Genomic DNA, 54,009 nt, shown 5'->3' with positions numbered 1-54,009 from the left:
GCGGCCCCCGGGGCCGGTCGGAGTACCGAAGGCCGTGTCGTGCGGGAACTCCCTGGTCAGCAGTGACTCAGCCACCCTGGACCACCACCTTCCGGGTCGCCGCCGCCTGGGCCGCGCGGCCCGCGGTCAGGAGCAGCGCGAGCCAGCCGAGCTGGAAGCCGTACGCGCGCAGGAGGCCCGCGCCGCCCTCGTAGCGGCCGAGGTAGACGTCGGCCGGGACCTGGAGCAGGGCGGCCCACGGCAGGGCGCGGGCGATCTCGCCGAGCGCGCCGGGGAAGACGTTGAGCGGGAGGAGCATCCCGGAGAAGAAGAGGCCGGTCAGCCAGGCGACCTGGACCACGCCCTGGCCGTCGAGCAGCCAGAACGCGCTCATCGCGACGAGGTACCAGAGCGCGAAGGAGACGAGCGAGCCGAGGGCCACGGCGAGCAGGAAGGCGGCCCAGCCGGCGGGACCGTCCGGAAGGGTGAACCCGAAGGCGAGCGCGCCGATGACGAGGGGGCCCGCGCCGCGACCGAGCAACTGGTACGCGGATCGGCCCGCGTTGGCCGCGCACCACCAGCCCTGGAGGTCGGCGGGCCGGTAGAGGTCGACGGCGATGTCGCCGGTCCTGATGCGTTCGATCAGCTCCTCCTCGAAGCCGCCTCCCATGAGGCCGCAGACGGTGAGGAGGGCCTGCCCGATCCATACGTAGGCGAGGGCGTCGGACATGGAGTAGCCACCGAGCTGGGGGCGTTCGGCCCACAGCGCGATGTAGGTGTACGAGAAGACGAAACCGAAGACCGTGTTGGTGAAGAGGCCCGCCAGCGTCGCCACCCGGTAGGTGGAGTACCGCCGGAAGCCGCCCGCGGCCACGGTCGCGTACAGCCGCAGCATGGTGCTTCCCTTCGAAGGGCATGCGGAAAACGGACGAAGCGCACGACCCTAGTGGTCCGGGACACACCGCGGCGAGCGGTTTTCCCGGCGGCCGTACGCGATCCCCCGGACCGCTCCCCCTGCCTTCCCGGGCCCGCCCGGACCGCTCCTCCCGCTTTCCCGGGCCCGCCCGAACCGCTCCCCACGCCTTCCCGGGCCCGCCCCCGAGCCGCTCCCCACACCCTCCCGGACCCCGCCCCCGGACTCACCCGGGCACCTCCGCGGCGGCCCTCCCGGCCCCCCGCCCCCGCACCTTTCCCGGCTATTTCTCGACGGTCACCCACCACCTTCGGGAGTTTTGCCCGCTTTGTGTGCACTATGTGATGCCATGTCCCCTTCCGTGCGTTCCTCCTCCGCCGCGCCACCTCCGGATCCGGGCTGGGAGCCCAGGGACCCCACCCTCCCCGCACCCCCGCCCCGCGCCGACGCCCGCCGGCGCCCCAGGGCCCCGCTCCCCCGCCGCCTGCTGCGCGCCGCCGTCGGACTGTTCCTCCTCGGCGGAGTGCTGCTCGCCGGAGCCTTCGTCGCCGGGTACCTGCTGGTGTCCATCCCGGCCGCCAACGCCGCCGCCCTCGCCCAGTCCAACCTGTACCTCTACCGCGACGGCACCGTCCTCGCGCGTGACGGCGAGGTCAACCGCGAGAACGTCCGCCTCGACCGGATCCCGCTCCCCGTCCGGCAGGCCGTCCTCGCCGCGGAGGACCGCGACTTCCACACCTCGCGCGCGGTCGACCCCAAGGCCATGGTCCGCGCGGCCTGGAACACCGTCACCGGCAAGGGCCGCCAGTCCGGCTCCACCATCACCCAGCAGTACGTCAAGAACTACTACCTGGGGCAGGAGCAGACGCTCACCCGCAAGGCCAAGGAGTTCTTCATCGCGATCAAGCTGGAGCGCGAGAAGACCAAGGACGAGATCCTCCAGGGCTACCTCAACACCAGCTACTTCGGCCGCAACGCGTACGGCGTCCAGGCCGCCGCCCACGCCTACTACGGCAAGGACGTCGAACGCCTCACCCCGGCCGAGGGCGCCTACCTCGCCGCCCTCCTCAAGGCCCCCAGCGCCTACGACGTCACCACCCACCCCGAGAACCGCCCCGCCGTCCTCGCCCGCTGGGCCTACGTCCTCGACGGCATGGTCGGCGAGGGCTGGCTCACCCCCGGCGAGCGCGCCGCGCTCCGCTTCCCCGACCCGCGGACCGCCCGCCCGGCCGACGGCCTCTCCGGACAGCGCGGCTACGTCGTGCAGGCCGTCGAGGAGTACCTGACCGGCCGCGGGATCGTGGACGAGAAGACCCTCGCGGGCGGCGGCTTCCGGATCGTCACCACCCTCGACCCCGACCGCCAGGCCGCGCTCGTCCGGGCCGTCGAGGGCCGCGTCACCCACCGCCTCGACCCGGCCACGCACCCCACCGACCGGTACGTGCGCGCCGGAGCCGCCGCCGTCGAGCCGGCCACCGGCCGCGTCGTCGCCCTCTACGGCGGCGTCGACTACACCGAGCAGTACGTCAACAACGCGACCCGCCGCGACTACCAGGTCGGCTCCACCTTCAAGCCCTTCGTCCTCACCGCCGCCGTGCAGAGCGGCGCGCGGACCCAGTACGGCGAGCCGATCACCCCGTACACGCTCTACGACGGCACCGACCGACGCCCCGTCGTGGGCTGGACCGGCGCCCCGTACGACCCCGCCAACGAGGACGGCGAGAGCTACGGCGAGATCCCGGTCGGCACCGCCACCGACCTCTCCGTGAACGCCGTCTACGCCCAGATGGCCGTCGACGTCGGCCCCGCGCACGTGCGCCGCACCGCCGTCGCGCTGGGCCTGCCGGGCACCACCCCCGACCTCACCGCCTCCCCCTCCATCGCCCTCGGACCGGCCACCGCGAGCGTCCTCGACATGGCGCAGGCGTACGCGACGCTCGCGGCGCACGGCCGGCGCGGCGACCACACCCTGGTCGCCGCGATCAGCCGCGACGGGGAGCCGCTGCCGCTGCCCTCCGCGGAGCCCCGGCAGGCGGTCGGACGGGAGGCCGCCGACACCACGACCGCCGTGCTGCGGAGCGTCGTCGAGGCCGGTACGGGAACGGCCGCGCTGGCCGCCGGACGCCCGGCGGCCGGCAAGACCGGCACGGCGGAGGACGACAAGGCGGCCTGGTTCGCCGGCTACACCCCCGAACTCGCCACCGTCGTCGCCCTGATGGGCCAGGACCCGGAGACCGGCCGTCAGGAGCCCCTCTACGGCGCCCTGGGCCTCCCCCGGGTCAACGGCGGCGGCCCGCCGGCCGAGATCTGGGCCCGCTTCACCCGCGAGGCCCTCGCGGACGCCCCCGTACGCGACTTCGACCTGCACCTGATGCCGGGCGCCGGCCTCCCCGAGGTACCCCCGGTCCCGGACGGGCCGGAGGACGGCGGGGACGACGACAGGGAAGACGGCGAGGAGGACGACGAGGGCCGGTACGGGGCGGGCGAGGCGGGGCCCGGAGCGAAGCCGGCCAGGCCGGGGAGGCGCGAGCGCCGGGCCGTCCCTCCCGGACCGTGGCGGGCTCGCCGGTGCCTCAGTGCCCGGAGGTCGCCTTGAGGCCGACCACCGCGACGAGCAGCAGGACGACGAAGAAGATCCGGGCGGCGGTCGCCGGCTCGCCCAGCACCACCATGCCGAGCACCGCCGCACCGGCCGCGCCGATGCCGACCCAGACGCCGTAGGCGGTACCGATGGGGAGGGTCTTGGCGGCCTGCGACAGCAGCAGCATCGAGGCGACGATCCCGGCGCCGGTGAAGACGCTGGGCCACAGACGGGTGAAGCCCTCGGTGTACTTCATCCCGATCGACCAGCCGACCTCGAGCAGACCCGCGACGATCAGAAGAACCCAGGCCATGACGACACCTCCGCGAGACGGAACAACAGGAGTGCGTCGTCTTTGCCCTACCCGGTACGGCGCGTCTCGTCGGGGTCCCCCCAGCCTAGCAAGGAACGGGCGAAGGCCCTGGTGACACCGGTCACCAGGGCCTTCGCGGGTCTCCGCGCGTGCCGGAGAGCTACAGGTACAGACCCGTCGAGTCCGCGCTCTGGAAGCGGTCGGCCGCCACCGCGTGCAGATCCCGCTCCCGCATCAGTACGTAGGCGACGCCCCGCACCTCCACCTCGGCCCGGTCCTCGGGGTCGTACAGCACGCGGTCGCCGATCTCGACGGTCCGGACGTTCTGTCCGACCGCGACCACCTCGGCCCACGCCAGGCGCCGGCCGACCGCGGCGGTCGCCGGGATGAGGATCCCGCCGCCGGAGCGCCGCTCCCCCTCCGGGGTGTCGGTGCGGACCAGGACCCGGTCGTGGAGCATCCGGATGGGCAGCTTGTCGTGCGTGTTCTCGCTCACGTGACGAACCTACCGGCCGGGCTCAGCCCTTGTGCCGCCGGGAGGACGTCAGCAGCAGCCCGACGACCGCGACGGCCACGAGGGCCACCGGGACGACGCGCTCCAGGCGCGGGGCGCCGTCCTCGTCGGTGAAACGTGCCTTCACGTCGGAGACGACCCGGTTGACGGCGACGAACGCCCGTCCGGCGGTCTCGTCCACGGTCGAGGCCACCTTGGCCTTGGCGTCCCCGATGATCGTCTTCGGATGCACCCGAATGCCGATCTCGTCGAGCGTGACGGCGAGCTGGTCGCGCCGGCGGACGATGTCCGCCTCGATCTGCGCAGGGGTCCTGGCGTCCGACACCGCGCTGCCTCCGTAGTCGTGATCCGGTCGTTGATGGACAGTCTGTCAGTTCCGTCGCCGGGAGGCTGTCCCCGACCCCCATTAGGCTCTCATCGCGTACGCGAACATTCCCGAGGAGAGCAAGCCATGAGCGAGCGACTGCAGCCCGGCGACACCGCCCCCGCCTTCACCCTGCCCGACGCGGACGGCAACGAGGTCTCCCTCGCGGACCACAAGGGCCGCAAGGTCATCGTCTACTTCTACCCCGCCGCCCTCACCCCGGGCTGCACCAAGCAGGCGTGCGACTTCACCGACAACCTCGACGTCCTGGCCGCCGCGGGCTACGACGTCATCGGCGTCTCCCCCGACAAGCCGGAGAAGCTCGCGAAGTTCCGCGAGAAGGAGAACCTGAAGGTCACCCTGGTCGGCGACCCGTCCAAGGAGGTCCTGGAGTCCTACGGCGCCTTCGGCGAGAAGAAGCTCTACGGCAAGGTCGTCACGGGCGTCATCCGCTCCACGGTCGTCGTCGACGAGGACGGCAAGGTCGCGCACGCCTTCTACAACGTCAAGGCCACCGGCCACGTCGCCAAGATCATCCGCGACCTGGGCGTCTGAGGCGCGGTTGTCCGCGCCACGCCCTTCTGGGCGGTGCGCCCGGCCGATAGCATGGCCGGGCGCACACGGGCGGCCGTGGTGGAATTGGCAGTCACGCTGGGTTTAGGTCCCAGTGGGTTAACACCCGTGGGGGTTCGAGTCCCCCCGGCCGCACTCTCAGCCCAGCAGCTCCCGGACCACCGGGGCCAGCTCTCTGAACGCCTTGCCCCGGTGGCTGATGGCGTTCTTCTGCGCCGGGGTCAGTTCCGCGCAGGTCACCTCGTGGCCGGTGGGCTGGAGGATCGGGTCGTAGCCGAAGCCGTTGGTGCCGACCGGCCGGTGGCGGAGGGTTCCCTCCATCCGGCCCTCCACCACGCGCTCCGTGCCGTCGGGCAGGGCCAGGGCCGCCGCGCAGGCGAAGTGGGCCGCGCGGTGCTCGTCCGCGATGTCGGAGAGCTGGGCCAGGAGCAGGTCCAGATTGGCCTTGTCGTCGCCGTGGGTGCCGGACCAGCGCGCCGAGAAGATGCCGGGGGCGCCGTTCAGGACGTCGACGCAGAGGCCGGAGTCGTCGGCCACGGCCGGCAGGCCCGTCGCCCGGGCGAGGGCGTGGGCCTTGAGGAGGGCGTTCTCCGCGAAGGTGACGCCCGTCTCCTTGACGTCGGGGATGTCCGGGTACGCGTCCGCGCCGACGAGGTCGAGGTCGAGGCCCGCGTCGGCGAGGATCGCGTGGAGTTCGGTGATCTTGCCCGCGTTGCGGGTGGCGAGGATCAGGCGCTGTCGGGTCATGCCCCCGATTATCCCGGGCTGCAGACCTTCCCCAGCTCGGTCGCGGCGCTGGTGATCGGGGTGATGTCGGGGGTGGCGTCGCCGTTCTTCACCGCGTCGCGGACGGTCTCGACGCCCTTGTTGAGGTCCTCGACGGCCTTGGACAGATCGGCGTTGTCCGTCGTGTTCTTGAGGTCGCCCAGCTCCGTGGAGATGGAGTTGAGGGACTCCTCGATCTGCGTGACGTCGTTGGAGGCGTTGGACACGGCGTCCTGGAGCTTGCCCACCGAGGTGGCGATGGCGTCGGCGGTCGTGACGCAGTCCATCGCCTTGTCGATGGCGTCGCAGCCGGTCAGGGCGAAGGTCGTCACGGCTGCCGCCGTGGCGACGGCGAGCGTTATGGTGCGGCGGCGCTTCACTTTCGGGTCCTCCCCGGGTTGCGTACGTGTCGACGGGGCGCACGGTACGGCCGTGTGCCCTTCGCCGTAAAGGACGCACCCCCGGGGAGGGCAGTTGCTCAGGGGTTTCCCCTAGGGGATCTCCCTCAGTGGTGTGCTCAGAGCGTGGCGTCGAGCGCCTTGCGCTGGAGGTCGGCCAGGTCGGCGCAGCCGGCGGCGGCGAGGTCGAGGAGGGCGTTGAGCTCGGCGCGGTCGAAGGGCTCGGCCTCGGCGGTGCCCTGGACCTCGACGAAGCGTCCGTCGCCGGTGCAGACGACGTTCATGTCGGTGTCGGCGCGGACGTCCTCCTCGTAGCAGAGGTCGAGGAGGGGGACGCCGCCGACGATGCCGACGGAGACGGCGGAGACGGTGCCGGTCAGCGGCTTGCGGCCGGCCTTGACCAGCTTCTTGCCCTGGGCCCAGGCGACGGCGTCGGCGAGGGCGACGTAGGCGCCGGTGATGGCGGCGGTGCGGGTGCCGCCGTCGGCCTGGAGGACGTCGCAGTCGAGGACGATGGTGTTCTCGCCGAGCGCCTTGTAGTCGATGACGGCGCGGAGGGAGCGGCCGATGAGCCGTGAGATCTCGTGGGTGCGGCCGCCGATCTTGCCGCGGACGGACTCGCGGTCGCCCCGGGTGTTGGTGGAGCGGGGGAGCATGGAGTACTCGCCGGTGACCCAGCCCTCGCCGCTGCCCTTGCGCCAGCGGGGGACGCCTTCGGTGACGGAGGCGGTGCAGAAGACCTTGGTGTCGCCGAAGGAGACGAGGACGGAGCCCTCGGCGTGCTTGCTCCAGCCGCGTTCGATGGTGACGGGGCGGAGCTGTTCGGGGGTACGGCCGTCGATGCGAGACATGGGACGAGCCTAGCCCCATCCGTACGGAGTCCCGGCCGGTCGCCGGGTTCGCGCGGGGGTCCGGTGGCCGGGTACGCACGAGGGCCCGTTCCCCTGCCGGAACGGGCCCTCGTCAGCTGGTGTCAGCTGCTCACATCAGGTCTTCGATCTCGGCGGCGATCGGGTCCGCGTCGGTGCCGATGACGACCTGGATGGCGGTGCCCATCTTCACGACGCCGTGGGCGCCGGCGGCCTTGAGCGCGGCTTCGTCGACGAGTCCGGCGTCCTTGACCTCGGTGCGCAGGCGGGTGATGCAGCCCTCGACCTCTTCGATGTTGTCGATGCCGCCGAGGCCGGCGACGATCTTCTCAGCCTTGCTGGCCATGTCTTTCTCCCTGTCCGTTCTGTTCGCGGGACACGCGAATCTCGGCGCACCGACGGTCCGCTTCGTCACGGTAACCCACGGTTGGCCCAACTTCGCGAGCGCATGCCGCCGTTCTGCCGAATGATGACGATCACCGGCGGCTTGCCCTCAGCGGGCTCCCGGAGCCTACCGCAAGTGGTCTACACCAGTGTGCAACGAGACGCGGCCCCGGGATGTTCCGGGACAGGGAGGTCGCCGATGAGTACGGACAGCGCAGCAGCGGGCCGGAAGAGGATCTCGTGGGGAGGTTTCTTCCAGGGCCTGCAGAAGATGGGCCGCAGCCTCCAGCTCCCCATCGCCGTGCTCCCCGCCGCGGGCATCATCAACCGGCTCGGCCAGCCGGACGTCTTCGGCGCCGACGGTCTCGGCTGGGACAACGTCGCCAAGGTGATGGCCGGCGCGGGCGGCGCGCTGCTCGACGGCAGCCTCGGCCTGCCGCTGCTGTTCTGCATCGGTGTCGCGATCGGCATGGCGAAGAAGTCGGACGGCTCGACCGCCCTCGCCGCGGTGGTCGGCTTCCTCGTCTACTACACGGTGCTCCGCCAGTTCCCGAAGGACTGCCCGACGGGGACGGCGGACATCGGCGGCGGCTGCCTCGGCGCGGACGACTCCTTCGCGGGGTACACGTACCAGAACCCGGGTGTCTTCGGCGGCATCATCATGGGCCTGCTGACCGCCTATCTGTGGCAGCGGTACCACCGCACCAAGCTGGTCGACTGGCTGGGCTTCTTCAACGGCCGCCGGCTCGTCCCGATCATCATGTCCTTCGTCGGCATCCTCTTCGCCGCGCTCTGCCTGTGGATCTGGCCGCCGATCGGCGACGCCCTGGAGAGCTTCAGCGACTGGCTGGTCGGGCTCGGGGCCTGGGGTTCGGGCATCTTCGGCGTGGCGAACCGCGCGCTGCTCGTGATCGGCCTGCACCAGTTCCTGAACGTGCCCATCTGGTTCCAGTTCGGTTCGTACACGAAGCCGGACGGCACGGTGGTCCACGGTGACATCAGCATGTTCCTCGCGGGCGACCCGGAGGCGGGCCAGTTCCTGACGGGCTTCTTCCCGATCATGATGTTCGCCCTGCCGGCCGCGGCCCTGGCGATCACCCACTGCGCGCGCCCGAACCGCCGCAAGGAGGTCGGCGGTCTGATGCTGTCGGTGGCGCTGACCTCGTTCGTCACGGGCATCACGGAGCCGCTGGAGTACTCGTTCCTCTTCATCGCCCCGGTGCTGTACGCCATCCACGCGGTGCTGACGGGTGTGTCGATGGGCGTGACGTGGGCGCTGGGCGTGAAGGACGGCTTCAGCTTCTCGGCGGGTCTGATCGACTACGTCATCAACTGGAACCTGGCGACCAAGCCGTGGCTGATCATCCCGATCGGTCTCGCCTTCGCGGTCGTGTACTACGTGATCTTCCGCTTCGCGATCACCAGGTTCAACCTCCCCACCCCGGGCCGCGAGCCCGAGGAGGTGCAGGAGGAGATGGAGCGGGACAACACGAAGTAGAACCGTCCGTTCCGGGGCTTTCGGACCCTGGGCGGAGGTGCGCAAAGGCCCCAGGACCTCGCGGTCCTGGGGCCTTTGGTCACGCGTTCATCACTATGCCCGGCGGAGAAAAATTCGCAGGTTCCTTATCTAAGTCTCACGTGCTACAACTGGTCTACACCACTCATTGGTGTAGACCACGCGGTCCAGACCACCGCGTTCCCGAGACGCCGCCGTCACCCCCTTTTCACTGTCCTCTGGCGGCGCCTTGCCTACTGGAGGAAGTTGATGAGTACGGCCACCGCCCAGGCCGCCGCTCCCGCGAAGAAGCGCGGATCCGGCCTGTTCCAGGGCCTGCAGAAGGTCGGTCGCAGCCTGCAGCTGCCGATCGCCGTGCTGCCGGCCGCGGGTATCTTGCTCCGTCTCGGCCAGCCTGACGTCTTCGGTAAGGACGGGCTCGGCTGGGACAAGGTCGCGTCGGTCTTCGCCACTGCCGGTGGCGCGGTCTTCGACAACCTGCCCCTGCTCTTCTGCATCGGCGTCGCCATCGGCTTCGCCAAGAAGGCGGACGGCTCCACCGCCCTGGCCGCCCTGGTCGGCTTCCTGGTCTACAGCAACGTGCTGAAGGCGTTCCCGGTCGCCGAGGCCGTCATCCAGCCCGGCGAGGACATCGCCGCGAAGTACAACAACCCGGGTGTCCTCGGCGGCATCCTCATGGGTCTGATCTCCGCGGTCATCTGGCAGAAGTACCACCGCACCAAGCTGGTCGACTGGCTCGGCTTCTTCAACGGCCGCCGTCTCGTCCCGATCATCATGGCCTTCGTCGGCACCCTCGTCGGCGTCGTCTTCGGCCTGATCTGGGAGCCCATCGGCAACGGCATCTCCAGCTTCGGCGAGTGGATGACGGGCCTCGGCGCCGCCGGTGCCGGCCTCTTCGGCCTCATCAACCGCGCGCTGATCCCGGTCGGCATGCACCAGTTCGTGAACACCGTCTCCTGGTTCCAGATCGGTGACTTCACCGACGCCGCCGGCAAGGTCGTCCACGGTGACCTCAACCGCTTCTTCGCCGGTGACCCGAGCGCCGGAATCTTCATGTCGGGCTTCTTCCCGATCATGATGTTCGGCCTCCCGGCCGCCGCCATCGCCATCGCGCACGCCGCCCGCCCCGAGCGTCGCAAGGCCGTGATGGGCATGATGGTCTCCCTCGCGCTGACCTCCTTCGTCACCGGCATCACCGAGCCGATCGAGTTCACGTTCATGTTCATCGCGCCGGTCCTGTACGCGGTGCACGCGGTCCTGACCGCCGTCTCGATGGCCGTCACCTGGGCCTTCGGGGTCCACGCCGGCTTCACCTTCTCGGCCGGCGGCATCGACTACCTGCTCAACTGGAACCTGGCGACCAAGCCGTGGCTGATCATCCCGATCGGTCTCGTCTTCGCGGCGATCTACTACGTGGTCTTCCGCTTCGCGATCACCAAGTTCAACCTCACCACCCCGGGCCGCGAGCCCGAGGAGGAGATCGAGGACCTCACCAAGGCGTGAGCCCCTCCCCCGTACGAGGCGAAGGCCCCGGAACCCCCGAAGGGTTCCGGGGCCTTCCCCGTGTCCGTACGTCCGCGCGTGTCCGTGCCGGTGCTCAGACCTCGTAGACCGCGCCCGCCTTCGCCAGCTCCGCCGGGCCCTCGTACACCGCGCGGGCGTCCGCCAGGTTCCGCTCGCCGTCCGTCCACGGGGGGATGTGGGTGAGGACGAGGCGGCCCACCCGGGCCCGGGTCGCGTGGGCGCCGGCCTCCCGGCCGTTGAGGTGGAGCTCCGGGATGTCCTCCTTGCCGTGGGTGAAGGACGCCTCGCAGAGGAAGAGGTCCACCCCGTCGGCGAGGTCGTGCAGGGCGTCGCAGACACCGGTGTCGCCGGAGTAGGCCAGCGACCGGCCGCCGTGCTCGACCCGGATGCCGTACGCCTCCACCGGATGGCACACCTTCTCGGTGCGGATCGTGAACGGGCCCAGCTCGAAGGTGCGCGACCCCAGGGTGCGGAAGTCGAAGACCTCGCTCATCGAGCTCGGCGAGGGGGTGTCGGCGTACGCCGTGGTCAGGCGCTGCTCGGCGCCCTCGGGGGCGTACACGGGGAGCGCGTCGCAGCGGCCCCCCTCGTGCCGGTAGTAGCGGGCGACGAAATAGCCGCACATGTCGATGCAGTGGTCCGCGTGGAGGTGGCTGAGGAAGATCGCGTCCAGGTCGTACAGGCCGATGTGGCGCTGCAGCTCGCCGAGGGCGCCGTTGCCCATGTCGAGGAGCAGCCGGAAGCCGTCGGCCTCGACGAGGTAGCTCGAACAGGCCGATTCCGCGGACGGGAACGACCCGGAGCAGCCGACGACGGTGAGCTTCATAGGAGCGTGAACCTCCGTGGACGGGTGCGGTCAGGCACGCAAAGGGGAGGGGGAGGCCGTGCGGTCAGACGAGCGTAAGGCGCACAGGGGCCGGTCGCTCCTTCGTGGCGTCCCGTTGTGGGGCAACTCACGGGCTCTGTCACCGGTTCGGATGGACGGCGGGGCGCGGCGGCGCGGTGACCCGGGCGCCGGTAACGTCATGGGGTATGGACACGTCGTGGTGGCCCGCGCTGGTCGCGGTCGTGGTGATCGCGCTGGTGGTGGCGGTCGCCGGTCGGTGGACCCGGGCGCAGGGTCCGACGCGGCCCTCGGGGCGGACGCGGCCTCCGGGGCGGACCCGTCCGCCGGGCCGGCCGGCGGGGCGCGGGAAGGGGGCGCGGGCGCCGCGGGCCGGGGAGATCTGGTGGGCGGAGGTGCCCTTCGAGGACGGCCCGGGGTCGAAGGACCGGCCGTGTCTGGTGCTGTCGGTGCGCGGGGAGCGTGCGCTGGTCGCGAAGATCACCAGCAGGTACCACGACGAGCGGGCCGGGGTGATCGCGCTGCCGCCCGGGGCGGTGGGTGACGCGCGGGGGCGGCCGAGCTTCCTGGAGACCGACGAGTTGCGGGACGTGCCGGTGGGCGACTTCCGGCGGAGGGTCGGGGAGGCGGACCCGGTCGTGTGGGACCAGGTCCGCCATCTCGCGCACTAGCGGCGGCGCGGGGCTACGCCCAGAGCTGGCCCTGGACGGCCGCGATCGCCTCTTCGGTCGTGGCGGCCGTGTAGAGGCCGGTGGACAGGTACTTCCAGCCGCCGTCGGCCACGAGGAAGGCGATGTCGGCGGTCTCGCCGGCCTTGAGGGCCTTGTTGCCGACGCCGATGGCCGCGTGGAGGGCCGCGCCGGTGGAGACGCCCGCGAAGATGCCCTCCTGCTGGAGGAGTTCGCGGGTGCGGGTGACGGCGTCGGCGGAGCCGACGGAGAAGCGGGTGGTGAGGACGGAGGCGTCGTACAGCTCCGGGACGAAGCCCTCGTCGAGGTTGCGGAGCCCGTAGACGAGGTCGTCGTAGCGCGGCTCGGCGGCGACGATCTTGACGTCGGGCTTGTGCTCCCGGAGGTACCGGCCGACGCCCATCAGGGTGCCGGTGGTGCCGAGGCCGGCCACGAAGTGGGTGATCGACGGCAGGTCGGCGAGGATCTCCGGGCCCGTGGTGGCGTAGTGGGCGCCCGCGTTGTGCGGGTTGCCGTACTGGTAGAGCATCACCCAGGCCGGGTTCTCGGCGGCGAGCTCCTTGGCGACGCGCACCGCCGTGTTCGAGCCGCCGGCCGCGGGGGACGAGATGATCTCCGCGCCCCACATGGTGAGCAGCTGCCGGCGCTCCTCGCTGGTGTTCTCGGGCATGACGCAGACGATGCGGTAGCCCTTGAGCCTGGCGGCCATGGCGAGCGAGATGCCGGTGTTGCCGCTGGTCGGCTCCAGGATGGTGCAGCCGGGGGTGAGGCGGCCGTCCTTCTCCGCCTGCTCGATCATGTGGAGCGCGGGGCGGTCCTTGACCGAGCCGGTCGGGTTGCGGTCCTCCAGCTTCGCCCAGATCCGGACGTCGTCCGAGGGCGAGAGCCGGGGGAGGCGGACGAGCGGCGTGTTGCCGACCGCCGCCAGCGAGGAGTCGTAGCGCATGTGGATCAGACCATGCCGCCGGCGACGGCCGGCAGGATCGTGACGCTGTCGCCGTCGGCCAGCTTGGTGTCGATGCCGTCGAGGAAGCGGACGTCCTCGTCGTTCAGGTAGACGTTGACGAAGCGGCGGAGCTTGCCGCCGTCCACGATGCGGGCCTCGATGCCCGCGTGGCGGGTCTCCAGGTCGGCGAAGAGCTCGGCGAGGGTCGCGCCGCTGCCCGCGACGGCCTTCTCGCCGTCGGTGTAGGTGCGGAGGATGGTCGGGATGCGGACCTCGATGGCCATGGCGTGGGCTCCTGTCGGAAGTGACGTGGTGGGCGCGCTGCTGGGGCCCCCGCGCGGAGGGGGGTCGTGCGTGAGGTGCGCTCGGCCGGTCGCTCAGAGCGCAGCGCGGGACGGACAGATCGCGCTGGCGAGGCGGCACAGGTCGACGTGCAGGCGTGCCACGAGCAGGGTGCTGCCCGGAGTCTCTTCGCTCACGTCGTGGGAAACCATGCGGTCATCGTATCGATTCCCGGTCCGGGTTTCGGAATGTGATCTCAGATGCTGGATGTTTTCTGACCGAGGGCCGGACCGACCGCCTGGCTGGGCATGTAGAGGACGGTCGGGGTGCCGGTCCTGGGGTGCGGGACGACCTCGGCTTCCACACCGTAGACGGCCGCGAGGAGTTCGGGGGTGAGGACCTCCTCGGGGGTTCCGCCGGTGACCACCCGGCCGGCTTCGAGGACGTAGATCCGGTCGCAGTGGGCGGCGGCGAGGTTGAGGTCGTGGAGCGCCAGGAGGTTGGTGGTGCCCAGGGTGCGGACGAGGGCGAGGACGTCCATCTGGTGGCGGATGTCGAGGTGGTTCGTCGGTTCGTCGAGGACGAGGAGCCGGGGCTCCTGGACGAGAGCGCGGGCGACCAGGGCGCGCTGGCGCTCGCCGCCGGAGAGCGTCGGGTAGGCGCGGTCGGCGAGCGCGGTGAGGCCGACGCGGGCGAGGGCGGCGTCGGTGCGGGCGGCGTCGTCGGCGGTGTCGCCCTCCCAGAACCGCTTGTGCGGGGAGCGGCCGAGGGTGACGAGTTCGCGGACGGTGACCTCGAATTCGAGGGTGGTGTCCTGCGGGACGGTGGCCACCCGGCGGGCGCGGGCCTTGGGGCCGAGGGCGCGCAGGTCGGCGCCGTCGAGCAGGGCGCGGCCCGCGGTGGGGGCGAGGGTGCCGTAGACGCAGCGCAGGAGGGTGGTCTTGCCGCTGCCGTTGGGGCCGATGAGGCCGACGGTCTCGCCGGGGCGGGCGGTGAGGTGGGCGTCGCGGAGCCGGTGCTCGTACGAGAGGCCCTCGATGCGCAGTCCGGTCACAGGGCGGCTCCTTCGGGACGTCGGCGCATCAGCCAGAGGAAGAGCGGGCCGCCGGTGAGGGCGGTGAGGACGCCGACGGGGATGTCCTGGGGGGCGGCGACGGTGCGGGCGCCGAGGTCGGCGACGACGAGGGCGACGGCGCCGCCGAGCGCGGCGACGGGCAGCAGCCGGCGGTGCGGCGCTCCGACGAGGAGGCGGGCGGCGTGCGGGACCATCAGGCCGATGAAGCCGACGGCGCCGCTGGCGGCGACCATCACGGCGGTGACGAGGGAGGCGAGGAGGAAGACGGCGGCGCGGAAGCGGCCGGTGTCGAGGCCGAGGACGGTGGCGCCCTCGTCGCCGGTGAGGAGCAGGTCGAGCGGGCGGGCGAGGGCGAGCAGGACGCCGGTGCCGAGGATCAGGACGACGGTGGGCAGCACGAGGGTGTCCCAGCGGGCGGAGCCGAGGCCGCCGAAGGACCAGTAGAGGGCTTCCTGGAAGTGCTCGGGGCGGGCGGCGGCGACCAGGACGAGGGTGGTGAGGGCGGTGAGGATGTACGAGACGGCGACGCCGGCGAGGACGAGCCGGGGGCCGGTCATGGTGGAGCCGCGGCGGGCCAGCGCGTAGACGAGGACGAGGGCGACGAGGGAGCCGGCGAAGGCCCCGGCGGGCAGGGCGAGGGTGGTGGTGAGCCCGCCGCCGATGCCGAGGACCAGGACGAGGACGGCGCCGGTGGAGGCCCCGGAGGAGATCCCGAGCAGGAAGGGGTCGGCGAGCCGGTTGCGGACGAGGGCCTGGAGGACGGTCCCGACGACCGCGAGCCCGGCGCCGACCACGATCCCGAGGACCACCCGGGGCAGCCGGACGTCGAGCACGATGGTGCGGTACGGGGAGGGGGCCGCGTTCCCGGTGAGGGCTTCGAGCACCTGGCCGGGCGGGATCCGTACGGAGCCGAGCGCGAGGGAGCCGAGCACGGCGGCGGCGAGGGCGGCGAGCAGCCCGGCGACGACGAGGGCGTACCGGCCCCGGCCGGGCGTCGCCGCCGCCGGAGGGGCCGGGGCGGCGGCGACGGCGGTCATCGGCCGGCGGCCGGGTGGAGCTGGGCGGCGAGCTTGTCGACGGCGGCCGGGACGCGGACGCCGAGGACGGTGTCGGAGAGCGGGAGGACGGCGAAGCGGCGGTTCTTGACCGCGGGGACGTCCTTGAGGGCGGGGTCGTCGAGGAGGCGCTTCTTCTTCTGCTCGACGGTGGTGGAGCCGTAGTCGTAGATGACGATGACCTCGGGCTTGCGGGCGACGACCTGCTCCCAGGCGGCGTCGCCGAAGGCCTTGGGGAGGTCGGCGAAGACGTTGCGGCCGCCGGCCCGGCTGATGAGCTCGTTGCCGATGCCCTTGCCGCCGGCGGTGAAGGCGGTCTTGTCGCCGCTGTCGTAGACGAAGACGGAGACGGGGTCGAGGTCGCCGAGGCGCTTCTCGGTGGCGGCGACGGTGGCGCGGGCCTCCTTGTTCCACTTCTCGGCCCGGTCGGGGACGCCGAAGGTGCGGCCGACCTCGGTGACCTCGCGGTAGAGGTCGTCGACGGAGGGGGTGCCGGCGGGGCAGGACTCGCTGTTGAGGCGGGTGGTGATGCCGGCCCTGCCCAGGTCGTCGCGGCCGCGGCCGTCCTTGGCGTCGAAGGCGGAGGCGTAACCGCCGTAGACGAAGTCGGGGTTCGCGGCGAGCAGCGCCTCCTTGGAGGGGTACTCCTTCGACAGCACGGGGACGGAGTCGTACGCCCGCTTGTAGGCGGGGAGGATCGCGTCGTCGAGGTAGGCGGTGCCGGCGAGGGACTTCTCCAGGCCGAGGGCGAGGAGGATCTCGGTGACGTGCTGGTTCATGGTGACCGCGCGCTTCGGCGGGGCCTGGAAGGTGGTGGTCTCGCCGCAGTTGGTGACGGTGTACGGGAAGCCGGGGGCGGGCTTCGCGGCGTCCTCGCTGCTCGCGGGGCCGGCGCAGGCGGCGAGCAGGGGCAGCAGGGCGGTGGCGGCGAGCAGCCGGGGGCGCCTGGTCATGGCGAAGGGCCTCCTCCGGGGATTTCCACGTCCCCGATCGGTGGTGAGAAGGCGGCAGGTCAGTTCCTGGCTTCCACACGGGGTGTGGTCACAGTGGCGGGACCGCGCCGGATTCGCACCGGCTTCCTGGTTCCTGCCGCCCTGAAGGTCGGGGCCAGACTACTCGTACGCCTCGACGACCTTGACGTCCTCCTCGGTCACGACGCCCTCGACGATCGTGTAGGAGCGGAACTGGAAGGGTCCGGCGGCGTCGGTGTCGGCGGTGGAGACGAGCACGTAGTGGGCGCCGGGCTCGTTGGCGTAGGTGATGTCGGTGCGGGAGGGGTACGCCTCGGTCGCCGTGTGCGAGTGGTAGATGATCACGGGCTCCTCGTCCCGGTCGTCCATCTCGCGGTAGAGCTTGAGGAGGTCGGCGGAGTCGAACTCGTAGAAGGTGGGCGAGCGGGCGGCGTTGAGCATCGGGATGAAGCGCTCGGGGCGGCCCGAGCCGACCGGCCCCGCGACGACGCCGCAGGCCTCGTCGGGGTGGTCCGCGCGGGAGTGTTCCACGATCCGGTCGTACAGGTCCCGGGTGATGGTCAGCATGCCGACAGGATAAGCAGACGGGCCGCCCCGTACCGAGGGATGGTACGGAACGGCCCGGATGCCGAGACGGTGCTGGTCAGGAGCGCTTGACGAAGGCGGCGCCCTCGGGGTTGCGGGCCTTGAGCACCAGGTAGGACACGGTGAGGATCAGTCCCCAGACGGGGGCGCAGTAGAGCGAGACGCGGGCGCCCTCGTCGATGCCCATCATCACGATGACCATGCCGATGAAGAGCAGCGCGAACCAGCTCGTCCAGGGGGCGCCGGGGGCCTTGAAGGTGGACTCGGGCAGCTCGCCCCGGTCGCACTTGCGGCGGTAGCGGATCTGGCTGACGAGGATCATGATCCAGGCCCACATGCCGGAGATGGTCGCGAAGGAGACCACGTACTCGAAGGCCTTGCCCGGGGCGACGTAGTTGATCCAGACGCCGACGAGCATGAGCGCGGCGGAGAAGGTCAGGCCGAGGAGCGGGGTGCCGCCCTTGGTGAGCCGGGTGAAGACCTTCGGGCCCTGGCCGTTGAGCGCGAGGTCGCGCAGCATGCGGCCGGTGGAGTACATGCCGGAGTTGCAGGAGGAGAGCGCGGCCGTCAGCACGACGAAGTTGACGATGGCGGCGCCGACGCCGAGGCCCATCTTCTCGAAGGCGGCGACGAACGGGGAGACGCCCGGCTGGAACTCGGTCCAGGGGACGACCGACAGGATCATGATCAGGGCGCCGACGTAGAAGACGGCGATGCGCCACGGCACGGTGTTGATGGCCTTGGGCAGGACGGTCTTCGGGTCCTTGGACTCGCCCGCGGTGACGCCGACGAGCTCGACGGCGAGGAAGGCGAACATCACGATCTGCAGGGTCATCAGCGTGGAGCCGACGCCGTTGGGGAAGAAGCCGCCCTGGTTCCAGAGGTGGGCCACCGTGGCGGTGTCACCGGCGTCGGAGAAGCCGACGGTGAGGATGCCGGCGCAGATCAGGATCATGCCGATGATGGCGGTGACCTTGACCATGGAGAACCAGAACTCCAGCTCGCCGAAGAGCTTCACGGAGATCAGGTTGGCGCCGTAGAGGATCACGGTGAAGACGAGGGCGGAGATCCATTGCGGGATGTCCCACCAGTACGTCATGTAGGTGGCCGCGGCGGTGACCTCGGTGATGCCGGTGACGACCCAGAAGAGCCAGTACGTCCAGCCCGTGACGAAGCCGGCGAAGGGGCCGACGAACTCGCGGGCGTACTCCGCGAAGGAGCCCGACACCGGTCGGTACATGAGCAGTTCGCCCAGGGCCCGCATGATGAAGAAGATGACCAGACCGGCGATCGCGTACGCCAGGATGAGGCTGGGGCCGGCCTTGTGGATGGCCTTGCCGGCGCCGAGGAAGAGCCCGGTGCCGATCGCGCCGCCGATGGCGATCATCTGGATCTGGCGGGCGCCGAGGCCACGCTGGTAGCCCTCGCCGCCGTCCACGGCCCCGTCGGTGCCGTCGTGCTGCTTGTCGACCTGCACTGAGGTCATGGTGGTGCGCCTTTCTCCATGCTGATCCGCGCGACATCGAGTGCGTCTGCTGCGGATCAGGTCCTGATCCCCCCGGATATGGATGGAGTGCCACCGGCGGTCAGCCGGCTGGGGCGCCCTCGGGAACAGGGGTGGCGTGCCCGAGTGGTCGTGAAGATTTATCACGGGCCGGGCGGTGATCGACGGAGTTGGGTGTGGCGCGCACCACAAAAAAATACGGACAAGAGGGATACAAGACGGCAAGGTGTTCGCTCAGATAACGAGTTCGTTATCCGGATTTGAGCGTCCGCTGAGCGAACACCCGGTGACGGGCACCTGTCAGGACATCAGCGTCTCGACCAGTGACTCCTGGAGCGCCCCGAGCCAGAGGTACGCCATCACCATCGGCTTGCGCGGATCGCTGTCCGGCAGCCGGTAGAGCCGCTCGCTCTCCTCGTCCTCGGTGATGTCGAGCCGGGTGGCGATGGTCAGCCGCAGGTCGTTCAGCGTGCCGAGCCAGGCCCGCGACTCGTCCGGGGTCAGCTTCAGGAGGGCGGAGTCCTCCGGCCCCTCGCTGCTCAGCCCGTCCAAGGCGCGGACCACCGCGAGGGCGTCCTCCCGCTTGCGGGCCCGCAGGTCGTTCTCGGTGAAGCGGCGGAAGTCGGCCGCGGCGGCCCGCAGCTCCTCGGTGTCGTCCCCGTACGCGTCGGGGAAGAGCCGGCGCAGGGCCGGATCGGACGGGGGTTCGCTGGGGCCCTCGGCGAAGAGCGCGGCGAGCGGGTCGGCGTCCGCCTCGGGTTCGTCGCCCGGCCCGATCAGCTCCAGGAGCTGGACGGAGAGGGAGCGCAGGATGGAGACCTCGACCTCGTCGAGGGCGACGGCCGCTCCGCCGCCCGGGACGGCCTCGAAGTGGCCGGCCATCAGCCGCGGTCCTGGGTGAGGGTCGCCCACAGTCCGTAGCCGTGCATCGCCTGCACGTCCCGTTCCATCTCCTCGCGGGTGCCGCTGGAGACCACCGCGCGGCCCTTGTGGTGCACGTCGAGCATCAGCTTGTGCGCCTTGTCCTTCGAATAACCGAAATACGACTGGAAGACGTAGGTGACATAGCTCATCAGGTTCACCGGGTCGTTGTGCACGAGGGTGACCCAGGGGACGTCGGGCTCGACGACCGCGGAGACCTCCTCGGCCGACTCGGTCCGTTCGATCTCGATAGGCGCGATGCTCACTCGTCCCATGCTGCCACCCGGGCCCCCCCGTCGCACAAACGGGCCACCGCGGAGAGGTCGCCCGGCGCAGTATTCGTCAAACTGACGAATACTGCGCTAGCATCGTCGGCATGAACGCTGCGGACCTTGGGCTCCCGGTGGACGTGCCGTCGACCGCGCTCTTCACCGACCAGTACGAGCTCACCATGCTCCAGGCGGCCCTCCGGGCCGGCACCGCCGACCGGCGCTCCGTCTTCGAGGTCTTCACCCGGAGGCTGCCGGAGGGACGGCGGTACGGCGTCCTCGCCGGCGTCGGCCGGGTGCTGGACGCCGTCGAGAACTTCCGATTCGACCCGGCCGTCCTCGGCTTCCTGCGCGAGCGGTCGATCGTCGACGAGCCGACCCTCGAATGGCTCGCCGGCTACCGCTTCTCCGGCGACATCTGGGGCTACCCCGAGGGGGAGGTGTACTTCCCCGGCTCGCCCGTGCTGCGCGTCGAGGGCTCCTTCGCCGAGTGCGTGCTCCTGGAGACGGTGATCCTCTCGATCCTCAACCACGACTCGGCCATCGCCGCGGCCGCCTCCCGGATGTCGGCGGCGGCCGGCGGGCGGCGCCTGATCGAGATGGGCGCCCGCCGCACCCACGAGCTGGCCGCCGTCGCCGCCTCCCGCGCCGCCTACGTCGGCGGCTTCGACTCCACCTCGGACCTCGCCGCGGGCTTCCGCTACGGCATCCCGACCGTCGGCACCTCCGCGCACGCCTTCACCCTGCTCCACGACAGCGAGCGGGACGCCTTCCGGGCCCAGGTCGACAGCCTCGGCCGGGGCACCACCCTCCTCGTCGACACCTACGACGTGGCGGAGGCCGTCCGCACCGCCGTCGAGATCGCCGGGCCCGAGCTCGGCGCCGTCCGCATCGACTCCGGCGACCTCCTGCTCGTCGCCCACCGGGTCCGGGCCCAGCTCGACGAGCTCGGCGCCCGGGACACCCGCATCGTGGTCACCTCCGACCTCGACGAGTACGCCATCGCCTCGCTGGCCGCCGCACCGGTCGACGCGTACGGGGTGGGCACCCAGCTCGTCACCGGCAGCGGCCACCCCACCTGCTCCATGGTCTACAAGCTGGTCGCCCGGGCCGCCTCGGCCGACCCCCGGGCCCCGCTGGTCCCGGTCGCCAAGAAGTCGCTGGGCGGCAAGGCGTCCGTCGGCGGCCGCAAGTGGGCCGCGCGCCGCAAGGACGCCGACGGCGTCGCCGCGGCCGAGGTGATCGGCACCGGCCCGGTCCCCGACGGGCTCGCCGCCGACCAGCTCCTGGTCGAGCTGGTCAAGGGCGGCGAGGTGGTCGCCCGGGAGCCCCTGGAGGCCGCCCGCGCCCGCCACATCGCGGCCCGCACCGGTCTGCCGATGTCGGCGATCCAGCTCTCGCGCGGCGAGCCGGTGCTCCCGACGGAGTACCTCTAGACAGAGCCCGGGAGAGACCCGGCAGGGCGTGGAGGCGTTCCCCTCCCCATCCGGAGGGGAAGTCTCTAGGCTCGTCCCATCCCATCCGACCACCCGAGGACACCCTCCATGCACCGCGCACTGATCGTCGTGGACGTACAGAACGACTTCTGCGAGGGCGGCAGCCTCGCGGTGACGGGCGGCGCGGACGTCGCCGCCGCCATCACCGAGCTCGTGGGCGAGGCGGCGGGCGCCGCCTACCGGCACGTCGTCGCGACCCGGGACCACCACATCGACCCGGGGGCCCACTTCGCCCCGGACGGCCAGGACCCGGACTACGTCAGCTCCTGGCCGCGGCACTGCGTCGCCGGCACCGAGGGCGTCGGCTTCCACCCGAACTTCGCCCCCGCCGTCGCCTGCGGCGCGGTGCAGGCCGTCTTCGACAAGGGCGCCTACGACGCCGCGTACAGCGGCTTCGAGGGGCAGGACGAGAACGGGCAGACGCTGGCGCGGTGGCTGCGCGAGCGGGACGTCACCGAGGTCGACGTGGTGGGCATCGCCACCGACCACTGCGTCCGGGCCACCGCCCTGGACGCGGCCCGCGAGGGCTTCCGCACCCGCGTCCTGCTCGACCTGACGGCCGGGGTCGCCCGCGGGACGACCGAGCGGGCCCTCGTGGAGCTCCGCGAGGCCGGGGTGGAACTCTCCGGAGTCCCCGTCGTGGGTTAGTCGGAGGGGCCCGTCAGGCGGCGGGAGCCCTCGGCAGGGTTCTGGCCGGGTGCCACAGCTCCTGTGCGGCGCCCGGCGCGGATCTCCACAGCAGTCCGTCCGGGTGGTGCAGGACGGCCGTGATCTCGTCCGGCGTGGGCGGCTCGGCGTTCCCCCGCAGGTAAACCGACCGCAGGCCCAGGTTTCGGAGCCTGGTCAGGGCCCTGGCGCGGTTCGCGGCGTGGACGAGGAAGCGTACGTTCGCGCCGTCGCCGGCCGGACTGGGCAGCCCTATCGCGACCACCACGCTGCCTCCCGGCAACTTGCAGAACCCTCCACCAGGCATGCGGAACCACTCCCCCGTGAGCCGACTGTCAATAAGGAGTCCGTGAGGACCCGGTCAGCTGCACCTAAACACGATCGGCCGCCGCCCGCTAGAGGGCGACGGCCGATCATGCTTTTACCTGCTATTTTGCCGAAACGCTAGTCGATCAACGCGTCGACGGGCCCACCTGGACCGTGACCGTCTGGCCGTTCGCCGGCTCCTTGACGACCTGGATCTTCGTGTTGGTGTCAGTGACCTTCACGCCGGCGCGCTCGGTCTCCGGGTACCAGTACGTGCCCTTGCGGTCGTCGAAGACCGGGTTGCCCGGCTGCGAGCGGACCCAGGTCGGGACGTCGGCCTTGTGCAGACGGAAAGAGTCCGTCCGGTACGTTCCGAAGGTCGAGTCGTACGCCTGGACGCGGTTGCGCATCAGGGTGCCGTCGTTGTACTTCAGCGGCGTCGGGTGGGCGTCGATCGGGAGGATCAGGCCCTCACCCGGGTGGGCGGAGGTGTTGTTGTCCTTCTGGGACAGGTCCCACTTCCAGATGAGCAGACCGTTCTGGTACGGGTAGTGCTCGACCCAGCTCGCCTTGTCACCGGCGAAGCCGAAGTTGTACGGGCCGACCTTCAGGGTGGCGTCGTACGAGACGTACTGGCGGTTCTCCGCGATGTAGTACTGCTCGTACTCCTTCGTGAAGCCCTTGCCCATCCGCGTGAAGCCCTTGGCCGTCCAGCCGTTGTCACCGTTCTCCGCGTTGTCGGAGAAGACGGTGGCACCGTCGGCGGTCAGCGTGATGGCGTCGGCCGCGAAGCCCTTGAGCGCCAGGCCGCCGTCCGTCTGGTAGCGGAAGCGGAGGTCGAACTTCTTGCCCGCGTAGGACGAGAGGTCGAAGGAGAGCGACTTGTGGCCGCCGGAGACGCTGGACAGCGCCGGGGTGCCGGCCGCGTCACGGTCGATCGGCTTGCCGTCGGCCGTGCCGTCCAGGGCGGTCCAGTTGGCGCCGCCGTCCGTCGACACCTCGGTGTAGAGGTAGTCGTACTCGGCCTCGATGTCGTACCAGCCCTTGTAGGACAGGGTGGCGGACGACTTGCCGGTCAGGTCGACCGGGCGGGTGAGGGTGTTCTTGAGGTCGTCGCCCATGCCGGACCACCACTGGGTCGCGCCCTCGGCGGGGGCGACGATGTCGGTGGTGACGGCCTTCTTCGGCAGCTCGACGAGGAGCGCCTGCGGGTTCTTGGTGTTGTACTCCGAGACGCCCAGCTTGTGGGTGGACTTGGACGCGCGCTGCTCGTTGCTCACCTTGGTGTAGTTGAGCCAGCCGAGCTGGAGCTTGTCCCAGGAGTTCATGTCGCCCGGCATGTCGCCGATGGAGTCCTTGCCCAGGCCCAGCCAGGAGCCGGAGGACATCAGCGACCAGAAGCCGGTCGAGTTCTCGCCGCCCGCGGTGTCGTACAGGTCCGGCAGGCCGAGGTCGTGGCCGTACTCGTGGGCGAAGACGCCGAGGCCGCCGTTCTCGGGCTGCATCGTGTAGTCGCCGACCCAGATGCCGGTGTCGCCGATCGGGGTGCCGCCGGCCTTGTTGTTCGCCGGGCCGGTCTTGCCCGCGCTGGTGCCGTAGGCGTACCAGCGGTGGGCCCACAGGGCGTCGGTCGCCTGGGCACCGCCGCCGGCCGACTCGTCCTCGCCCGCGTGAACGATCTGGAAGTGGTCGATGTAGCCGTCGGCCTCGTTGAAGTTGCCGTCGGCGTCGAAGTCGTAGCGGTCCCACTGGTCGTAGGCGGCCATGTCGGCCTTGATCTGGGCGTCGGTCCTGCCCTTGGCCTTCTGGTCGGCGACCCAGGCGTCGACGCCGTCGCGCACGGTGTCCCACACGTTGGCGCAGTTGGTCTGGCCGCAGTAGTTGGAGCCGTAACGGGCCTCGTTGTACGGGACCTTGACCCAGTCGGAGACCGTGCCGTCGACCGAGTAGCGGCCGGACGAGGTGCGCTCGTAGTAGGTCTTCAGGGACTGCTTCTGCTGACCGGTCTTCTTGTCCTTGCCGGTGCCGAAGTACAGGTCCTGGAAGTGCTTCTGGTTGTAGTCCGCCTGCCAGGCCGTCGAGTTGTCCTTCTTGCGGTCCGGCTTGGCTATCTGGTTGTGCAGCGGGCCGGGCGTGCCGCCGAACTTCGGCTTCAGCTCGTCCGTGTCGTCGTCCTTGCGGTCGACGAGGGTGGTGGTGTCCACCTGGTCGCCGAACTCGACCAGGATGGTGAAGATCTTGTCGGTCTTCTCGCGGCCGAGCTCGACGTACTTCTTCGCGTCGAGCTTGACGACCTTGGAACCGCCGCGGTTCTCGACCTTGGCGTCGCCCTTCAGGACCTGCTCCAGGGCGGCCTTGCGCTGCTGCGCCTGCTGCTTGCTGAAGGGACCGTCGAGGTCGTGGTCGACCGTGGTCCTGTCCGGACCGTGGCCGTGGTCGTGCCCCGGGGCCGGGTCGTGGCGGACGTCCGCCGCGGAGACCCTGCCGTTGTCGTTCGCCCAGGCGGTGCCGAAGGTCGAGGCGGTGGCGGCGGTGGCCGCGAGCGCCACGACGACTGCGGACGCCCGAATCGCCCGTCGTCTGTTGGTCACTTGGTGTCGTTCCTCCCCGGCGCCCACGCCTCGGGACCAGGAGGTGGGGTGTCCCGTCCGACAGGGCGCGCGTCACAAGTGACGACATTCGACCGGAGGGAGCCGAGAAAAGACAGATCTTGACTTGCACACACCAAGTGCACTATGCGGGTGTCGGAATCCGGTATGCGGACGGTCAAGTCGAGTAAAGAAAGGGAAAGTTCGGGTGCTCCGGAGTCGTCCCGCCCGCTCCGCACCCGTCCGTGCGACCCGTGCGCCCCCCGTGCTCCGACACCGTGGGTCAGGTCACGCTTACCCGTCGTTCCACCCGGGCATCGAGCGTCGTAGAGTCGACCGGGAGTCCGGAGGGGCGGTATCCGTCATGCAGCGTCCGAACGCAGCGCAGTACGCCTACGGTTCGGCCGTCGTGGTCCTCGCGACCGCCGCGCTCCTGCTCCTGACCGGCGCCACGGGGCCGCCCGGCATCGCCGCGGCCTGTCTCGCCGGACTGCTGCTCGGCGTTCTCGTGGCGGTGACGATGCCGGGAGCGGCGCGGCCCGTCAAGACCTCCGACACCCCCGGCGCGAGCCCGGGGAACGACGCGGTCCGGGTACCGGCCGCGCAGGTGGGCGCGCGAGCCGATACCCGGACCGGAGCGTGAGGGACCGTCCGTCCGCCGGCGGCTACCGCGCCACCGTGACGACCACCGTCTTCGCCGCCTTGTCGTGCAGACCCTGCTTGTAGGGCTTGTCGACCAGGATCAGGATCAGGATGAGCAGCGGCCACAGGCAGGCGCAGCAGACCAGCGCGGGCAGCCAGAGCACGACGGCGCGCAGCAGCGACTGGCTCATCGGGGGCGTGGAGCCGTCATTGAGCATGGCCACGCGCAGCTTCATCAGCCGCTTGCCGAGGGTCTGCCCGTTCTGCGCCGTGAGCACGGTGTCGTAGGCGACGAAGGCGACGATCGTGAGCAGCTGGAAGACGAGCGAGCTGCCCCCGGTCACGGCGTCCTGGAAGTCGGTGCCGTCCCGGGTGGCCCGGTCGTAGATGTCGAACGGGATGCCGATGATCGCCAGCGGCACCGCGACGATCACCCAGTCGATGAGCCGGGCGAGGATCCGGCGCCCGGTCTCGGCGAGCGGCGGCATCCCGGAGAGCGGGTCGGTGCCGCCGTAGCCCCCGCCGTGGCCGCCGTACGGGGGCGGGGGCGGGTACGGGGAGTCGTACGGGCTCCCCGGCGGCGGCGAGCCCGGGGGCGGCGAGCCCGGCGGCGGGGCCCCCGGCGGCGGGTCCTGGGGCCGCTTGCTGAACGGGTCGTCGTCGGGGGGCGGGCCGGGCGGCGGCTGGTCGGTGCTCATGGGGGCATCGCATCCCGGCCACCGGGGGCCCGCAACGGCTGGGCCCCCGTTCGGGGGACCTGATCCCCCGACAGGTCGGCGTCAGGCCCGGGCGACGAAGGTGCCGGCCGCCTTGTCGTGCCAGCACTGGCGCCACGGGCGGTCGAAGACGCACCAGAGCACGTTGAGGACGCCGATCACGAGCAGGCCCAGGAAGGTGTACAGGAACCAGCGGCGCAGCGACCGGCCGAAGGTCGGCGGCTCGTGCGCCTCGATGTCCCTGACCTGGATCCCGCACAGCTTCTTGCCGAGCGTGCGGCCCCACTTGGCCGTGGGCAGCGCCTCGTAGAGCACGCCCAGGACGAGCAGCAGACCGAGCGCGATGCCGAACTGGACCGAGGTGGTGCCGTCGACCAGCCAGACCTGGACGGTGACGCCGGACCGCTTGGCCGCGTCGATCTTCTCCTGGATGTGGTCCAGCGCGGCGGTGACGAAGGGGAAGCCCGCGCCGACCGCCATCGCGCCGAGGAGGAGGGTGTCGACCAGCCGGGCGAGGAGCCGGCGGCCGAGTCCGGCCGGGGGCGCGGACGACTGCTCGCGGACGGCCTGGAGGAAGGGGTCCTCGACCGGCGGCTTCCACGGCACGACCGGCTGCTGCGCCTGCTGTCCCTGCTGCTGCGGCTGCTGTCCGTGCTGCTCCGGGGCGGCGGGCTGCTGCGGCTGGGCCCAGGAGGGGGTGGGCGCGGGGGCCGGGGCTGGCGCGGGGGCCGGGGCGGGAACGGGAGCCGGGGCCGGGGCCGGCTGGGGGTGCGCGTAGGGCTGCGGGTGCGGATGGGGCTGGGGTTGGGGCTGGGGTCGTACGGGCGCGGGCGCCGGGGCGGGGGCATCGTGGACGGGGGCCGGGGCCGGCGCCTCGTGGACGGGCGCGGGCGCCGGGGTGACCGGCATGCCGCCGAGGCGCGCGGGGGCGCTCGCGAGCCGGGGGTCGGCGGCGGGCGCCTCGGCCTGCGCGGGGGCGGCCGGCCAATCGACCGGGGCCCTCGGGTCGGGTACGGCGGGCACGGGCGCCGGCTCGGCGGCGGGCGCGGGCGCGGCGGGCTGGGGCGTGCCCCAGGCGGCCGCGTGGGGCGCCTGTCCGGACGCGGGGGCGGACTGCCGGGCGGCGTCGGCGCGCCAGGCGGTGGCCGGTTCCCGTACGGGGGGTTCCTCGTCGAAGAAGTGCGGTCCGGTCTCCTCGACGGCGGCGGGCGCGGCGGCCGGGGCGGGTTCGGGGGACGGCGCCGGTACCGGGGCCGGGGCGGGGCTCGGGGCGAGGACCGGCCCGGCCGGCGCGGCCTGGGCGGGCGGGACCGGTGCGCCCTCGCCGTCCTTCGGGGCGGGCCGGCTCGTGCCGGGCACCCAGGAGCCGCCGTTCCAGTACCGGATGTATCCGGGGATCGACGGATCGGGGTAGTACCCCGCCTGCGGTACCTCGCCGCCGCCTCCGGGAGGAGTAGCCACTGCCCCGACTCCGTTCAGTCACAACGTTCCGTCACCACACTAAGGAGGCACAGTAACGAAGAACGCCGCCGAGGGAAGAAAGAGCCCGCGAGAAAGGCCGCCTTCGGGCGACACGGGACGGAATCCCTCACTCCACGTGAGGTTCGGGCCCGCAGATCGGGGGCGGGGGACCTGACGGGGGGTGGGAGGGGCTTCGGCGGGAGCCGGACAGGAGGGGCGGGCGGGGCTTCGGGCCGGGGGCCGGACAGGAGGCGTGGTCGGGGCTTCGGCGGGGCCGGAAAAAACTTCCCGAAAAAACTTCCCGAAGTCGCGTAATGAACCTCGGGAACCGCGCTCTCTCCAGGTGAAGGCCCGTCCGGGGCCCCCACCCGAGAGGCAGCAGCCATGCGGAACAACACCGAGCCCACCACCGTCGAGCGCGAGCTGGAGCTGAAGCTGGTCCTGTCCCCCGAGCGCTCGGTCCCGGTGCCGGCCCGGCTGGCCTACCGCACGGACGACCCGTACGCCGTGCACATGACCTTCCACATCGGCTCCGACCACCCGGTGAACTGGACCTTCGCCCGTGAACTCCTCGTCGAGGGAGTCTTCCGGGCCTGCGGCCACGGGGACGTGCGGATCTGGCCGACCAAGGTCGACGGGCGCAGCGTCGTCCTGATGGCCCTCTCCTCCCCCGACGGGGACGCGCTCCTGGAGGCACCGTCGGCGCAGGTGTCCGCCTGGCTGGAGCGGACCCTGCGGACGGTGCCGCCGGGCACGGAGTCGGAGCGTCTGGGCATCGACGACGGGCTGGCCGAGCTGCTGGCGACCACGGTGGTCGGCGACGACCTGTGGCTGCGCGACCCGTGGCCGTCGGACGAGTCGCACGACGGCGAGCTGTGAGCCGGTACCGGTGGGCTCAGAAGAGCTTGCCCGGGTTGAGCAGGCCCAGCGGGTCGAAGACGCGCTTGATCTCCCGCTGGATCCCGAGTCCGACCGGCCCGAGCTCGCGGGCCAGCCACTCCTTCTTCAGGACGCCGACGCCGTGTTCGCCGGTGATGGTGCCGCCGAGGGAGAGGCCGAGCGCCATGATCGCGTCGAAGGACTCGCGGGCGCGCCGGGACTCGTCCTCGTCGGTGTGGTCGAAGCAGACGACGGGGTGGGTGTTGCCGTCGCCCGCGTGGGCGCAGACGCCGATGGTGAGGGCGTACTTCTCGGCGATGGCGGTGGTCCCGGCGAGCATCTCGGCGAGCCGGGTGCGGGGGACGCAGACGTCGTCGATCATCGTGGCGGGCCTGAGGGTCTCCAGGGCGGTGAGGGAGAGCCGGCGGGCCTGGAGGAGGAGTTCGGACTCGGCGGCGTCCGCGGCGGGGACGACCTCGGTGGCGCCGGCGGCCGCGCAGATGTCGCCGACGGCGGTGAGGTCGGCGGTCGGGTCGGGCGTGTCGAAGGCGCACAGCAGCAGCGCCTCGGTGGTCTCCGGGAGGCCCATCCTCGCCGTCCGGTTGACGGCCTGGACGGTGGTGCGGTCCATGAGTTCGAGGAGGGACGGGGTGTGGCCGCGCTCCATGATCGCGCAGACGGCGGCGCAGGCGGCGTCCGTGGAGGGGAACTCGGCGGCGAGGACGAGCTGGGCGGGCGGGCGCGGCTTGAGCGCGAGGATCGCCTTGACGACGATGCCGAGGCTGCCCTCGGAGCCGACGAACAGCCGGGTGAGGTCGTATCCGGCGACGCCCTTGGCGGTGCGCCGCCCGGTGGTGAGGAGCCGCCCGTCGGCGAGCACGACCTCCAGGCCGAGGACGTACTCGGCGGTGACGCCGTACTTGACGCAGCACAGCCCGCCGGAGGCGGTGCCGATGTTGCCGCCGATGGTGCAGGACTCCCAGCTGGAGGGGTCCGGCGGGTAGTACAGGCCGTGTTCCTCGACGGCGCGGGACAGCACGGCGTTGACCACGCCCGGTTCGACGACGGCGACGCGGTCGACCGGGTCGATCTCCAGGATGCGGTCCATCTTGACGAGGGAGAGCACGACGCAGCCCTCGGAGGCGTTGGCGCCCCCGGACAGTCCGGTGCGGGCGCCCTGCGGCACGACCGGGACGCGGTGCCCGGTCGCGGTCCGCATGACGTGCTGGACCTGTTCGACGGTGCGCGGCAGCACGACGACCGCGGGGGTGCCCGCGTCGCAGAAGCTCGCCATGTCGTGGGTGTAGGAGGCCGTCACGTCCGGGTCGGTGAGGACGGCGTCGGCGGGGAGCCCGGCGCGGAGTGCCGCGTGGAGCGTCTGAAGATCGTCCATGCTCCCAGCCTGGCACTCGGGGCCAACGGTGTGAACCCGCCGGGGCGGGCGGCCGGTGTGCTCTTCGTACGAGCACGGCCGGGCGCACAGTGAGGCGCATGAGCCCCATGAAGAGCCAGAACGTGTCGCGGGTGGTGCTCGCCTCCGGGGTGGGGGCGGTGCTCGCGGCGACGGCGCTGCTGTACCTGCCGGAGTTCCTGGACCGGGACGCGCCGCGGCCTCCGGGGCCGGCCGAGCGGGCGGCGAGCGCGGCGCACGCGGGGGCGCCGGCGGCGCTGCCGGACCTCGTGGCGCTGATCGGGGAGCGGGAGAGGTGGCTGAGGAGGCACCCGGACGACGCGCCTTCCTGGGCGGTGCTGGGCGCGGCCTATACGGAGCGGGGCACCCGGCTCGGGGACGCGCGGGACCTGCCGCGGGCCGAGCGGGCGCTGAACCGGTCGCTGGCGGAACTGCCGGCGGGACGGGGGAACGTGGACGCGCAGCTGGGGCTCGGGGTTCTCGCGGGGGCGCGCGGGGACTGGAAGGGCGCGAAGGAGTGGGGCGAGCGCGTCAGAAAGGCCTCGCCGCGGCGGTGGAACACGTATCCGCTGCTCATCGACGCGTACAACGGCCTCGGGGACTATCCGGCGGCCCGGAAGGCGATGGAGCGGCTGGAGGAGCTGCGCGGCGGGTCGGTGGTCCGGGGCCGGGCGGCTCAGGTCCACCGGGACCGGGGGTGGCGGGAGGACGCCGACGCCACGGCCCTGGACGCGGCGGCACTGGCGGCGACGGACGCGGAGCGGGCGGCGGCGCACACCCGGCTCGGGCAGTTCGCGTGGGAGCGCGGGGAGCCGGCCGAGGCGCTGGAGCGGTACGGGACGGCGCTGCGGTTCGTCCGGGACCACGCGCCGGCGCTGGCGGGCCGGGCGCGGGCGCTGGCGGCGCTGGGGCGGACCGACGAGGCGCAGCGGGACTGGCGGGACGCGCTGGCCCGGCAGCCGCTGCCGGAGTACGTCCTGGAGTCCGGGGAGCTGGCCGAGGCGCTGGGCCTGAGCGGGGACGCGGGGGCGGCGTACGCGCGCCTGCGGGGCGGGAGCTGGGCCTCGCCGTCGACCGAGGTCGTGCTGGGGCTGCTCGACGCCGACCACGGCGATCCGGCGGTGGCGGTGGCCCGGCTGAAGGCCGCGTGGGCACGGGGCCACCGGTCGGTGGCGGTGGCGGACGCGCTGGGCTGGGCGCTGTACCGGGCGGGCGAGCCGGAGGAGGCGCTGCCGTACGCCCGGCGGGCCACCGACGAGGGGCTGCGCAGCGCCTCGTACACGTACCACCTGGGTGAGATCGAGCGGGCGCTCGGGCGGACGGGGGCGGCCCGGCGGCACCTGGAGGAGGCGCTGCGGATCCACCCGTCCTTCTCGCCGCTGCACGCGCCCCGGGCGGAGGCGGCGCTCGCGCGGCTGGGCGCGCCGGATCCGGACGCGGTCCCGGAGGACGCGCTGTCGGAGGAGGAGCTGGGACGGAGGGCCGCGGAGCGGGCGGCGGCGGAGCGGAAGGCGGAAGCGGAGAGGGAGAAGGCGGGAGCGGAGACGGGGAAGGCGGGGGCCGGGGAGAGGAAGGCGGGTTGACCTCGCGTCCGGGACGGGCCCCGTGCCCCGTCCCGGACGCGGAGGCCGGTTCCGCGACCTGTCGGACTATCGGCGCCGGATCGGGCCGGGGCGTGCGATCGGCGTGCGGCCGGGGCGCCCTTGCGGCGGAGCTGCTCAGGCGCCCCGGCCGGACCGACGGGAACTGCCGGACGGGTCCTAAAGGTTGCCGCGCTTGTCCTGCTCGCGCTCGATGGCCTCGAAGAGCGCCTTGAAGTTGCCCTTGCCGAAGCCCATGGAGCCGTGGCGCTCGATCATCTCGAAGAAGACGGTCGGACGGTCCTGGACCGGCTTGGTGAAGATCTGGAGCAGGTAGCCGTCCTCGTCGCGGTCGGCGAGGATCTTCAGCTCGCGCAGCTCGTCGATCGGCACCCGGGTGTCGCCGACCCACTCGCCGAGGGTGTCGTAGTAGGCGTCCGGGACGGACAGGAACTCGACGCCGGCGGCGCGCATCGCGCGCACGGTGGCGACGATGTCGTTGGTGGCGAGGGCGATGTGCTGGACGCCCGGGCCGTTGTAGAACTCCAGGTACTCGTCGATCTGCGACTTCTTCTTCGCGATCGCCGGCTCGTTGATCGGGAACTTCACCTTCTTGGTGCCGTCCGCGACGACCTTCGACATGAGGGCGGAGTACTCGGTGGCGATGTCGTCGCCGACGAACTCCTTCATGTTGGTGAAGCCCATGACGTCGTTGTAGAACGCCACCCACTCGTTCATCTTCCCGAGCTCGACGTTGCCGACGCAGTGGTCGATCGCCTGGAAGGTGCGCTTGGCCGGCGGCTCGACCATCGGGGCGGCGGCGGTGTAGCCGGGGAGGTACGGGCCGGTGTAGCCGGAGCGCTCGACCAGGGTGTGGCGGGTCTTGCCGTACGTGGCGATGGCGGCGAGGACGACGGTGCCGTGCTCGTCCTTCAGCTCGTACGGCTCGACGAGGCCGGTGGCGCCCTGCGCGACGGCGTGGGCGTAGGCGGCGCGGGCGTCGGGGACCTCGATGGCGAGGTCGATGACGCCGTCGCCGTGCTCGGCGACGTGCTCGTCGAGGAACCGGCCCCAGTCGGTGGTCGCCTTGATGACGGAGGTGAACACGAAACGGGCGTTGCCGTTGGTGAGGACGTAACTGGCGGTCTCGCGGCTGCCGTTCTCCGGTCCGGAGTAGGCGACCAGCTTCATGCCGAAGGCCGTGGAGTAGTAGTGCGCGGCCTGCTTGGCGTTGCCGACGGCGAAGACGACCGCGTCCATGCCCTTCACCGGGAAGGGGTCGGCCTCACGCGCGGTGGAAGGGGTGTGGTCAAGGGTCTCAGTCATGGGAAGAGGGTCCCGCCGACCCGCAAGGTGCGCAATAGTTCGCCTCAGGGGTGGGCAATCTGTACAGCGACCAGCGAGTATGGCCGGGCGACTTGTACATCGTGACCATTCGGAGGGTGCTGTGGCGATCGATCATCTGGACGGGCGGCTGATCGTGCTCCTGGCGCGGGAACCGCGGATCGGGGTCCTGGAGGCGTCGCGGCGGCTGGGGGTGGCCCGGGGCACCGTCCAGGCGCGGCTCGACCGGCTCCAGGCGAGCGGGGTGGTCCGCGGTTTCGGCCCGCAGGTGGACCCGGCGGCGCTCGGATATCCGGTGACGGCCTTCGCGACGCTGGAGATCAAGCAGGGCCAGGGCGCGGACGTGCGGGAGCACCTGGCGACGGTGCCGGAGGTGCTGGAGCTGCACACGACGACCGGCCACGGGGACATGCTGTGCCGGCTGGTGGCCCGGTCGAACGCGGACCTCCAGCGGGTGATCGACAAGGTGGTGGCCTTCGAGGGGATCGTGCGGGCGTCGACGGCGATCGTGATGGAGAACGCGGTGCCGCTGCGGATCATCCCGCTGGTGGAGCAGGCGGCGGAGGGCGAGACGGAGTGACCCCCTCCCCCTGACGCAAAGAAGGCGTTGCAAAGAAACCCTTGCAACGCCTTCTTTGCATGTCTACGCTCGGCGCATGCCCGAGCCTGAGAAGGCCCCGCGGAAGGCGCCGAGGAAGCACGAGACCCGCGTGCTCGACCCTCGCTCCCTGCGCGGGCTCGCCCATCCCCTGCGCATCCGGATGCTGCGCCTCCTGCGCCAGTCCGGGCCCGCCACCGCGTCCGGGCTCGCCGAACGCCTCGGCGAGTCCAGCGGGGCCACCAGCTACCACCTGCGCCAGCTCGCCGCGCACGGCTTCGTCGAGGACGACCCGGCCCGAGGCAAGGGCCGGGAGCGCTGGTGGAAGGCGGTCCAGGAGGGCATCAGCTGGGACGAATCCCTCTACCGCGACCCGGACCCCGAGGTACGGGGCGCCGCCGACCTCCTGCTGCACGAGGTGGCCTCCAGCCACACCCGGGAACTGTCCACCTGGATCGCGACCCGCCACGACTGGGACGACGCCTGGTCCGGCGCGGCGGACATGAGCGACTTCGCCGTCCGGCTGCCGCCGGCCGCCCTGCGGGAGCTCTCGGCACGGCTGCACGCCCTCATCGACGAGTACCGCGACGCCCCCGGGGCCGAGGCGCCGGACGCCGCACGCGTACGGCTCCACCTGCACGCGTTTCCGCAGCGCGAGGACTGAGGGGGCCGTGGGGCGGGGTCCCGTGAGGGTGCGACGACCCGCCCGCACCCTCGCGGGACCCGCCACGCCCACCACCCACGGAAGGGACCGCGCGACCATGCACGCCGACATCCACCTCCTCCCGCACCGGACGACCGCCGCCGAGGCCCACCGGAAGGCCGTCGCCGCGTGAGCGCCCGGGAGCGCGGGAAGTCCGAGGAGCGGGACAGGAGGCCCCTGTTCACCGTCCTGACCGCCAACGCGATCTCGATCGCGGGCAATTCGCTCACCCTCATCGGCGTGCCGTGGTTCGCCCTGGAGACCACGGGCTCCCCCGGCAAGGCAGGATTCGTCGCCTTCTGCGCCGCCCTCCCGGTCGTGCTGTCCGCGATCGCCGGCGGACCGGTCGTCGACCGGATCGGGCGGCGGCGGGTCGGCGTCGCCTCCGACGTGGTGTGCGGGCTCGCCCTCGCCGCGATCCCGGTGCTGCACCACTCCGGGCTCCTCCCGTACGGGATGCTGTGCGTGCTCATGGGGATCACCGGGCTCTTCCACGCCCCCGGCGAGACCGCCAGACACGTCCTGCTGCCCGACCTCGCCGAGCGGGCCGGGACGCCGCTGTCCCGGGCCGCGAGCCTGTACGACGCGGTGTCGCGCGGAGCGCGGATGGGCGGCGCGGCGCTCGGCGGCGTGCTGGTGGCGACGGTCGGCGCGGACACGGTGCTCCTCCTCGACGCGGCCACCTTCGGTGTCTCGGCCGTGCTCACGGCCGCCGGACTGCGCCGGTTCGCCGCCGCCGCGCCGCGCCGGGACGGGCCGCCGCTCTCCGCCGCGCGGTACCGCGCGGACCTGCGGGAGGGGTACGCGTACCTCTTCGGGGACCGGCTGATGCTCGGCATCACGCTGATGGTCATGCTCACCAACGGGCTCGCGCTGAGCTGGAGTTCGGTGCTGCTGCCGCTGCACGCCAGGGAGAACCTGGGCGGGCCCGCCGCGCAGGGCCTGCTGGTCGCCGTCTTCGCGGGCTGCGCGCTCACCGGGGCGCTGCTCTACGGGGCGGTGGGGCACCGCTTCCCGCGCCGGGGGGTCTTCACGGTCGGCTTCGTCCTCACCGGCGCCCCGCTGTTCGTGGTGGCGGCGCTGACGGGGACGGTGGCGCCGCTCCTCGTGGTGGCGGTGACGGCGGGACTCGGCGCCGGGGTGCTCAACCCGATCCTGTCGACGGTGATGTACGAGCGGGTGCCGGAGGGGCTGCGCAGCCGGGTGGCCGGCGCCAGTACGGCCGGGGTCCTGATGGCGACGCCGCTGGGCGGTCTGGTGACGGGACTGGTGGTCGAGCGGGCGGGGCTGACGGCGACGCTGCTCGGGGTCGCGGCGCTCTACTTCCTGGTGACGCTCGCCCCGGCGGCCTTCCCCGCCTGGCGCGGCCTGGACGCCGGGTCGGTGACGCCGGAACCGGCGGCTAGCAGGCCGGGACCTTCGACTCCTGCCCCTGCCCCAGGGCCCGCAGGGACGCCACCGCGTCGCTGAGGGTGGAGACGGGCACGAGCCGCATGCCGTCGGGGAGTTCGGCCTCCGCGTCGGAGCACTCGGCCTTCGGCACGAGGAAGACGGTGGCGCCGTCGCGCGCGGCGGCCTGGGTCTTGAGGGAGACGCCGCCGACCGCGCCGACCTTCCCGTCCGGCGCGATCGTGCCCGTACCGGCGATGTTCTCGCCGCCGGTGAGCTCGCCGCCGTCGCCGTCCCCGTCGAGCTTGTCGACGACGCCGAGGGCGAAGAGCAGCCCGGCGCTCGGCCCGCCGACGTCGGCGAGGTGGAGATCCACCTTCACCTGCTTCGGGTCGAGGTCGAGATAGCCGAGGGCGGCGAGGGCGGCGGCGTCCTGGGACTGCTTCATCTGCCCGAGGTTCCGCTTCTCGATCTCGGCGTCGGACTTCCCCGGCGGGTAGACGGAGTCGTGCGGCAGCACCGCCCGGTCCGTGCGGAACCAGGCGTCGGCCACGTCCCCGAGGTCCACGTCGGTGCCGGGGCCGGTGGCGAGGATGGTCGTCATCCGCAGCTGGCCGGTGGTGGGCCGGACCGGGGCGCCGGTGATCGTGATGACCTCCCGGCCCTTGTCCTTCCCGAGGACGTCGGCGGTGGACCCGGGCTGGGCGATGGCGAACGGCAGCGGCGCGAGCCCCGCCACGGCGACCAGCGCCACGACGGGCACGGCGCACGCCGCGAGCACACGGGACCGGGGCATCCGGGAGAGACGGGAGAGCACGCCCCCAATCTACTGGCCCGAGGCCACCGACGGGCGCGGGCCGCCCCGTGACCGAGGAGGGCCGGGCCCGTGCGGTGGCCGGCCGGGCCCGTGCGGTGGCCGGCCGGGCCCGTGCGGTGGCCGGCCGCGCAGCCGTGCCCCGCGCCCGCACTCGTACGCCGTCCCCGCGCTCGTACGCCGTCCCCGCCCTTCGTACGCCCTCCCCCGCCCTCATACGCCGTTTCACCGCCCTCGGGGCCGTCCGGGGCCTTCGGGGGCGTTCATGCCGGGGTCTGGGGGCGGGGTCTGGGGGGTCTGGGCCCCTCCGACGGGCCACGCCACGGCCCGCGGGGCGGGTCGGCTCGGCGGGCGCGGGGCGCAGGCGCGCGGGCCTCGCCGCCCCGTGACAGGCGGAAGGGGCACCCGTGCCGGTACGGATGCCCCCTCCCCGCGTACGGCGCCCCGGTCGTCACCGCAGCGCGTCCGCGACCTCCCGGGCCGCGTCCACGACGCGCGGGCCGACCCGCTCCGGCACGGCGTCCGCCAGCATGACGACGCCGACGCTGCCCTCCACGCCGGTCACCCCGACCAGCGGGGCCGCCGCACCGCTCGCCCCGGCCTCCAGCTCGCCGTGGGTGAGGGTGAAGCCGGGGTCGATCAGGGTGCCCTGGCGGGCGGCGAGGATGGCCCGGCCCGCCGCGCCCCGGTCCAGCGGATGCCGGAAGCCGGCCCGGTAGGCCACGTGGTAGTCCGTCCAGGTGGGCTCGACGACGGCGACGGCGAGCGCCTCCGCCCCGTCGACGAGCGTGAGGTGCGCGGTCGCGCCGATGTCCTCGGCGAGCGAGCGCAGCGCGGGCAGGGCCGCCTCCCGCACCAGCGGGTGGACCTGCCGGCCCAGGCGCAGCACGCCCAGGCCGACGCGGGCCCGGCCGCCGAGGTCGCGGCGGACGAGGGCGTGCTGTTCGAGTGTGGCGAGCAGACGGTAGACCACGGTCCTGTTGACACCGAGTTTGTTGGACAACTCGGTGACCGTCAGGCCGTGGTCGGTGTCGGCGAGCAGCTTGAGGACTCTGAGTCCTCTGTCGAGCGTCTGGGAGGTCTCCGCGGTCACGACGCCCTCTCCTTCGAAAGTGAGTGACGGCGGGCTCTCACGGGGTTCGCGGCGCCGGTCCCGTCGGCGACGCACGTCAGAGGCCGCCGGCAGGAAGGGGTACACCGGCTGCGCTCCGCGGCGGCGCTGCCACGGGGCGATTGCTTTTGAGCCGGGACAGTAGCGACCCGCTCCGCTCAGCGGAAGACCTCGTCCAGAATCCGGGCGCGGGCGACCGGATGCGGACGGTTCAGGACCTTCGTCGGCCCTCCTCGGGACTTTGGCTGACAGATGCGGCTATGTCGTGCCCGTAGCGTGGAGGGTGCCGGATGGCCGTCCGTGGGGGCCGGCCCCGGTGCCGGACCGCTTCGCACGGAACGGCGGAGAGGCCCGTACGACCGCCGTCGTACGGGCCTCTCCCATGACCTGGGCGCGGGTCCCGGGCCGCCCGGGTCACCGCATCCGGGTGGCCCACTCCTGGACCTTCTTGATCCGCTCGCGGATCTGTCCGGCGGTGGCCTCCGCGCTCGGCGGCCCGCCGCAGACCCGCCGCAGCTCGGTGTGGATCACGCCGTGCGGCTTGCCGCTCTGGTGGACGTAGGCGCCGACCATGGTGTTGAGCTGCTTGCGCAGTTCGAGCAGTTCCTTGTGGGAAACGACGGGGCGCCGCTCCGCCGGAAGCTCCAGCAGGTCCGCCTCGCTGTCCGGCCGCTTGCGGCTGTGCGCGATCTGCCGGGCCTGCCGCTTCTGCAGCAGCAGCTGCACCTGGTCGGGTTCGAGCAGGCCCGGGATGCCGAGGTAGTCCTGCTCCTCCTCGCTGCCGGGGTGCGCCTGCATGCCGAACTCGGCGGCGTTGTAGAGGACGCGGTCGAAGACGGCGTCGGACTCCAGCGCCTCGAAGGGCAGCATGTCCTGCTCGCCGGTGTCCTCGTCCTGCTGCTTCTCGGCCTCGGCGAGCTCCTTCTCGGACTCCGCGTACGGGTCCTCCTCGCCGCCCTTCTTCGGCTTGTCGAGCACGTGGTCGCGCTCGACCTCCATCTCGCTGGCGAAGCCGAGGAGGTTCGGGATGGTGGGAAGGAACACGGACGCGGTCTCGCCGCGCCTGCGCGATCGCACGAAGCGGCCGACGGCCTGGGCGAAGAACAGGGGCGTGGAGATGGTCGTCGCGTACACGCCGACGGCGAGGCGGGGCACGTCGACGCCCTCGGACACCATGCGGACGGCGACCATCCAGCGGTCGGTGTTCTCGCTGAACTCGTCGATACGGGCCGAGGCGGCGGCCTCGTCGGAGAGCACGACGGTCGCCCCGGTGCCGGTGATCTCGCGGATCAGCTTGGCGTAGGAGCGGGCCGAGTCCTGGTCGGAGGCGATCACCAGACCGCCCGCGTCCGGGATCGACTTCCGCACCTCGGTGAGGCGCTGGTCGGCGGCGCGGAGCACGTTCGGCATCCAGTCGCCGCGCGGGTCGAGCGCGGTGCGCCAGGCCTGCGAGATCGCGTCCTTGGTCATCGGCTCGCCGAGCCGGGCGGCGATCTCGTCGCCGGCCTTCGTCCGCCAGCGCATGTTGCCGCTGTAGGAGAGGAAGATGACCGGCCGGACGACGCCGTCGCCGAGCGCGTTCCCGTATCCGTAGGTGTAGTCGGCGGAGGAGCGCCGGATGCCGTCGTTCCCCTCCTCGTACGTCACGAAGGGGATCGGGTTGGTGTCGGAGCGGAAGGGCGTGCCGGTGAGGGCGAGCCGCCGCGCGGCGGGCTCGAAGGCCTCCAGGCACGCCTCGCCCCAGGACTTCGAGTCACCGGCGTGGTGGATCTCGTCGAGGATGACGAGGGTCTTGCGCTGCTCGCAGCGGTTGCGGTGGAGCATGGGCCGTACCCCGACGCCGGCGTACGTGATGGCGACGCCGTCGTACTCCTTGCTGAGTGGCCCGGCGCTGTAGTCCGGGTCCAGCTTGATCCCTATCCGCGCCGCGGCCGCCGCCCACTGCTTCTTCAGGTGCTCGGTGGGGGCGACGACCGTGATCTGCTGCACGACGTGGTGGTGCAGCAGCCAGGACGCCAGGGTCAGGGCGAAGGTGGTCTTGCCGGCGCCGGGTGTGGCGACCGCGAGGAAGTCACGGGGCTGCTCCTGGATGTACTTCTCCATCGCGCCCTGCTGCCAGGCTCGCAGCTTGTTGGCGGTGCCCCAGGGAGCACGGCCGGGGAAGGCGGGAGAGAGGTGATGAGAGGAGGTTGCGGTGGTAGTCACGATCTCCGGTCACGGTTCGGCGCTCGTCCAGACGCTCGTCCAGATATGACAACCGGGCCACCTTACCGGCGGGGCGGGCGGAACCTCGATCGAAACGGTGCGGAGGGGCGCCCTTTGCGACCCACCTCACGCCGGTGTCACGCGCCGCGGTCGTCCGTGTCGATCAAGGCGCGCAGGCCGTCCGTGATGACCTCGACGCCGTCGGTCTCACCGGTCGCCACGGCGATGACCAGGCGCTCCGCCGCGTCGATGTCCGGCCGGAGCTGGACGCCGTTCATGGCGAGGAAGGTGACGCAGGACAGCCAGGCCGTCCGCTTGTTCCCGTCGACGAACGGATGGTTCACGGCGAGCGACTGGAGCAGGGCCGCGGCCTTGGTGAGGAGATCGGGATACGCCTCCTGGCCGAACATCGCCGCCGACGGCCGGTGCACGGCGGAGTCCAGCAGCCCCGCGTCCCGGACGACGACCTTCTGGTCGTCGACCGCGTGCTCGGCGACGACCAGGACGTCCTCCGTGGACAGGTAGACGCAGCTCACTTCAGCCGCTCCATCAGCTCGTGCCACTTGGCCGCCTGCTCCATGGCCGTCCGCCGCACGATCGCCTCCTGCGCGGTGCGGGACAGATAGTCGTCGACCGCCCTGAGGAGGAGGGCGTGCATGCTGGTGCCCTCCTGCTCGGCGCGCAGCTTGAGGGCTTCCGTCTGGTCGTCGCGAAGACGCAGGTTCATGGCCATACCAGAACGGTACCAGTCGATGGGGTCAGAGTGGTACCACTCAAGGCGCCGCATGCCCCCGCAGCCGCGTCGCCACCCACGCCCCCGCCGCCGCGACCCCCGCCATCGGCAGGAAGACGGCGGCGAAGGCACCGGGGTGCGAGGCGTCGCCGGCGGTGGCGACCGCGTGCCCGGCCGCGCCCCCGCCCAGCGCGGCGAAGGCCGCGCCTCCCACCGCGAGCAGCAGCACGTTCGAGAGCCCGTCGGAGATCTGGAGCGCCGCCGAGTTCGCCCCGGCCTCCGCCGGCGGCGACAGCTTCAGCAGCAGCACGCTCGTCGAGGCGATCACCACGCCCATGCCGAGGCAGCCGAAGCCCCAGGCGACGGCGACCACCCACACCGGCACGGCGGGCAGCAGCACACTCGGCGCGGCGGCGATCGCGACGGCGACGAGCAGCATGCCGAGCACGACCAGCCGCTCCCGGTACGGCTCCGTCCACGGCCGCGACTGGATCCAGGATCCGAGCGCCCAGGTGAGCCCTCCGGCGGCGAGCGAGAGCCCGGCGAGCGTCGGGCTGAGCCCGCGCTGGGTGACGAGCATCAGCGGCACGAAGGACTCGGCCGCGATGAAGGACCCGGCGGCCACGCCCCGCAGCAGGATCACGGCCGGCAGCCCGCGCGCCGCCCTGACCGTGCCGCGCGGCAGCAGCCCCCGCACGGCCGGCACGAGCAGCGCCGCGCCGACGGCGGCCGGCAGCAGCGACAGCCACCGCAGCTCCTGCCCGGCGTACTGGAGGAGCCCGGCGCCCGCCGAGATCGCGAGGGCCAGCAGGATCCTGCGCCGGTCCCAGGGCGCACGCGGCGCCGACGGGTCGGCGGGCCCGGAGGCGGTCCGGCGGATCGCCGGGAGCGCGAGGGCGAGCGGCAGCACGACCAGCGCCGGGATCCCGACGAAGACCCACCGCCACCCCAGGTGCTCGGTGATCGTCCCGGAGGCGAGCGGCCCGACCACGGACGGCACGACCCAGGCCGCCGCGAAGGCCGCCATGATCGCGGGCCGCAGACGCTCCTCGTACGCCCGGCTGACGACCACGTACAGCGCGACGATCACCAGCCCGCCGCCGAGCCCCTGCACGGCCCGGCCGAGGATGAACACCCCCATCACCCCCGCCGTCCCGGACAGCACCAGCCCGGCCGCGAACGCGCCCATCCCGGCCGTCAGCGGCACGAGCGGCCCGTTCCGGTCGGACCACTGCCCGGCCATGACCATCCCGAAGAGGCTGGTCGTGAAGTACGCGGAGAACGCGAACGCGTACACCGACACGCCGTTCAGCTCCCGCGCCGCCACCGGCATCGCCGTCCCGACCGCCGTCGCCTCGAACGCGACGAGCAGCACGACGGAGACGATCCCGATGCTGAGCGCGCGATGCGCCCCGTCCAGGACGGAGCCTCGGGGCAGGTCGTCGGCGGGGCCGTCGGCGGATATGGGCCCGGCGCCGGTGCCGGCCTCACGGGGTTCAAGGGCGCTCATTCCCACAGGGTAAGGGCCGTAGCCCTGGATGACCCCTGTCGCGGGACGGATGCGCGCTTCCCCCTTTGGTCCTACGCCTCCCCTACTCGGGCAGCGCCTTGAAGACGGGCTTCTCGCTCAGGCCGGCGTCGTTCTCGCAACGGAGCTCGCGGACGAGGGCGAGGGTGGTGGAGTGGAGGATGGTGAGGTTCGCTTCGCGGATGGGGAGGGTGTCGGGGAGCTTGGAGCGGTCGACGTCGAGCCTCCCCCGGATGCGGGCGGGACGCTCGGCGGACCCCTTGAGCAGGGGGCTGACACACCTGACGAAGAGGTACGCCTTCCTCGGGCCGGACCGCGCCTCGACGCCCATGTTGTAGGGGTGGAGTGCTCGGGGCCGGGCGTCCCCAAAGAGTTCGTCCTCCTCGTAGAAGCCGAACCCTATGTCGACGCTCTCGGTTCCCGCACCGAGGGGAAGATCGGCCCGGCACAGGTCACGGTAGGGCGTCCCCCGCCGCGGCTTCGTGTAGTCCTCGACCAGCTTGCCCGTGACGCGGTCCAGTCCACCCTTCGGATCATGCGAGAACGTCTTCGTCCGCAGTACGGTCTCCAGAGCACGCGCCGCATCCGCCGACAGCGTGTCGTCGCACTGCCGCTCGGCCGTGACCCGCTCCGGCTCAGGGGGTTCTTCGCCACAGCCGGTGGCGAGGAGACACACGGCCATTCCGGAGACGGAGATGGCGCCCTGCCACGTCCTCCGCATGGCGATCACCCTGTCTCCGGTCCGTTGCCGAACTGCCCGGCAAACCGATTGCCTGCTCCGTAGCCGCCGTCCACGGCGCCGATGAGGTCGTCCCTGAATCCACTGCTCACCTGATCCCCGCGCACGTCGATGAAGTGCTTCACCGGGGACTCCGCACTGTGCAGGCCGTCCAGATAGACAGCTGCCTTCTCTCCATCGACCTTGTCCTCCGTGGCCTTCTTGTTCTCCTCGACGGACTTCTCGGACCAGTCACCGACCACCACGCTCGCCAGGGTCTCCATCGCGCCGGAGCCGGTGTCGACCGCTAGCGGGACGAGGATCGCGGCAGCGCCCGCCGCCGCGGCGGTGGCAGGCACGAAGGCGACACCCGCCGCGATGGCTGCGGTGGCTCCGAACTGCACCCACGCGCCGCGCTCTTCCTGCGCCTTCTCGTAGTCCTCCTGAAGCTTCTCCCCCTCGGCCACGATCTGCGCCGCACGGGACTCGTCCAGCAAGCCCTGGACCTTGGCCCCGGTTCGCGCGGCCTCACAGGCACGCCCCTCGTCGATCCGCCCGTCGGAGCCGACCTGCGCCTCCAACAGGCTCGCCGTGTAGAGGCGGTCCGCCGTGGTCATCGACGCGTACGCGTCGGGGTGCTGCCCCAGGACAGTCAGGAACTTCGTCGCGCTGTCCCTCCCGAACTCCGGGTGAAGAGCTGCGATGTCAGCGGCGTCCCTCAACGACTTGCCTTCGGTGGCGGGCGCGTAGACGGAATGCGCATCGCCCTCGGTGAGTGCCCAACTGAGGTCGTCGATGTACCCCGCGCCCATATTGCCCAGGCTGTCCGCCAGAGCCGACTGGTGCTTCTTGACGAACTCGGCGTCGCTGTACTTCTCCACGACAGCTGACATGATCCCGGCCGTCGTCGCGTCCCTGTTCAGCCCCGCACTCGAATCGTCCCAGGCGTGCCCCAGCGTCGCCGCCTCCAGGGCATGCCCCAGGGCGTCGGGCATGTAGTCCTTGGTCTCGGAGCCGTCCTCCCCCGGGCTGTTGTCCGCGAAGGACGCGTACTTCTCGTCGGCGAAGTAGTCCAAGTACTTGTCGACGGCGTTGCCGCCCTCGTCCTTCCCCAGATCCAGCGTCCCGCCCACCCTCCCGTCCCGCTCGTACGCCGTGGGTTCGGCCGAAAAGAACTGCTTGGCCGCCTCCGGGCTGTGGCCGAGCGCCTCCAGCACCGGGATCACCGGGTCGTAGCCGTGCCCGTTCGTGCCGGAGGGGTTGTACGTGCCGTCGGAGCGCGGGCCCAGCAGCGTGCGGTCGGGCTTGAAGAGGTCGGGTTCCTTCTGGTGGAGCTGGGTGACGTGCTCGGCGATCGGGACGAGGAACTTGGGGTGGTAGTCGCCGTACCGGAGGAGCCCGCCGAGCAGCTGGTAGCCGTACGGGCCGGTGCCGTCGGGCCGTGAGGGGAGCGGGACGCGCTCGGTGCCGAGCCTGCGCAGCTCGGCGGACCACTCCTTGGCCCATCCCTCGTCCCCGCGCGTGGCGTTGGCGAGGTTGAGGCCCAGGTTCTTCTGGAGGGCCCGGACGTCCGCCAGGCGCTCCTCGTCCCGTGCCGTCGAGCCCTGTCCTCCGGTGTCGGACGCCAGCTCGCCGAAGAACTCCAGCGCTCCCCTGGTGCCGAGCCGGTCGTAGAAGCTCCGGGAGAACTCCCCCGCCGTCCGGTTGTCGGCGAGCAGTTCGTTGAGCCGCTCCAGCTCCGCGTGGGTGAGGTCCCGGCCCTTCCGGGCGAGTTCGGCGGCCCGGGCGGCCTCCTCGGCGTCGAGGCTCGTGTACTTCGGGGCGCTGAAGTTGTGGGCGTCACCGGTGATGTCGGCGCGCAGCGCGTTCGCGCAGGCCACGTCGGCGTCGTCGCAGCTCTCCACGATCGCGTCGATCCGTCGCTTCATGGCGGCCACCTCGGCCTCCTCCTTGCGGAGGGCCGGTTCGAAGGCCGGGTCGTGGCGGGCGGCGGTGTTCTCGGCGATCGGCCGGCGGGCTTCGACGGTCCCGTCGGCCTTCACCACGAGCCCTCGGGCGGGGGCTTCGACCTCCGTGATCTTCTTCAGCTCGCCCTGGGCCCTTTTGAAGGCGCCGTGGCCGTCCTCCAGGATCCTGCGGATGCCGTCCGCCGCCTGGGCCGCGTCTCTGAACTCCTTCGTGGTCTTGTCGATGAAGGGCTTCGTGACCTCGGCGTTCAGGCCGCGCCAGTCCTCCGCCCTGGCCTGCGCGGCCATCGTCAGGCGGGCGTCCTCGGCCAGTTCATCCAGTTTGCGCTTCATCTCGGCCCAGCGGTCGGCCGCGTCCTTCAGCCGGCCGAGGGGGGCCTGGAGCACGTTGTCGAAGGTGAGCACCGTCTTGCCGTCCCTCTCCCCTACTTGAAGTACTCGCTGATCTTGGACACGGAGAGGGAGGTGGCGATCTCCGCGTCGTCCTTCGCGTGCGAGGCCACGCTGTGGTCGAGGTGGTTGGAGATGTGGGCGACGGCGTGCAGCAGCGTGCGGAGCTGGAAGCCCCAGGTCTCGTGGACGGTCGCCAGAGCCGCTGCCGTACGGAACCCGTGGGCGGACAGCGCGGTCACCGCCTCCGCGCTGTCCATGCGGGCGTGGTTGCCGTCCCTCGCCAGCCTGCCGTGCAGCTCGTACGCGGCATGGCCGATCGCGCCGAGGTGGTCCTGCTTCACGGAGAGGTCGACCCCGGGGCTCCACCGCCCCTGGTCGGCCGGCACCCCGTCGAGCCGCATCGCGGCGCCTTTCGCCTGGGCCCACTCGTCCTCGAACGACATGCTTCCCCCACTCCGCCCCTGAGGAGCCGGAGTTTACGCATGCACACGGGCACGCACAGACGTACGCATCGAGTTCCAGCCGCACGTGAGGTCGTAGCGAACAAGCCACCTGGCCGAATATTCGCTTCCGCTACTGATCACATTCATTCATCGTGAACGCGGCGTGACAGCCGTGTTGCAGTCCCGTGGCGCGCCCCCGATCCCCCTTGAGGCCCTCCCCCGAGCCCCCTAACGTCTTCCTTGTCGCCACACCGACACGACCGTGTGCCCGAGTGGTTCAGGGGCTCGTCTGCAAAGCGAGTGACGCGGGTTCGAATCCCGCCACGGTCTCCAACTGTTTGATCCACATTGATCCGCACCTCTTTCACCGGGTCCGCGCCCTGTGTCACAGTCCGCCGCATGAACGATCACTTCAGACGCAGGCTGGGCACCCTCATAGGGGTCCTCGCGGCCGGATGGCTGCTGCCCGGCATCACCTTCGACGGGGAGACCGTCGACGCGGTGCTCGCCCTGATGATCACGACGCTGGTGATGGTCGTGCTCACCCAGCTCGTGTACGTCGGGCCCTCCGGGCGCGTCCCGGTGTCGATGCTCGCCGTGTTCGGGGGGATCGGGTTCGCGCAGGACGCCCTGATCTGGTGGCTGCTGTCCTGGCTGGCGCCGAAGGTCTCGCCGATGCACATCGAGGGGTGGGGGACGATCCTGCTCGCCGCGCTGCTGACGCGCGGCACCGTGCTGGCGCTCTCCCAGTTGACCTCCCGGGTGGAGATCGCTGAGACCGCGGAGGACTGACCGCGCCGGGCCGCACCGCCGCCCCCGCGGGCTCGTCCCGCCCCGGCCTCCGTCCTCCGGGCTCGTCCCGCCCAGGCCTCCGTCCTACGGGGTCGCGGCCACCGCCGCCTGGGGCCGGATAGGGAGCCGGTTGACCGGGCGGCCGGTCGCCGCGCGGACCGCGGCCGCCACCGCGGCCGGCGAGGTGACGACGGGCACGGCGCTCGCCGGCTTCGCCCCGAAGGGGGCGACGACGTCCCGCTCCTCGACGAGCTTCACGATCCGGATGTCCGGGGCGTCCAGCGAGGTCGGCAGGGCGTAGCCGGTGAGGTCGGGGTGGCGGACCAGACCGCGCGCGGTGCGCAGGTTCTCGGTGAGGGCCGCGCCGACGCCCTGGGTGACGCCGGCCTCGATGCGGGTGGCGAGCTGGGCGGGGTTGAGGATCCGGCCGACGTCCTGGGCGACGGCCATCTCCACGACGCGGACCGCGCCGAGCTCGATGTCGACGTCGACCACCGCGCGGATGGCGCAGAAGGCGAGGCCGACGAAGGCGTCGCCCTGCCCGGACTCGTCCAGCGGCTCGGTGGGGTGCGGGCGGCACTGCGCGGTGGCCCACAGCTCCTTGCCGTCCATCTCCTCGGCGACCGTGGTGGAGAGGACCCCGTCGTACGAGGTGATCTTGCCGTCGCTGATCTGGAGCAGCTCGGTCGACATGCCGAACTTGTGGGCCAGCGGCTGGAGGAGCTGGGTGCGGACCATCTTGGCGGCGCGCTCGACGGCGCCGCCGGAGACCCAGGTGTGCCGGCCGTGGGTGGCGGCGCCGGCCGGGGGCTGGTCGGTGTCGACGGGGGCGACGTGGACCTCGTCGACGCCCAGGGTCTCCTGGACGATCTGGCGGGCGAGGGTGGAGAAGCCCGAACCGGTGTCGACCGCCGCGCAGATGACGGTGGCGACGCCGTCGAGGACCCGGACGGTGGCCGTGGAGACCTCGTCGGTGCCCTCGGCGCCGAGCATGTGGACCATGCCGAGCGCGTACCCGACGCCCCGGCGGACGGCGCCGGGTTCGCCGGCGCCCTCCGGGCCGCCGGGCAGCAGCCAGTCCTCCTCGGGGGTGTCCTTGGGCAGCGCGGGCAGCGGGAAGTCCCGTACGGCTGCGAGGAGTTCGGCGACCGGGGCGGGGCAGGTGACGGTCTGCCCGGTGGGCAGCAGATCGCCGGTGGACAGGACATTGCGCATGCGCAGCTCGGCGGGGTCGACGCCGATCCGGCCGGCGAGCTTGTCCATCTGGGCCTCGTACGCGGCGCACACCTGCATCGCGCCCTCGCCCCGGACGTGGCCCGAGGGGGGGTTGTTGGTGCGGACCGCCCAGCCCTCGACGAAGGCGTGCGGGACGACGTACGGGCCGCAGGCGAAGGCGACGGCGGCGGCCAGGGACTCCGAGGAGGAGTCGGCGTAGGCGCCGGCGTCGAGGAGGATCTGCGCCTCGACCTTGACCAGCCGGCCCTCGGCGTCGGCGTGGTGGCGGTAGCGCAGCAGGGTGGGGTGGCGGTGGGCGTGGCCGAGGAAGGACTCCTCGCGGGTGGCGGTGAGCTTCACCGGGCAGCCGGTGCGCAGCGCGAGCAGGCCGAGCGGGATCTGGAAGCCGGGGTCCTCGCGGTCGCCGGTGGCGCCGGGCACTCCGGTGACGACGACCTTGACCTGGTCCGGTGCGAGGCCGAAGCAGGCGGCGGCGAGGTCGCGGTCGGTGTGCGGGTCGGTGGAGGCGGTGTAGAGCTCGACGCCGCCGTCGGGGCGGGGCACGGCGAGGCCGGCCTCGGCGCCGATGGGGGCGGGGTCCTGGCGGCCGACCCGGTAGAGCCCTTCGACGACGACCTCGCCGGTGGCCTCGGGGTCGCCGAAGGCGAGCGGGATGTGCCGGATCAGGTTGCCGTCGGGGTGGAGCGGTTCGGCGGCGAACGCCTTCTCCGGGTCGGTGACGGGCTCCAGGAGCTCGTACTCGACGAGGATGGCGGCGGTGGCGAGCCGGGCGGTGTCGGGGTGGTCGGCGGCGACGGCGGCGATGGCCTCGCCGTGGTGCCGGACCAGGCCGTCGGCGAAGACCGGCCGGTCGGCGACCCGCCGCCCGTAGGTGGCCGTGCCGGGGACATCGGCGGCGGTGACCACGGCCCGGACGCCGGGCATGGCCTCGGCGGCGGAGGTGTCGACGGAGACGATCCGGGCGTGGGCGTGCGGGGAGCGCAGGAGCGCGGCCCACAGCAGGCCCTCGGCCCAGAGGTCGGCGGCGTACGGGAAGGTGCCCTCGGCCTTGGCGCGGGCGTCGGCCTGCGGGAGGGAGGCGCCGAGCCCGAGGACGGGGGTCTCGGGCTCCGGCGCGGCCCCGGCGGCCTCCGCGAAGGGGAGCGTGGGAATGGCGGTCGTCGCGTCGCTGCTCACGCCCTGCCTCCGTCGTGCTGGTGCGGGATGCGGGGCGAGGCGTCGTCCTCGCCCGCGGTGGCGTGCTCGGCGGCGGCCCCGCGCTCGGCGACGACGTCCTCGACGGCCTGGAGCACGCCCTTGTAGCCGGAGCAGCGGCAGAGGTTGCCGGCGAGGGCCTGGCGGGTCTCCAGCTCGGTGGGGGCGTGGTTGCCTTCGAGCAGGTCGTGCACGGTCATGCACATGCCGGGGATGCAGAAGCCGCACTGGACGGTGCCGCAGCGGGCGAGCGCCCGCTGCACGTCGGACGGCTCGCCGTCCACGGCGAGTCCTTCGACGGTACGCACCTCGGAGCCGGCGGCGGTGGCGGCCGGGACGAGGCAGGAGGCGACGAGCCGCCCGTCGACCTGGACGTTGCACGCCCCGCACTCGCCCTGCGAGCAGCCGTCCTTGGCGCCGGCGAGGCCGAGCCGCTCGCGGAGCACGTAGAGCAGCGACTCGCCGATCCAGGAGTCCGTGACGGGCCGGTCGGCGCCGTTGACCCGCAGCACGTAGGAGGTGTGCGGGTGCTCGTCGCTGTCGACGGAGGTGTACGAGGTCACCGGGGCGTCCGGCGCGGCCTCGGGCTCCGCCTCGGCGGTCGCGATGGGGACGGTCGCCCCGGGTTCCGGTTCGCGCTCGGACGCGTGCTCGGACGCGGGCTCGGACCCGGCGTCCGGCCCGGCCTGGGCCTCGGCCTCCGGCGCTCCGGCGGACTCCCCGGCGGCTCCGTCCGCGTACCCCTCGACGGCTCCGTCCGCGTACTCCCCCGCGTACCCCTCGGCGGCTTCCTCGGCGTGCTCCCCGCCGAACTCCCCCGTGAACTCCGCGGCCTGCCCGGCGGCGGGCTCCTCGGCGGCCTCGGGGACCGCCCACGGCGCCGGCGCGCCGCCCGGCAGGGTCGGCGGCGCCTGCTGGTACGAGACGGGCTCGGGCGCCTCGACGGGCGCCTCCGCGTAAGGCGCCTCCGCGTAGGGCGCATCGACGCGTGCCTCGGCGACCGGCTCGGCGACCGGCTCCGTGGCGTGCCCGGCCTCGAAGTCGTGCGACGGGGCCTCCGGCACCGGCGGGACCTCCCACCGGCCCGTCCCGCCGAAGTGCCACTCCGCCGTCGCGTGCGGGTCGTGCTCCACGTACGGACGCGCCATCGGCCCGGCGGCGGACTCCTCGCCGTACCCGTGCGGCAGCGGCTCGGGCCCCTCCGTGAAGGGACCCTGCTCCGGCGCGAAGAACTCCACGCCCTCGCCGGCCCGCTCCGCCTGCGGCAGCGGCTGGAGCGGCACGATCATCGGCGGCGTGTACCCGTGGCCGGGGGCCTCCAGCGGCACCCCGTCCAGCATGAACTCCGGCGGCAGGTGGACGAAGGCGGTCGCGCCCTCGTCGTACCCCTCGCTCTGCGGGATCGGTTCCCAGCCGCCCGGCGCGGCCTGGGCCGCGGTCTCGTGCGGCTCGTGGTTGCTGGTGCTCACGACAGGGCCCTCCCCAGTGCCCGGCGGGCGAGAGTGGCGACGGTGCGCCGCAGGTGCAGGACGGCGGGCGGCAGCTGCTCGTCGCCCGGCGGATCGGGGATGCAGGCGGCGGCCACGTACTCGCCGAAGGCGGTCAGCGCCTCCGGGGCGAGCCCCCGGTCGTTGTCCCAGTCGACCAGGGAGGCGATCCAGCGCTCGGCCTCCAGCGGGCGCAGCGGCATCGGGGCGACCGCGCCGACGGCGCAGCGGACCCCGCGCCGGGCCGGGTCGAGGACGACGGCGACGGAGGCGGTGGCGCGGGCCGGGCCGGTGCGCCCGGTGGCCTTGACGAAGACCTGCGGGGCGTGGAGCAGCGGGACCCGGACGAAGGCCACGAGCTCGCCGGGGGCGAGCAGGTCGCGGCCGGCGAGGAGGTGGGAGACGGGGATCTCGCGGCTGCCGAGCGGGCCGACGACGACGAGGTCGGCCTCGAGCGCGGCGAGCACGGGCAGCGAGTCTCCGGTGGGCGCGGCGGTGACGACGTTCCCGCCGAGGGTGCCGGCGTTGCGGATCTGGGGCGGCCCGGCCGCGCGGGAGGCGGCGGCGAGGGCCGGGATGAGGGCGGCGAAGTCGGGGCGGCCCATGCGCGCGTGGGTGAGGCCGGCGCCGAGGAGGGCGTGGCCGTCCTGGTACTGCCAGCCGCGGATCTCGTTGATGCGGCCGAGGCCGACGAGCCCGGCGGGGCGGAGCTGGCCGCGGTTGACGGCCGCCATCAGGTCGGTGCCGCCGGCGACGGGCACGGCGGCCGGCATGGCGGTGAGCGCGGCCACGGCCTCGTCGAGCGAGGCGGGCAGCGTCACGGACTGCGCCGTCTGTGGTGCGTGCGTGGTCAACCCGCTGCCCCTTCCCGGTTGTCCCGGTCCGTCCCCGACTGTGCCCGGCCGCCGCGCGTGCGAGCGGGCGCACGGCGCGCCTGTGTGTGGGCGTACCGTACGTGCTCACAGGCCGGACGTGGCAACTCTGGCACATCTTCCGAGCCGTCCGGAGCGAGGGGCGGCGCGCGCCCCCTTCCGCCGGGGGGTCCGGGACACCCGGGACGCCCGGGATGTCCGCAGACACCCCCGGACGCCCCGGGACGTCCTGACAGAGAAGGTAACTCCCGTTTCGCCGCTCCCGGGTGACCCCGGGACGCGAGGTGGCTCACACGATCGGGGGCGGTCCGTCGATCGGGCGGCCGAGGAGTCCGGGGCGGCGCTGCCAGGGTGCGGGGCCGCCCGGCGGGCGGTAGGCGACGCCGAGGGCGTCGAGGCGGCGGTAGTGGGTCTCCATGCGGCCCAGGAAGCCCGCCGTGTCGCGGTCGGCGGGGGCGGGCAGCTCGGACCAGGCGACCTCGGCGAAGGCGGCGAGGCGGGGGAAGACCTGGTAGTCGACGCGGGCCCGGTTCTCCATCACCTCGGTCCACACGTTGGCCTGGGTGCCCAGCACATGACGGGCCGCAGCCCCGGAGAGGCCGGGCGGGACGGGCTCGAAGCGGTACACGTCCTCCAGGGTGCGGACGAAGCCGATCGGCACGGGCTCGTCCGCGCCGGCGTCCTGCCGGTGGTCGAGGTAGACCTGCTGCTCCGGGCACATGACGACGTCGTGCCCGGCCTCCGCGGCGGCGATCCCGCCCCCGTAGCCCCGCCAGGACGACACGGCGGCGCCCTCGGCGAGGCCGCCCTCCAGGATCTCGTCCCAGCCGATGAGGCGGCGGCCCCGGTCGGCGAGCCAGCGGTCGAAGTGGCGGATGAACCAGGACTGGAGCCCGTCCTCGTCGCCCACCCCGAGCTCCTGGATGCGGGCCTGGGCGGCCGGGGACTCCTTCCACTGGTCCTTGGGGCACTCGTCGCCGCCGACGTGCACGAAGGTCGACGGGAAGAGTTCCAGGACCTCCTCGAAGACGCCCTCGTAGAAGCGCAGCACCTCCTCGGTGGGGGCGAGGACGTTCGGGTTCACGCCCCAGGAGTCCCAGGGGGTGAGGGCGGAGGTGTCGACGACGTCGGTGTTGCCGAGCCGGGGGTACGCGGCGATGGCGGCCTGCGAGTGGCCGGGGAGGTCGATCTCGGGGACGACGGTGATGTGCCGCTCGGCGGCGTACGCGACGATCTCCCGGATGTCGTCCTGTGTGTAGAAGCCGCCGTGCGGCGTGTCGTTCCACAGCGGCGACGCCCGGTGCCCCCACTTGGAGCGGGCCCGCCAGGACCCCACCTCGGTCAGGCGCGGGTACCGCTCGATCTCGATCCGCCAGCCCTGGTCGTCGGTGAGGTGGAAGTGGAAGACGTTCAGCTTGTGCGCGGCCATCAGGTCGAGCAGCCGCAGCACGTCCTCCTTGGCGGTGAAGTGCCGGGCCACGTCGAGGAGGAGGCCGCGCCAGCCGAAGCGGGGGCGGTCGGCGGCCTCGGTGTACGGCAGCCGCCAGGTCCGGCCGGGCAGCGGCGCCCGCCGGTACGCGTCGGGTCCGAGCAGCTGGCGCAGGGTCTGGGCGCCCCAGAAGAGGCCGGCGGGGCCGCCGCCGTCGAGCAGGACGCCGTCGCCGGTCACGGAGAGCCGGTAGCCCTCGGGGCCGTACTCGCGGGCCGTCTCCGGGGAGAGCCGCAGCCGGATCGCGCCGGGTCCGCCGCCGTCGCGCAGGGGCAGGCCGGTGGCGGCGCCGAGGACGGAGCGGAGCCAGTGGGCGGTGGCCTCGGTGCCGGGTCCGGCGTCGAGGGCGGTGGCCGCGTCGAGCGGGAGCCGGCCCTCCGGGTGGGCGGCCGTCAGGGGCGCGGGGATCAGGTCCGTATCTGCCATCACGTCAGTCCTTCACCGCCCCGCCCAGTCCGGAGACCAGGCGGCGCTGTACGAGTACGAAGAAGACGAGCACCGGGATCGTCATCACGGTCGACCCGGCCATGATTCCTCCCCAGTCGTTCTCGTCGGGCTTGAAGAAGACCAGCAGCGCCATCGGGAGGGTCGATTGCGAGGTGTCGCTGATGAGGAAGGACTTGGCGAAGAGGAAGTCGTTCCAGGTCGAGATGAACGAGAAGACGCTGGTCGCCACGAGCCCCGGCAGGACCAGCGGGAAGAGGATCGTCCACAGGAAGCGGGCGTGGCTCGCCCCGTCGATCCGGGCCTGCTCCTCCAGGGCCTCCGGCACGGCCCGGACGAAGCCGCGGAGCATCCAGATCGCGAACGGCAGCGAGAAGGCGATGTGCGGCAGGACGAGCGAGCCGAGCGTGTTGAGGAGTCCGGCGTCCCGCATGAGGAAGAAGAGCGGGATCGTCAGCGCCTCGACCGGCACCATCTGCGCCACCAGGAACATGATCAGGAGGGTGGTGCGGAACTTGAAGCGGAAGCGGGTGACGGCGGTCGCCGCGAGGAAGGCGATGACGGCGGAGGCGAGGACGACGGCGGTGGCCACCAGCAGGCTGTTGAGGAAGTAGCGCCCGAAGTCCTGCTGCTCGAAGACGCGGCGGAAGGAGTCGAGGGAGGGCGAGAGCGTCCACGGCCTCGGCTCGGTCGACTGGATCTCGCCGGCCGGCTTGAAGGCCGAGAGGACCATCCAGTACAGCGGGAAGGCGACGACGACGGCGGTGAGCAGGGCCGCCGCCTCGGCGAGCAGCCGCCCGGGGCGGCGGACGCCGGGTATCCGGAAGGTGGTCACAGTTCCTCCCCCTGGCGGCGCAGCAGCCGCAGGTACACCAGGGTCACGGCGAGCAGGAGCAGGAGCATGACGACGCCGATCGCCGCTCCCAGGCTGTACTGGGAGGAGGCGAAGGCCTGCTGGTAGGCGTAGACG

55 protein-coding genes, 2 tRNA genes and 2 riboswitches (1 of these 59 cut by a window edge) are annotated in these 54,009 nt (G+C 72.4%); of the genes, 17 read left to right on the top strand and 40 right to left on the bottom strand.

Annotation, left to right across the window (positions count from 1 at the left end; translation table 11 throughout):
* Positions 1–67: 67 nt before the first annotated feature.
* Positions 68–871 (bottom strand): ABC transporter permease, encoded by an 804-nt coding sequence (locus tag ACF1BN_RS04345; RefSeq protein WP_392330474.1) that lies wholly within the window; start codon positions 869–871, stop codon positions 68–70.
* Positions 872–1,241: 370 nt separating this feature from the next.
* Here ACF1BN_RS04345 and ACF1BN_RS04340 point away from each other — a divergent pair, with 370 nt between their 5' ends.
* Positions 1,242–3,488: a transglycosylase domain-containing protein gene (locus tag ACF1BN_RS04340; protein ID WP_392330064.1), complete on the top strand. Its 2,247-nt coding sequence runs from the start codon at positions 1,242–1,244 to the stop codon at positions 3,486–3,488.
* Here ACF1BN_RS04340 and ACF1BN_RS04335 read toward each other — a convergent pair.
* The 3 genes from ACF1BN_RS04335 to ACF1BN_RS04325 form a co-directional block, all read right to left on the bottom strand.
* The gene (locus tag ACF1BN_RS04335) at positions 3,466–3,786 is read right to left on the bottom strand and encodes a DMT family transporter (protein ID WP_387273711.1); all 321 of its coding nucleotides are present in this window, start codon (positions 3,784–3,786) and stop codon (positions 3,466–3,468) included. The genes ACF1BN_RS04340 and ACF1BN_RS04335 overlap by 23 nt on opposite strands.
* 30 nt (positions 3,787–3,816) lie before the next feature.
* Positions 3,817–3,886, bottom strand: a riboswitch (guanidine-III (ykkC-III) riboswitch).
* Between the two features lie 60 nt (positions 3,887–3,946).
* Positions 3,947–4,282, bottom strand: coding sequence for a co-chaperone GroES (locus tag ACF1BN_RS04330; protein ID WP_189847369.1), 336 nt, complete (start codon positions 4,280–4,282; stop codon positions 3,947–3,949).
* A gap of 22 nt (positions 4,283–4,304) precedes the next feature.
* Positions 4,305–4,625, bottom strand: coding sequence for a DUF3618 domain-containing protein (locus ACF1BN_RS04325; RefSeq protein WP_392330063.1), 321 nt, complete (start codon positions 4,623–4,625; stop codon positions 4,305–4,307).
* Between the two features lie 126 nt (positions 4,626–4,751).
* Here ACF1BN_RS04325 and bcp point away from each other — a divergent pair, with 126 nt between their 5' ends.
* Positions 4,752–5,219: a thioredoxin-dependent thiol peroxidase gene (gene bcp, locus ACF1BN_RS04320; RefSeq protein ID WP_392330062.1), complete on the top strand. Its 468-nt coding sequence runs from the start codon at positions 4,752–4,754 to the stop codon at positions 5,217–5,219.
* Between the two features lie 69 nt (positions 5,220–5,288).
* Positions 5,289–5,372 (top strand) — tRNA-Leu (locus ACF1BN_RS04315).
* 3 nt (positions 5,373–5,375) lie between these two features.
* Here the strand turns inward: ACF1BN_RS04315 and rdgB are convergent.
* The 4 genes from rdgB to ACF1BN_RS04295 form a co-directional block, all read right to left on the bottom strand.
* Entirely contained in the window at positions 5,376–5,984 is a 609-nt protein-coding gene (gene rdgB / locus ACF1BN_RS04310; protein ID WP_392330061.1) for an RdgB/HAM1 family non-canonical purine NTP pyrophosphatase, read from the bottom strand.
* Positions 5,985–5,992: 8 nt separating this feature from the next.
* Positions 5,993–6,382, bottom strand: coding sequence for a hypothetical protein (locus tag ACF1BN_RS04305; RefSeq protein WP_392330060.1), 390 nt, complete (start codon positions 6,380–6,382; stop codon positions 5,993–5,995).
* A gap of 137 nt (positions 6,383–6,519) precedes the next feature.
* A complete protein-coding gene (gene rph / locus ACF1BN_RS04300; RefSeq protein WP_392330059.1) occupies positions 6,520–7,251 on the bottom strand; it encodes a ribonuclease PH in 732 nt (243 codons plus the stop codon).
* Between the two features lie 130 nt (positions 7,252–7,381).
* Complete coding sequence (locus tag ACF1BN_RS04295; RefSeq protein WP_376602738.1) at positions 7,382–7,615, bottom strand: glucose PTS transporter subunit EIIB; 234 nt, start codon at positions 7,613–7,615, stop codon at positions 7,382–7,384.
* 237 nt (positions 7,616–7,852) lie between these two features.
* Here ACF1BN_RS04295 and ACF1BN_RS04290 point away from each other — a divergent pair, with 237 nt between their 5' ends.
* Together ACF1BN_RS04290 and ACF1BN_RS04285 are read left to right on the top strand one after the other, a co-directional pair.
* Positions 7,853–9,151, top strand: a complete 1,299-nt coding sequence (locus ACF1BN_RS04290) for a PTS transporter subunit EIIC (RefSeq protein ID WP_392330058.1) — start codon at positions 7,853–7,855, stop codon at positions 9,149–9,151.
* A 267-nt stretch (positions 9,152–9,418) separates the two neighbouring features.
* Positions 9,419–10,672: a PTS transporter subunit EIIC gene (locus ACF1BN_RS04285; protein ID WP_392330057.1), complete on the top strand. Its 1,254-nt coding sequence runs from the start codon at positions 9,419–9,421 to the stop codon at positions 10,670–10,672.
* Between the two features lie 94 nt (positions 10,673–10,766).
* On the opposite strand, the gene ACF1BN_RS04280 is transcribed toward ACF1BN_RS04285, so the two are convergent.
* Positions 10,767–11,519: an MBL fold metallo-hydrolase gene (locus ACF1BN_RS04280; protein WP_392330056.1), complete on the bottom strand. Its 753-nt coding sequence runs from the start codon at positions 11,517–11,519 to the stop codon at positions 10,767–10,769.
* Between the two features lie 206 nt (positions 11,520–11,725).
* Here ACF1BN_RS04280 and ACF1BN_RS04275 point away from each other — a divergent pair, with 206 nt between their 5' ends.
* The gene (locus tag ACF1BN_RS04275) at positions 11,726–12,208 is read left to right on the top strand and encodes a type II toxin-antitoxin system PemK/MazF family toxin (RefSeq protein ID WP_392330055.1); all 483 of its coding nucleotides are present in this window, start codon (positions 11,726–11,728) and stop codon (positions 12,206–12,208) included.
* A gap of 13 nt (positions 12,209–12,221) precedes the next feature.
* On the opposite strand, the gene ACF1BN_RS04270 is transcribed toward ACF1BN_RS04275, so the two are convergent.
* From ACF1BN_RS04270 to clpS, 10 genes are all read right to left on the bottom strand, one after another.
* Positions 12,222–13,172 carry a PLP-dependent cysteine synthase family protein gene (locus tag ACF1BN_RS04270; protein WP_392330054.1) on the bottom strand — a complete coding sequence of 317 codons (951 nt, stop codon included), beginning with the start codon at positions 13,170–13,172 and terminating at the stop codon, positions 12,222–12,224.
* Between the two features lie 5 nt (positions 13,173–13,177).
* Positions 13,178–13,456, bottom strand: coding sequence for a MoaD/ThiS family protein (locus ACF1BN_RS04265; protein WP_376602743.1), 279 nt, complete (start codon positions 13,454–13,456; stop codon positions 13,178–13,180).
* A gap of 93 nt (positions 13,457–13,549) precedes the next feature.
* On the bottom strand, positions 13,550–13,666 hold the full coding sequence (locus tag ACF1BN_RS04260; protein ID WP_360312067.1) for a putative leader peptide: 117 nt from the start codon (positions 13,664–13,666) through the stop codon (positions 13,550–13,552).
* 44 nt (positions 13,667–13,710) lie between these two features.
* Positions 13,711–14,508 carry an ABC transporter ATP-binding protein gene (locus ACF1BN_RS04255; protein WP_392330053.1) on the bottom strand — a complete coding sequence of 266 codons (798 nt, stop codon included), beginning with the start codon at positions 14,506–14,508 and terminating at the stop codon, positions 13,711–13,713.
* On the bottom strand, positions 14,505–15,566 hold the full coding sequence (locus ACF1BN_RS04250; RefSeq protein WP_392330052.1) for a FecCD family ABC transporter permease: 1,062 nt from the start codon (positions 15,564–15,566) through the stop codon (positions 14,505–14,507). Before ACF1BN_RS04250 ends, ACF1BN_RS04255 begins: the two co-directional genes overlap by 4 nt.
* Positions 15,563–16,537: an ABC transporter substrate-binding protein gene (locus ACF1BN_RS04245; protein WP_392330051.1), complete on the bottom strand. Its 975-nt coding sequence runs from the start codon at positions 16,535–16,537 to the stop codon at positions 15,563–15,565. The genes ACF1BN_RS04250 and ACF1BN_RS04245 overlap by 4 nt, the downstream gene beginning before the upstream one ends.
* 39 nt (positions 16,538–16,576) lie before the next feature.
* Positions 16,577–16,711: riboswitch (cobalamin riboswitch) on the bottom strand.
* A complete protein-coding gene (locus tag ACF1BN_RS04240; protein WP_392330050.1) occupies positions 16,697–17,122 on the bottom strand; it encodes a Mov34/MPN/PAD-1 family protein in 426 nt (141 codons plus the stop codon). Its footprint overlaps the riboswitch before it by 15 nt.
* Before the next feature lie 76 nt (positions 17,123–17,198).
* On the bottom strand, positions 17,199–18,626 hold the full coding sequence (locus ACF1BN_RS04235) for an amino acid permease (protein ID WP_360312059.1): 1,428 nt from the start codon (positions 18,624–18,626) through the stop codon (positions 17,199–17,201).
* A gap of 318 nt (positions 18,627–18,944) precedes the next feature.
* Positions 18,945–19,526 carry a DUF2017 domain-containing protein gene (locus ACF1BN_RS04230; protein WP_392330049.1) on the bottom strand — a complete coding sequence of 194 codons (582 nt, stop codon included), beginning with the start codon at positions 19,524–19,526 and terminating at the stop codon, positions 18,945–18,947.
* Positions 19,526–19,840, bottom strand: a complete 315-nt coding sequence (gene clpS / locus ACF1BN_RS04225; protein WP_392330048.1) for an ATP-dependent Clp protease adapter ClpS — start codon at positions 19,838–19,840, stop codon at positions 19,526–19,528. Before clpS ends, ACF1BN_RS04230 begins: the two co-directional genes overlap by 1 nt.
* A gap of 101 nt (positions 19,841–19,941) precedes the next feature.
* Between clpS and ACF1BN_RS04220 the strand changes: the two genes are divergently transcribed.
* Together ACF1BN_RS04220 and ACF1BN_RS04215 are read left to right on the top strand one after the other, a co-directional pair.
* Positions 19,942–21,270 carry a nicotinate phosphoribosyltransferase gene (locus ACF1BN_RS04220; RefSeq protein WP_392330047.1) on the top strand — a complete coding sequence of 443 codons (1,329 nt, stop codon included), beginning with the start codon at positions 19,942–19,944 and terminating at the stop codon, positions 21,268–21,270.
* A gap of 108 nt (positions 21,271–21,378) precedes the next feature.
* The gene (locus tag ACF1BN_RS04215; protein ID WP_392330046.1) at positions 21,379–21,978 is read left to right on the top strand and encodes an isochorismatase family protein; all 600 of its coding nucleotides are present in this window, start codon (positions 21,379–21,381) and stop codon (positions 21,976–21,978) included.
* Between the two features lie 13 nt (positions 21,979–21,991).
* Here the strand turns inward: ACF1BN_RS04215 and ACF1BN_RS04210 are convergent, their stop codons facing one another.
* The gene (locus ACF1BN_RS04210; RefSeq protein ID WP_391763659.1) at positions 21,992–22,303 is read right to left on the bottom strand and encodes a hypothetical protein; all 312 of its coding nucleotides are present in this window, start codon (positions 22,301–22,303) and stop codon (positions 21,992–21,994) included.
* A gap of 145 nt (positions 22,304–22,448) precedes the next feature.
* A complete protein-coding gene (locus ACF1BN_RS04205) occupies positions 22,449–24,893 on the bottom strand; it encodes an immune inhibitor A domain-containing protein (RefSeq protein WP_392330045.1) in 2,445 nt (814 codons plus the stop codon).
* A 361-nt stretch (positions 24,894–25,254) separates the two neighbouring features.
* Between ACF1BN_RS04205 and ACF1BN_RS04200 the strand changes: the two genes are divergently transcribed.
* Positions 25,255–25,533, top strand: a complete 279-nt coding sequence (locus tag ACF1BN_RS04200; RefSeq protein WP_392330044.1) for a hypothetical protein — start codon at positions 25,255–25,257, stop codon at positions 25,531–25,533.
* A 22-nt stretch (positions 25,534–25,555) separates the two neighbouring features.
* Here the strand turns inward: ACF1BN_RS04200 and ACF1BN_RS04195 are convergent, their stop codons facing one another.
* Both ACF1BN_RS04195 and ACF1BN_RS04190 read right to left on the bottom strand, forming a co-directional pair.
* A complete protein-coding gene (locus tag ACF1BN_RS04195) occupies positions 25,556–26,230 on the bottom strand; it encodes an RDD family protein (RefSeq protein ID WP_392330043.1) in 675 nt (224 codons plus the stop codon).
* An 81-nt stretch (positions 26,231–26,311) separates the two neighbouring features.
* Positions 26,312–27,709, bottom strand: coding sequence for an RDD family protein (locus tag ACF1BN_RS04190; protein WP_392330042.1), 1,398 nt, complete (start codon positions 27,707–27,709; stop codon positions 26,312–26,314).
* Positions 27,710–28,093: 384 nt separating this feature from the next.
* Between ACF1BN_RS04190 and ACF1BN_RS04185 the strand changes: the two genes are divergently transcribed.
* Positions 28,094–28,588 carry an SsgA family sporulation/cell division regulator gene (locus tag ACF1BN_RS04185; RefSeq protein ID WP_392330041.1) on the top strand — a complete coding sequence of 165 codons (495 nt, stop codon included), beginning with the start codon at positions 28,094–28,096 and terminating at the stop codon, positions 28,586–28,588.
* A 16-nt stretch (positions 28,589–28,604) separates the two neighbouring features.
* Here the strand turns inward: ACF1BN_RS04185 and ACF1BN_RS04180 are convergent, their stop codons facing one another.
* Positions 28,605–29,981 carry an FAD-binding oxidoreductase gene (locus ACF1BN_RS04180; RefSeq protein ID WP_392330040.1) on the bottom strand — a complete coding sequence of 459 codons (1,377 nt, stop codon included), beginning with the start codon at positions 29,979–29,981 and terminating at the stop codon, positions 28,605–28,607.
* Positions 29,982–30,079: 98 nt separating this feature from the next.
* Between ACF1BN_RS04180 and ACF1BN_RS04175 the strand changes: the two genes are divergently transcribed.
* A complete protein-coding gene (locus tag ACF1BN_RS04175) occupies positions 30,080–31,582 on the top strand; it encodes a tetratricopeptide repeat protein (RefSeq protein WP_392330039.1) in 1,503 nt (500 codons plus the stop codon).
* 177 nt (positions 31,583–31,759) lie between these two features.
* On the opposite strand, the gene hppD is transcribed toward ACF1BN_RS04175, so the two are convergent.
* Complete coding sequence (hppD, locus tag ACF1BN_RS04170) at positions 31,760–32,905, bottom strand: 4-hydroxyphenylpyruvate dioxygenase (RefSeq protein ID WP_389159950.1); 1,146 nt, start codon at positions 32,903–32,905, stop codon at positions 31,760–31,762.
* A gap of 121 nt (positions 32,906–33,026) precedes the next feature.
* On the opposite strand from hppD, the gene ACF1BN_RS04165 reads away from it, so the two are divergent.
* The 4 genes from ACF1BN_RS04165 to ACF1BN_RS04150 all read left to right on the top strand — a co-directional run bounded on the left by ACF1BN_RS04165 (position 33,027) and on the right by ACF1BN_RS04150 (position 35,694).
* Complete coding sequence (locus ACF1BN_RS04165) at positions 33,027–33,503, top strand: Lrp/AsnC family transcriptional regulator (protein ID WP_392330038.1); 477 nt, start codon at positions 33,027–33,029, stop codon at positions 33,501–33,503.
* A 76-nt stretch (positions 33,504–33,579) separates the two neighbouring features.
* Positions 33,580–34,185, top strand: a complete 606-nt coding sequence (locus ACF1BN_RS04160; protein ID WP_392330037.1) for a helix-turn-helix domain-containing protein — start codon at positions 33,580–33,582, stop codon at positions 34,183–34,185.
* A gap of 28 nt (positions 34,186–34,213) precedes the next feature.
* The gene (locus tag ACF1BN_RS04155) at positions 34,214–34,357 is read left to right on the top strand and encodes a hypothetical protein (protein WP_392330036.1); all 144 of its coding nucleotides are present in this window, start codon (positions 34,214–34,216) and stop codon (positions 34,355–34,357) included.
* Positions 34,354–35,694 (top strand): MFS transporter, encoded by a 1,341-nt coding sequence (locus ACF1BN_RS04150; RefSeq protein ID WP_392330035.1) that lies wholly within the window; start codon positions 34,354–34,356, stop codon positions 35,692–35,694. The genes ACF1BN_RS04155 and ACF1BN_RS04150 overlap by 4 nt, the downstream gene beginning before the upstream one ends.
* On the opposite strand, the gene ACF1BN_RS04145 is transcribed toward ACF1BN_RS04150, so the two are convergent.
* The 9 genes from ACF1BN_RS04145 to ACF1BN_RS04105 form a co-directional block, all read right to left on the bottom strand.
* A complete protein-coding gene (locus tag ACF1BN_RS04145; protein ID WP_392330473.1) occupies positions 35,627–36,409 on the bottom strand; it encodes a S16 family serine protease in 783 nt (260 codons plus the stop codon). The genes ACF1BN_RS04150 and ACF1BN_RS04145 overlap by 68 nt on opposite strands.
* A gap of 469 nt (positions 36,410–36,878) precedes the next feature.
* Positions 36,879–37,520 carry an IclR family transcriptional regulator gene (locus ACF1BN_RS04140; protein WP_376599112.1) on the bottom strand — a complete coding sequence of 214 codons (642 nt, stop codon included), beginning with the start codon at positions 37,518–37,520 and terminating at the stop codon, positions 36,879–36,881.
* 432 nt (positions 37,521–37,952) lie between these two features.
* Positions 37,953–39,746 (bottom strand): DEAD/DEAH box helicase, encoded by a 1,794-nt coding sequence (locus tag ACF1BN_RS04135; RefSeq protein WP_392330472.1) that lies wholly within the window; start codon positions 39,744–39,746, stop codon positions 37,953–37,955.
* A gap of 134 nt (positions 39,747–39,880) precedes the next feature.
* On the bottom strand, positions 39,881–40,279 hold the full coding sequence (locus ACF1BN_RS04130) for a type II toxin-antitoxin system death-on-curing family toxin (protein WP_392330034.1): 399 nt from the start codon (positions 40,277–40,279) through the stop codon (positions 39,881–39,883).
* Entirely contained in the window at positions 40,276–40,476 is a 201-nt protein-coding gene (locus ACF1BN_RS04125; protein ID WP_392330033.1) for a CopG family transcriptional regulator, read from the bottom strand. Before ACF1BN_RS04125 ends, ACF1BN_RS04130 begins: the two co-directional genes overlap by 4 nt.
* A 40-nt stretch (positions 40,477–40,516) precedes the next feature.
* Complete coding sequence (locus tag ACF1BN_RS04120; protein ID WP_392330032.1) at positions 40,517–41,986, bottom strand: MFS transporter; 1,470 nt, start codon at positions 41,984–41,986, stop codon at positions 40,517–40,519.
* Between the two features lie 82 nt (positions 41,987–42,068).
* Entirely contained in the window at positions 42,069–42,725 is a 657-nt protein-coding gene (locus tag ACF1BN_RS04115) for a hypothetical protein (RefSeq protein ID WP_392330031.1), read from the bottom strand.
* 5 nt (positions 42,726–42,730) lie between these two features.
* A complete protein-coding gene (locus ACF1BN_RS04110) occupies positions 42,731–45,094 on the bottom strand; it encodes a hypothetical protein (protein WP_392330030.1) in 2,364 nt (787 codons plus the stop codon).
* A 20-nt stretch (positions 45,095–45,114) separates the two neighbouring features.
* Positions 45,115–45,525 carry a hypothetical protein gene (locus ACF1BN_RS04105; RefSeq protein ID WP_392330029.1) on the bottom strand — a complete coding sequence of 137 codons (411 nt, stop codon included), beginning with the start codon at positions 45,523–45,525 and terminating at the stop codon, positions 45,115–45,117.
* A gap of 258 nt (positions 45,526–45,783) precedes the next feature.
* On the opposite strand from ACF1BN_RS04105, the gene ACF1BN_RS04100 reads away from it, so the two are divergent.
* Positions 45,784–45,858 (top strand) — tRNA-Cys (locus ACF1BN_RS04100).
* Between the two features lie 66 nt (positions 45,859–45,924).
* Positions 45,925–46,317 (top strand): phage holin family protein, encoded by a 393-nt coding sequence (locus ACF1BN_RS04095; RefSeq protein WP_392330028.1) that lies wholly within the window; start codon positions 45,925–45,927, stop codon positions 46,315–46,317.
* A gap of 84 nt (positions 46,318–46,401) precedes the next feature.
* On the opposite strand, the gene ACF1BN_RS04090 is transcribed toward ACF1BN_RS04095, so the two are convergent.
* The 6 genes from ACF1BN_RS04090 to ACF1BN_RS04065 form a co-directional block, all read right to left on the bottom strand.
* Positions 46,402–48,729, bottom strand: coding sequence for a xanthine dehydrogenase family protein molybdopterin-binding subunit (locus tag ACF1BN_RS04090; RefSeq protein ID WP_392330027.1), 2,328 nt, complete (start codon positions 48,727–48,729; stop codon positions 46,402–46,404).
* Complete coding sequence (locus ACF1BN_RS04085; protein ID WP_392330026.1) at positions 48,726–50,216, bottom strand: 2Fe-2S iron-sulfur cluster-binding protein; 1,491 nt, start codon at positions 50,214–50,216, stop codon at positions 48,726–48,728. Before ACF1BN_RS04085 ends, ACF1BN_RS04090 begins: the two co-directional genes overlap by 4 nt.
* A complete protein-coding gene (locus tag ACF1BN_RS04080) occupies positions 50,213–51,088 on the bottom strand; it encodes an FAD binding domain-containing protein (protein ID WP_392330025.1) in 876 nt (291 codons plus the stop codon). The genes ACF1BN_RS04085 and ACF1BN_RS04080 overlap by 4 nt, the downstream gene beginning before the upstream one ends.
* Before the next feature lie 307 nt (positions 51,089–51,395).
* On the bottom strand, positions 51,396–53,021 hold the full coding sequence (locus ACF1BN_RS04075) for a beta-N-acetylhexosaminidase (RefSeq protein ID WP_392330024.1): 1,626 nt from the start codon (positions 53,019–53,021) through the stop codon (positions 51,396–51,398).
* Between the two features lie 4 nt (positions 53,022–53,025).
* Complete coding sequence (locus tag ACF1BN_RS04070) at positions 53,026–53,874, bottom strand: carbohydrate ABC transporter permease (protein ID WP_376603412.1); 849 nt, start codon at positions 53,872–53,874, stop codon at positions 53,026–53,028.
* Positions 53,871–54,009: the 3' end of a carbohydrate ABC transporter permease gene (locus ACF1BN_RS04065; protein WP_392330023.1), read on the bottom strand. It continues 815 nt past the right edge of the window; 139 of the gene's 954 nt are visible here — the last part of the coding sequence; its start codon lies beyond the right edge, outside the window; its stop codon occupies positions 53,871–53,873. Before ACF1BN_RS04065 ends, ACF1BN_RS04070 begins: the two co-directional genes overlap by 4 nt.

Origin of the sequence: Streptomyces sp. NPDC014861 (assembly GCF_043081625.1) — a bacterium.
In the GTDB taxonomy this organism is placed as follows: domain Bacteria; phylum Actinomycetota; class Actinomycetes; order Streptomycetales; family Streptomycetaceae; genus Streptomyces.
The sequence above is the reverse complement of the archived record's forward strand: the minus strand, read 5'-3'. Positions and strand labels throughout refer to the sequence as shown.

What these genes read in the sequence shown, in the direction of transcription:
- ACF1BN_RS04335 (WP_387273711.1), bottom strand. Translation starts at nt 3,786, where the DNA reads ATGGCCTGGGTTCTTCTGATCGTCGCGGGTCTGCTCGAGGTCGGCTGG.
- ACF1BN_RS04250 (WP_392330052.1), bottom strand. Translation starts at nt 15,566, where the DNA reads ATGACCGCCGTCGCCGCCGCCCCGGCCCCTCCGGCGGCGGCGACGCCC.
- ACF1BN_RS04115 (WP_392330031.1), bottom strand. Translation starts at nt 42,725, where the DNA reads ATGCGGAGGACGTGGCAGGGCGCCATCTCCGTCTCCGGAATGGCCGTG.
- ACF1BN_RS04215 (WP_392330046.1), top strand. Translation starts at nt 21,379, where the DNA reads ATGCACCGCGCACTGATCGTCGTGGACGTACAGAACGACTTCTGCGAG.
- ACF1BN_RS04265 (WP_376602743.1), bottom strand. Translation starts at nt 13,456, where the DNA reads ATGGCCATCGAGGTCCGCATCCCGACCATCCTCCGCACCTACACCGAC.
- ACF1BN_RS04120 (WP_392330032.1), bottom strand. Translation starts at nt 41,986, where the DNA reads ATGAGCGCCCTTGAACCCCGTGAGGCCGGCACCGGCGCCGGGCCCATA.
- ACF1BN_RS04270 (WP_392330054.1), bottom strand. Translation starts at nt 13,172, where the DNA reads ATGCGCTACGACTCCTCGCTGGCGGCGGTCGGCAACACGCCGCTCGTC.
- ACF1BN_RS04275 (WP_392330055.1), top strand. Translation starts at nt 11,726, where the DNA reads ATGGACACGTCGTGGTGGCCCGCGCTGGTCGCGGTCGTGGTGATCGCG.
- ACF1BN_RS04285 (WP_392330057.1), top strand. Translation starts at nt 9,419, where the DNA reads ATGAGTACGGCCACCGCCCAGGCCGCCGCTCCCGCGAAGAAGCGCGGA.
- bcp (WP_392330062.1), top strand. Translation starts at nt 4,752, where the DNA reads ATGAGCGAGCGACTGCAGCCCGGCGACACCGCCCCCGCCTTCACCCTG.
- ACF1BN_RS04230 (WP_392330049.1), bottom strand. Translation starts at nt 19,526, where the DNA reads ATGGCCGGCCACTTCGAGGCCGTCCCGGGCGGCGGAGCGGCCGTCGCC.
- rph (WP_392330059.1), bottom strand. Translation starts at nt 7,251, where the DNA reads ATGTCTCGCATCGACGGCCGTACCCCCGAACAGCTCCGCCCCGTCACC.
- ACF1BN_RS04185 (WP_392330041.1), top strand. Translation starts at nt 28,094, where the DNA reads ATGCGGAACAACACCGAGCCCACCACCGTCGAGCGCGAGCTGGAGCTG.
- ACF1BN_RS04245 (WP_392330051.1), bottom strand. Translation starts at nt 16,537, where the DNA reads ATGACCAGGCGCCCCCGGCTGCTCGCCGCCACCGCCCTGCTGCCCCTG.
- ACF1BN_RS04125 (WP_392330033.1), bottom strand. Translation starts at nt 40,476, where the DNA reads ATGGCCATGAACCTGCGTCTTCGCGACGACCAGACGGAAGCCCTCAAG.
- ACF1BN_RS04260 (WP_360312067.1), bottom strand. Translation starts at nt 13,666, where the DNA reads ATGGTTTCCCACGACGTGAGCGAAGAGACTCCGGGCAGCACCCTGCTC.
- ACF1BN_RS04295 (WP_376602738.1), bottom strand. Translation starts at nt 7,615, where the DNA reads ATGGCCAGCAAGGCTGAGAAGATCGTCGCCGGCCTCGGCGGCATCGAC.
- ACF1BN_RS04240 (WP_392330050.1), bottom strand. Translation starts at nt 17,122, where the DNA reads ATGCTGACCATCACCCGGGACCTGTACGACCGGATCGTGGAACACTCC.
- rdgB (WP_392330061.1), bottom strand. Translation starts at nt 5,984, where the DNA reads ATGACCCGACAGCGCCTGATCCTCGCCACCCGCAACGCGGGCAAGATC.
- ACF1BN_RS04200 (WP_392330044.1), top strand. Translation starts at nt 25,255, where the DNA reads ATGCAGCGTCCGAACGCAGCGCAGTACGCCTACGGTTCGGCCGTCGTG.
- ACF1BN_RS04075 (WP_392330024.1), bottom strand. Translation starts at nt 53,021, where the DNA reads ATGGCAGATACGGACCTGATCCCCGCGCCCCTGACGGCCGCCCACCCG.
- clpS (WP_392330048.1), bottom strand. Translation starts at nt 19,840, where the DNA reads ATGGGACGAGTGAGCATCGCGCCTATCGAGATCGAACGGACCGAGTCG.
- hppD (WP_389159950.1), bottom strand. Translation starts at nt 32,905, where the DNA reads ATGACTGAGACCCTTGACCACACCCCTTCCACCGCGCGTGAGGCCGAC.
- ACF1BN_RS04210 (WP_391763659.1), bottom strand. Translation starts at nt 22,303, where the DNA reads ATGCCTGGTGGAGGGTTCTGCAAGTTGCCGGGAGGCAGCGTGGTGGTC.
- ACF1BN_RS04280 (WP_392330056.1), bottom strand. Translation starts at nt 11,519, where the DNA reads ATGAAGCTCACCGTCGTCGGCTGCTCCGGGTCGTTCCCGTCCGCGGAA.
- ACF1BN_RS04220 (WP_392330047.1), top strand. Translation starts at nt 19,942, where the DNA reads ATGAACGCTGCGGACCTTGGGCTCCCGGTGGACGTGCCGTCGACCGCG.
- ACF1BN_RS04180 (WP_392330040.1), bottom strand. Translation starts at nt 29,981, where the DNA reads ATGGACGATCTTCAGACGCTCCACGCGGCACTCCGCGCCGGGCTCCCC.
- ACF1BN_RS04235 (WP_360312059.1), bottom strand. Translation starts at nt 18,626, where the DNA reads ATGACCTCAGTGCAGGTCGACAAGCAGCACGACGGCACCGACGGGGCC.
- ACF1BN_RS04160 (WP_392330037.1), top strand. Translation starts at nt 33,580, where the DNA reads ATGCCCGAGCCTGAGAAGGCCCCGCGGAAGGCGCCGAGGAAGCACGAG.
- ACF1BN_RS04340 (WP_392330064.1), top strand. Translation starts at nt 1,242, where the DNA reads ATGTCCCCTTCCGTGCGTTCCTCCTCCGCCGCGCCACCTCCGGATCCG.
- ACF1BN_RS04095 (WP_392330028.1), top strand. Translation starts at nt 45,925, where the DNA reads ATGAACGATCACTTCAGACGCAGGCTGGGCACCCTCATAGGGGTCCTC.
- ACF1BN_RS04145 (WP_392330473.1), bottom strand. Translation starts at nt 36,409, where the DNA reads ATGCCCCGGTCCCGTGTGCTCGCGGCGTGCGCCGTGCCCGTCGTGGCG.
- ACF1BN_RS04175 (WP_392330039.1), top strand. Translation starts at nt 30,080, where the DNA reads ATGAGCCCCATGAAGAGCCAGAACGTGTCGCGGGTGGTGCTCGCCTCC.
- ACF1BN_RS04290 (WP_392330058.1), top strand. Translation starts at nt 7,853, where the DNA reads ATGAGTACGGACAGCGCAGCAGCGGGCCGGAAGAGGATCTCGTGGGGA.
- ACF1BN_RS04105 (WP_392330029.1), bottom strand. Translation starts at nt 45,525, where the DNA reads ATGTCGTTCGAGGACGAGTGGGCCCAGGCGAAAGGCGCCGCGATGCGG.
- ACF1BN_RS04195 (WP_392330043.1), bottom strand. Translation starts at nt 26,230, where the DNA reads ATGAGCACCGACCAGCCGCCGCCCGGCCCGCCCCCCGACGACGACCCG.